Source organism: Streptomyces sp. Ru62 (assembly GCF_002920615.1).
Taxonomy (GTDB): Bacteria; Actinomycetota; Actinomycetes; order Streptomycetales; family Streptomycetaceae; genus Streptomyces.
Genome location: NZ_PQSU01000023.1, coordinates 114838 through 172079, shown reverse-complemented (window position 1 = coordinate 172079; position 57242 = coordinate 114838). Strand labels below are relative to the sequence as shown.

General features: G+C 72.6%; 52 protein-coding genes and 1 pseudogene (1 of these 53 running past the window's edge). 11 read left to right on the top strand and 42 right to left on the bottom strand.

Annotated elements, in window-relative coordinates; genetic code table 11:
* The 20 genes and pseudogenes from C3492_RS29090 to C3492_RS28995 all read right to left on the bottom strand — a co-directional run.
* A partial coding sequence (locus tag C3492_RS29090) for an ABC transporter ATP-binding protein (protein WP_146075732.1) occupies positions 1-672 on the bottom strand: 672 nt, incomplete at its 3' end.
* Entirely contained in the window at positions 669-1604 is a 936-nt protein-coding gene (locus C3492_RS29085; protein WP_103815563.1) for an ABC transporter permease, read from the bottom strand. The genes C3492_RS29085 and C3492_RS29090, both read right to left, overlap by 4 nt.
* A complete protein-coding gene (locus C3492_RS29080) occupies positions 1601-2560 on the bottom strand; it encodes an ABC transporter permease (protein WP_103815561.1) in 960 nt (319 codons plus the stop codon). The genes C3492_RS29085 and C3492_RS29080 overlap by 4 nt, the downstream gene beginning before the upstream one ends.
* 49 nt (positions 2561-2609) lie before the next feature.
* Complete coding sequence (locus C3492_RS29075) at positions 2610-4229, bottom strand: ABC transporter substrate-binding protein (protein ID WP_103815559.1); 1620 nt, start codon at positions 4227-4229, stop codon at positions 2610-2612.
* 250 nt (positions 4230-4479) lie between these two features.
* Complete coding sequence (locus tag C3492_RS29070) at positions 4480-5400, bottom strand: LLM class flavin-dependent oxidoreductase (protein ID WP_103815557.1); 921 nt, start codon at positions 5398-5400, stop codon at positions 4480-4482.
* Between the two features lie 99 nt (positions 5401-5499).
* Positions 5500-6522, bottom strand: coding sequence for a methyltransferase (locus C3492_RS29065; protein ID WP_103815555.1), 1023 nt, complete (start codon positions 6520-6522; stop codon positions 5500-5502).
* 181 nt (positions 6523-6703) lie between these two features.
* Positions 6704-7207: a nuclear transport factor 2 family protein gene (locus C3492_RS29060; RefSeq protein ID WP_103815553.1), complete on the bottom strand. Its 504-nt coding sequence runs from the start codon at positions 7205-7207 to the stop codon at positions 6704-6706.
* Positions 7208-7274: 67 nt separating this feature from the next.
* Positions 7275-8114, bottom strand: a complete 840-nt coding sequence (locus C3492_RS29055) for an alpha/beta hydrolase (protein ID WP_103815607.1) — start codon at positions 8112-8114, stop codon at positions 7275-7277.
* Positions 8115-8857: 743 nt separating this feature from the next.
* Positions 8858-9847 (bottom strand): annotated as a pseudogene (locus C3492_RS46115) (carbohydrate kinase family protein); the annotation flags it as partial.
* A complete protein-coding gene (gene metK, locus C3492_RS29045; RefSeq protein ID WP_103815551.1) occupies positions 9844-11064 on the bottom strand; it encodes a methionine adenosyltransferase in 1221 nt (406 codons plus the stop codon). The pseudogene C3492_RS46115 and the gene metK, both read right to left, overlap by 4 nt.
* The gene (locus C3492_RS29040) at positions 11064-12605 is read right to left on the bottom strand and encodes an FAD-dependent monooxygenase (protein ID WP_103815605.1); all 1542 of its coding nucleotides are present in this window, start codon (positions 12603-12605) and stop codon (positions 11064-11066) included. Before C3492_RS29040 ends, metK begins: the two co-directional genes overlap by 1 nt.
* A gap of 64 nt (positions 12606-12669) precedes the next feature.
* The gene (locus C3492_RS29035; protein WP_103815549.1) at positions 12670-13350 is read right to left on the bottom strand and encodes an antibiotic biosynthesis monooxygenase; all 681 of its coding nucleotides are present in this window, start codon (positions 13348-13350) and stop codon (positions 12670-12672) included.
* Positions 13341-14777: an FAD-dependent monooxygenase gene (locus C3492_RS29030; RefSeq protein ID WP_103815548.1), complete on the bottom strand. Its 1437-nt coding sequence runs from the start codon at positions 14775-14777 to the stop codon at positions 13341-13343. Before C3492_RS29030 ends, C3492_RS29035 begins: the two co-directional genes overlap by 10 nt.
* Before the next feature lie 2 nt (positions 14778-14779).
* Positions 14780-15712, bottom strand: a complete 933-nt coding sequence (locus tag C3492_RS29025; protein ID WP_103815546.1) for an aromatase/cyclase — start codon at positions 15710-15712, stop codon at positions 14780-14782.
* 102 nt (positions 15713-15814) lie between these two features.
* Positions 15815-16630, bottom strand: a complete 816-nt coding sequence (gene fabG, locus C3492_RS29020) for a 3-oxoacyl-ACP reductase FabG (RefSeq protein ID WP_103815603.1) — start codon at positions 16628-16630, stop codon at positions 15815-15817.
* A 12-nt stretch (positions 16631-16642) separates the two neighbouring features.
* Positions 16643-16912 carry an acyl carrier protein gene (locus C3492_RS29015; protein ID WP_103815545.1) on the bottom strand — a complete coding sequence of 90 codons (270 nt, stop codon included), beginning with the start codon at positions 16910-16912 and terminating at the stop codon, positions 16643-16645.
* A gap of 127 nt (positions 16913-17039) precedes the next feature.
* Positions 17040-18257, bottom strand: a complete 1218-nt coding sequence (locus tag C3492_RS29010) for a ketosynthase chain-length factor (RefSeq protein ID WP_103815543.1) — start codon at positions 18255-18257, stop codon at positions 17040-17042.
* Entirely contained in the window at positions 18254-19525 is a 1272-nt protein-coding gene (locus tag C3492_RS29005; protein WP_103815541.1) for a beta-ketoacyl synthase, read from the bottom strand. Before C3492_RS29005 ends, C3492_RS29010 begins: the two co-directional genes overlap by 4 nt.
* Entirely contained in the window at positions 19522-19851 is a 330-nt protein-coding gene (locus tag C3492_RS29000; RefSeq protein WP_103815540.1) for a TcmI family type II polyketide cyclase, read from the bottom strand. The genes C3492_RS29005 and C3492_RS29000 overlap by 4 nt, the downstream gene beginning before the upstream one ends.
* A 666-nt stretch (positions 19852-20517) precedes the next feature.
* Positions 20518-21366 (bottom strand): helix-turn-helix domain-containing protein, encoded by an 849-nt coding sequence (locus tag C3492_RS28995; protein ID WP_103815538.1) that lies wholly within the window; start codon positions 21364-21366, stop codon positions 20518-20520.
* A gap of 148 nt (positions 21367-21514) precedes the next feature.
* Here C3492_RS28995 and C3492_RS28990 point away from each other — a divergent pair, with 148 nt between their 5' ends.
* The 3 genes from C3492_RS28990 (at position 21515) to C3492_RS28980 (ending at position 23251) form a co-directional block, all read left to right on the top strand.
* Complete coding sequence (locus C3492_RS28990) at positions 21515-22120, top strand: NADPH-dependent FMN reductase (protein WP_103815536.1); 606 nt, start codon at positions 21515-21517, stop codon at positions 22118-22120.
* Between the two features lie 88 nt (positions 22121-22208).
* Positions 22209-22352, top strand: coding sequence for a hypothetical protein (locus tag C3492_RS28985; protein WP_258055949.1), 144 nt, complete (start codon positions 22209-22211; stop codon positions 22350-22352).
* A gap of 95 nt (positions 22353-22447) precedes the next feature.
* Complete coding sequence (locus C3492_RS28980; RefSeq protein ID WP_103815535.1) at positions 22448-23251, top strand: SMI1/KNR4 family protein; 804 nt, start codon at positions 22448-22450, stop codon at positions 23249-23251.
* 28 nt (positions 23252-23279) lie between these two features.
* Here C3492_RS28980 and C3492_RS28975 read toward each other — a convergent pair whose 3' ends face one another.
* A complete protein-coding gene (locus C3492_RS28975; protein WP_181140606.1) occupies positions 23280-24728 on the bottom strand; it encodes a serine/threonine protein kinase in 1449 nt (482 codons plus the stop codon).
* On the opposite strand from C3492_RS28975, the gene C3492_RS46975 reads away from it, so the two are divergent.
* From C3492_RS46975 to C3492_RS28960, 3 genes are all read left to right on the top strand, one after another.
* Positions 24618-25379, top strand: coding sequence for an endo-1,4-beta-xylanase (locus C3492_RS46975; RefSeq protein WP_374938382.1), 762 nt, complete (start codon positions 24618-24620; stop codon positions 25377-25379). The genes C3492_RS28975 and C3492_RS46975 overlap by 111 nt on opposite strands.
* 154 nt (positions 25380-25533) lie before the next feature.
* Positions 25534-27846 (top strand): beta-L-arabinofuranosidase domain-containing protein, encoded by a 2313-nt coding sequence (locus tag C3492_RS28965; RefSeq protein ID WP_103815533.1) that lies wholly within the window; start codon positions 25534-25536, stop codon positions 27844-27846.
* 99 nt (positions 27847-27945) lie between these two features.
* The gene (locus tag C3492_RS28960) at positions 27946-28518 is read left to right on the top strand and encodes a MarR family winged helix-turn-helix transcriptional regulator (RefSeq protein ID WP_103815531.1); all 573 of its coding nucleotides are present in this window, start codon (positions 27946-27948) and stop codon (positions 28516-28518) included.
* 68 nt (positions 28519-28586) lie between these two features.
* Here the strand turns inward: C3492_RS28960 and C3492_RS28955 are convergent, their stop codons facing one another.
* The 10 genes from C3492_RS28955 to C3492_RS28910 all read right to left on the bottom strand — a co-directional run bounded on the left by C3492_RS28955 (position 28587) and on the right by C3492_RS28910 (position 38679).
* Positions 28587-29309 carry a gamma-glutamyl-gamma-aminobutyrate hydrolase family protein gene (locus tag C3492_RS28955; RefSeq protein ID WP_103815529.1) on the bottom strand — a complete coding sequence of 241 codons (723 nt, stop codon included), beginning with the start codon at positions 29307-29309 and terminating at the stop codon, positions 28587-28589.
* A complete protein-coding gene (locus C3492_RS28950; RefSeq protein WP_103815527.1) occupies positions 29306-30796 on the bottom strand; it encodes an aldehyde dehydrogenase in 1491 nt (496 codons plus the stop codon). Before C3492_RS28950 ends, C3492_RS28955 begins: the two co-directional genes overlap by 4 nt.
* An 86-nt stretch (positions 30797-30882) precedes the next feature.
* Entirely contained in the window at positions 30883-32343 is a 1461-nt protein-coding gene (locus C3492_RS28945; RefSeq protein WP_103815525.1) for an APC family permease, read from the bottom strand.
* Positions 32344-32528: 185 nt separating this feature from the next.
* Positions 32529-33143 carry a TetR/AcrR family transcriptional regulator gene (locus C3492_RS28940; protein ID WP_103815523.1) on the bottom strand — a complete coding sequence of 205 codons (615 nt, stop codon included), beginning with the start codon at positions 33141-33143 and terminating at the stop codon, positions 32529-32531.
* Between the two features lie 28 nt (positions 33144-33171).
* Entirely contained in the window at positions 33172-34017 is an 846-nt protein-coding gene (locus C3492_RS28935; RefSeq protein ID WP_103815522.1) for a fumarylacetoacetate hydrolase family protein, read from the bottom strand.
* 28 nt (positions 34018-34045) lie between these two features.
* The gene (locus C3492_RS28930; RefSeq protein WP_103815520.1) at positions 34046-34972 is read right to left on the bottom strand and encodes a 3,4-dihydroxyphenylacetate 2,3-dioxygenase; all 927 of its coding nucleotides are present in this window, start codon (positions 34970-34972) and stop codon (positions 34046-34048) included.
* On the bottom strand, positions 34965-36428 hold the full coding sequence (locus tag C3492_RS28925; protein WP_103815518.1) for an aldehyde dehydrogenase: 1464 nt from the start codon (positions 36426-36428) through the stop codon (positions 34965-34967). The genes C3492_RS28930 and C3492_RS28925 overlap by 8 nt, the downstream gene beginning before the upstream one ends.
* A gap of 34 nt (positions 36429-36462) precedes the next feature.
* Positions 36463-37269 carry an acetoacetate decarboxylase family protein gene (locus C3492_RS28920; RefSeq protein WP_103815516.1) on the bottom strand — a complete coding sequence of 269 codons (807 nt, stop codon included), beginning with the start codon at positions 37267-37269 and terminating at the stop codon, positions 36463-36465.
* 9 nt (positions 37270-37278) lie between these two features.
* Complete coding sequence (locus tag C3492_RS28915; protein ID WP_103815514.1) at positions 37279-38487, bottom strand: NAD(P)/FAD-dependent oxidoreductase; 1209 nt, start codon at positions 38485-38487, stop codon at positions 37279-37281.
* 3 nt (positions 38488-38490) lie between these two features.
* A complete protein-coding gene (locus C3492_RS28910; RefSeq protein ID WP_014670403.1) occupies positions 38491-38679 on the bottom strand; it encodes a ferredoxin in 189 nt (62 codons plus the stop codon).
* A gap of 339 nt (positions 38680-39018) precedes the next feature.
* Between C3492_RS28910 and C3492_RS28905 the strand changes: the two genes are divergently transcribed.
* Both C3492_RS28905 and C3492_RS28900 read left to right on the top strand, forming a co-directional pair.
* Positions 39019-40374 carry a glutamine synthetase family protein gene (locus C3492_RS28905; RefSeq protein WP_103815512.1) on the top strand — a complete coding sequence of 452 codons (1356 nt, stop codon included), beginning with the start codon at positions 39019-39021 and terminating at the stop codon, positions 40372-40374.
* Positions 40375-40411: 37 nt separating this feature from the next.
* The gene (locus C3492_RS28900) at positions 40412-41704 is read left to right on the top strand and encodes a cytochrome P450 (protein WP_103815510.1); all 1293 of its coding nucleotides are present in this window, start codon (positions 40412-40414) and stop codon (positions 41702-41704) included.
* A 196-nt stretch (positions 41705-41900) separates the two neighbouring features.
* On the opposite strand, the gene C3492_RS46105 is transcribed toward C3492_RS28900, so the two are convergent.
* The 3 genes from C3492_RS46105 to C3492_RS28870 form a co-directional block, all read right to left on the bottom strand.
* The gene (locus C3492_RS46105; RefSeq protein WP_258055944.1) at positions 41901-42902 is read right to left on the bottom strand and encodes a helix-turn-helix domain-containing protein; all 1002 of its coding nucleotides are present in this window, start codon (positions 42900-42902) and stop codon (positions 41901-41903) included.
* A 286-nt stretch (positions 42903-43188) separates the two neighbouring features.
* A complete protein-coding gene (locus tag C3492_RS28875) occupies positions 43189-44301 on the bottom strand; it encodes a hypothetical protein (RefSeq protein ID WP_103815507.1) in 1113 nt (370 codons plus the stop codon).
* A 65-nt stretch (positions 44302-44366) separates the two neighbouring features.
* On the bottom strand, positions 44367-45281 hold the full coding sequence (locus C3492_RS28870) for an alpha/beta fold hydrolase (RefSeq protein WP_103815505.1): 915 nt from the start codon (positions 45279-45281) through the stop codon (positions 44367-44369).
* A gap of 189 nt (positions 45282-45470) precedes the next feature.
* On the opposite strand from C3492_RS28870, the gene C3492_RS28865 reads away from it, so the two are divergent.
* The 3 genes from C3492_RS28865 (at position 45471) to C3492_RS28855 (ending at position 49631) form a co-directional block, all read left to right on the top strand.
* Complete coding sequence (locus tag C3492_RS28865) at positions 45471-46223, top strand: metalloregulator ArsR/SmtB family transcription factor (RefSeq protein ID WP_103815503.1); 753 nt, start codon at positions 45471-45473, stop codon at positions 46221-46223.
* Between the two features lie 32 nt (positions 46224-46255).
* Complete coding sequence (locus C3492_RS28860; RefSeq protein ID WP_103815501.1) at positions 46256-46759, top strand: DUF3291 domain-containing protein; 504 nt, start codon at positions 46256-46258, stop codon at positions 46757-46759.
* Positions 46760-46835: 76 nt separating this feature from the next.
* On the top strand, positions 46836-49631 hold the full coding sequence (locus C3492_RS28855; protein WP_103815499.1) for a SpoIIE family protein phosphatase: 2796 nt from the start codon (positions 46836-46838) through the stop codon (positions 49629-49631).
* A 21-nt stretch (positions 49632-49652) separates the two neighbouring features.
* Here the strand turns inward: C3492_RS28855 and C3492_RS28850 are convergent, their stop codons facing one another.
* The 8 genes from C3492_RS28850 to C3492_RS28815 form a co-directional block, all read right to left on the bottom strand.
* A complete protein-coding gene (locus tag C3492_RS28850) occupies positions 49653-50024 on the bottom strand; it encodes an STAS domain-containing protein (protein WP_103815497.1) in 372 nt (123 codons plus the stop codon).
* A gap of 28 nt (positions 50025-50052) precedes the next feature.
* On the bottom strand, positions 50053-51276 hold the full coding sequence (locus C3492_RS28845) for a PP2C family protein-serine/threonine phosphatase (RefSeq protein ID WP_103815494.1): 1224 nt from the start codon (positions 51274-51276) through the stop codon (positions 50053-50055).
* 90 nt (positions 51277-51366) lie between these two features.
* Positions 51367-52083: a GntR family transcriptional regulator gene (locus C3492_RS28840; RefSeq protein WP_103815492.1), complete on the bottom strand. Its 717-nt coding sequence runs from the start codon at positions 52081-52083 to the stop codon at positions 51367-51369.
* 190 nt (positions 52084-52273) lie between these two features.
* A complete protein-coding gene (locus C3492_RS28835) occupies positions 52274-53818 on the bottom strand; it encodes a sugar ABC transporter ATP-binding protein (RefSeq protein ID WP_103815490.1) in 1545 nt (514 codons plus the stop codon).
* Positions 53815-54891 carry an ABC transporter permease gene (locus C3492_RS28830; protein WP_103815488.1) on the bottom strand — a complete coding sequence of 359 codons (1077 nt, stop codon included), beginning with the start codon at positions 54889-54891 and terminating at the stop codon, positions 53815-53817. The genes C3492_RS28835 and C3492_RS28830 overlap by 4 nt, the downstream gene beginning before the upstream one ends.
* On the bottom strand, positions 54888-55964 hold the full coding sequence (locus tag C3492_RS28825) for an ABC transporter permease (RefSeq protein ID WP_103815486.1): 1077 nt from the start codon (positions 55962-55964) through the stop codon (positions 54888-54890). Before C3492_RS28825 ends, C3492_RS28830 begins: the two co-directional genes overlap by 4 nt.
* Positions 55961-57049 carry a mandelate racemase/muconate lactonizing enzyme family protein gene (locus C3492_RS28820; protein ID WP_103815484.1) on the bottom strand — a complete coding sequence of 363 codons (1089 nt, stop codon included), beginning with the start codon at positions 57047-57049 and terminating at the stop codon, positions 55961-55963. The genes C3492_RS28825 and C3492_RS28820 overlap by 4 nt, the downstream gene beginning before the upstream one ends.
* Positions 57050-57084: 35 nt before the next feature.
* On the bottom strand, positions 57085-57242 hold the 3' end of the coding sequence (locus C3492_RS28815) for a substrate-binding domain-containing protein (RefSeq protein WP_181140601.1). The gene runs 934 nt beyond the window's last position; only the last 158 of its 1092 coding nucleotides appear in the window; the start codon falls outside the window, past its right edge — the gene reads right to left on this strand; the stop codon is at positions 57085-57087.

The window sequence follows — 57242 nt, the reverse complement described above, 5'->3', positions numbered from 1 at the left end:
CACGGCGGTACCGGTGTCGGCGGCGAGCGCCTCCAGGTGGTCGAGGATCTGCCGCTGCACCGTCACGTCCAGGGCCGAGGTGGGTTCGTCCGCGACGAGCAGGCGGGGCCGGGCCGCGGTCGCCATCGCGATGAGCACGCGCTGGCGCATGCCGCCGGACAGTTCGTGCGGGTACTGGCGGGACCGCCGGGCGGGATCCGGCAGTCCCGCCCCGGCGAGGAGGTCGACGGCCCGTTCCGCGGCGCCCCGCCCGGTGGCCAGGTGGTGGACGCGCAGCACCTCGGCGACCTGCCGGCCGACCGGCTTCACGGGGTCCAGCGACACGCCGGGGTCCTGGGGCACGAAGCCGATGCGCCGGCCCCGTACGTCCCGCCACGCCCGCTCGCTCAGCCCGGTCAGTTCCTCGTCCTCCAGACGGACGGAACCGTGCTCCACCCGGCCTCCCGGGGGCAGCAGGCCGATCACGGCGTGCGCGGTGGTGCTCTTCCCGGAGCCGGACTCGCCGACGACGGCTGTGATCCGGCCCGGCGCGGCCGTCAGGTCCAGGCCGTCGACGGCGGTCCGGGTCCCGGCGGCCGTACGGTAGCCGACCCGCAGGTCCGTGATCCGCAGCACCGCGGTGTCCTGCGACACGGCCTCGGGACGGGTCGTCCCGGCCGGTGCGGAGGTCATGGTCGTTCTCCTCGGGTCTCCAGGATCCTCGACAGCCGGTTCGCGGCGAGGACCACGGCGGTCACGATCAGACTGGGCAGGGTCGTCAGCCACCACGCCGTGGCGAGGTAGTTGCGGCCGTCGGCGACCAGGGCGCCCCACTCCGGGGCGGGCGGCGGTTCCCCGTAGCCGAGGAAGCTGAGACTGGCGATGGCCAGCACCACCAGCCCGAAGTCGAGCGCCGCGAGGGCCAGTACGGGACCGACGGCGGCGGGCAGGACGTAGCGGAACAGGACGCGCCACCAGCGGGAGCCCAGCAGGATCGTGGCCTCCACGTAGCCGGCCGTGCGCACCCGCAGCACCTCGGCCCGCATCACCCGGGCGAACGCGGCGACGCTCGTGACACCGACGGCGACGGCCACCTGGACGGTGCCGAAACCGATGGCGGCGACGATGGTCAGTGAGAGCAGGACCGGCGGCACCGAGAGCATCACCTCGACCAGCCGCATGATCACCGCGTCCGCCCACCTGCCGAAGGTCCCGGCTGCCAGGCCCAGCAGGATGCCGACGACGAGGGCCACGGCGATGGCGACGACCGTCGCCCGCAGCGACAGGGACGCCCCGTGCACCACCCGGGCGTACACGTCCCGGCCGAGCTGGTCGGTGCCGAAGGGGTGCGCGCCGCTCGGCGGCCGGAACCGCTCGGCCGGTGTCCCGGTCGTGGGGCTCTGGTGGGTGAACCACTCGGGCGCGACCGCCCACCCCAGCACCAGCAGGAGCACGAGGACGGACAGGACGGCGCCGGGTGAGCGCGGCACGTGCCGTACCGTCGCGTCGCGCGCGGCACGGAGACGGCGGCCGGCCAGGGCCGCTAACCCGGCCGGCACCGGCGCGGCGTCATCGGCCAGGGTCCCGTCGGCCACGGCGCCGGGAGCCGTGCCGTGCCCGCTCATGACGTCACCAGCCGGCCGGTCGCCCGGATCCGCGGGTCCAGTACCGGGTACAGCAGGTCGACGCCGAGGTTCACCACGGCGAAGACGAACGAGGCCAGGACGACGACCCCCTGGACGACGGGCAGGTCCTGGGTGGAGACGGCGGCCTGGGTGATCCGGCCCATGCCGGGCCGGGAGAAGACGGTCTCCACCACGACCGCGCCGCCGATGAGATAACCGACCAGGAGGCCGACCACTGTCACCGCCGGGATGGCCGCGTTGCGCAGCCCGTGCGCGAGGAGCAGCCGGGCGCGGCCCGCGCCGGTGGCGCGGACCGTGTCGGCGTACGGCTCCCGCAGGACGGTGTGCAGGCTCTTGCCGAGCACCTGGGCCACCAGCGCCGCGCCCGGGATGGCCAGGGTGCACGCGGGCAGGACCAGTCCGGCCGCCCCGGTGCCGCCCAGGGACGGGAAGAGGTGCCACCGGACCGACAGCAACTGGATCAGCAGCAGTCCGACCGCGAACGACGGCAGTGAGACGGCGAACGACGGGACGGAGCGCAGCAGTTGCCGCACCGCCGGGGAGCCGACGAGGTGGGCGGAGACCGCCAGCGCGCACCCGGCGGTGAGCGCGAGCGCCAGGGCGGTGCCGCCCAGTGCCAACGTCGACGGCAACGCGTCGGCGATCATGCGGGTGACGGGCTGCCCCGTCTGGAGCGACGCGCCGAGGTCACCGTGGAGGGCGTCCGCGAGCGCGTGGCCGTACTGCACCGGCAGCGGCCGGTCCAGGCCCAGCTCGGCCTTGGCCCGGGCGATGTCCTCCGGGCTGAGGGTGTCGAACCCGCCGCGCCCGCTCAGCATGAGCGCGACGGGGTCGCCGGGCAGCAGTCGCAGGGCGGCGAAGGCGAGGGTGAACGCCGCCCACACGACGAACACCGCGCGCAGCACACGTCCCGCGAGGTACCGCGCGGGGGTCATGGCGCACCGCCCGGCGTGGGCCCGGCCTTGCGGAAGGCTCGCACCGGCATCACCCGACCCACGCGTCGTGGAGGTTCAGCCGGGTCGACGCGTCCAGCGCCAGGCCGTGCACCTGGTCGGACACGCCGTGCACCAGGGAGCCCTCGTACAGCGGGACGGTGTCCGCGTGGTCGAGGATCCAGTCGGTGGCCTTGGAGACCGCCTCGCGGCGGGCCTTGTCGTCGGTCGCGGACGCCTCCTGCTCCAGGTAGGTGTCGAGCTCGCTCGCCGGCAGGTGCCAGAGGTTGGACCCCTTGGAGTAGAAGATGTTGCGCAGCACGTCCGGGTCGGCGCGGGTCACGGCGACCGCGGTGATGTCGAACTGCCCCTTCTGCTGCTGCTCGACGTAGGCGGCGGGCTGGACGGCCTTGAGCTTGACGTCCACGCCCAGCTTGCGCAGCTGCTGCTGGACGTACTCGTCCACCGGCGGCATCGGCGCGGGGATGAGCCAGGTCAGGGTGAGCTGCTTGCCGTTCTTGACCCGGATGCCGTCCTCGCTCTTCTTCCATCCCGCCTCGTCCAGCAACCGAGCGGCGCCGTCCGGGTCGTAGCCCAGCTTGTCGCTGTCGTCGGTGTAGTAGGGGGTGGTGGAGGCGAGGACACTGGTGGCCGGCTTGTACGAGGAGTTGAAGACGGTGTCGACGAGCTGCTCGCGGTCGATGCCCACCAGCAGCGCCTTGCGCACCTTCTCGTCGGCGAGGGCACCGACGTGGTTCAGGGAGAGCGGGGGCACCAGTCCGGGTGCGGGCTTGGACAGCAGGTGGAAGCCGTTGCCCTTGAACTGCGCCTGGTCGGTGGGCTGCACGCTCTTGGCGACCTGGACCTGGCCGGAGCTGAGGGCGCTGGTACGGGCACCCGCCTCGGAGACGAAGGTGAACTTCACCTGGTCGAGGTGGCCCGCGCCCCGGTTGTCGTCCAGCGAGGACGGCCAGGCGTAGTCCTTGCGCCGTTTGAGGACGACTTCCTGGTTGGCCGTGTAGTGGTCCAGTACGTACGGTCCGGAGCCGTGGAACTGGCCGCGGCAGCGCTGCGCGTTGGACTTCTCGAAGCCGGCCGGTGACAGGATGCCCAGACCGACGCCGGAAGTGGCCTGGAGGAACTGTGCGTTGGGCGCGTCGAACCGGACGGTGAAGGTGTGCGCGTCCTTGACGGTGGTGCCCCGGTAGCCGCGTATGTAGGCGGGGGCGCCGTTGGCGGGCTGCTTGATCAGGTTGTCGAAGGTCAGCTTCACGGCCTTCGCGTCGACGGGCTTGCCGTCGCTGAAGGTGACGCCGTCGCGCAGGACGAAGGTGAAGTCGCGGCCGTCGGCGCTCTGTGTCCAGGACTTGGCGAGCCACGGCACGATCTTGCCGGTCTTGGGGTCCTGGTCGGTGAGGGTGTCGACCATGGAGCGGGTGATGTCCACGGCGGCCAGTTGCCCGGTCTGCTGCGGGTCGAGGCAGGCGGGGTCGGCCTCCGCACCGACCACCAGTGTGCCGCCGTCGCGCGGCGGGCCGGCCGCGGCGCCGGCCGAGGTGCCGGAGCCGTCTCCGGAACAGGCGGTGGCCGTGAACGCCAGCGCGAGCAGCGCGAGTGCCGGGCGGAGGGACAGCCGGTCGAAGTGGTTCGGACCGGTTCGGCTTCTGGACATCCAAGGCCCTTTCTGGGACGTACTGACGTGCGGTGCACGCCGCCGGCGCCGCCCGGGTCGGGCGGCGCCGCGGCGCGCGCGGTGCAGGGACTCGTATGTGGGGGACCCGCGTGGGCTGACGTGGGGCACGCGGAGGGGGCTCACGTGCGGGGCTCGTAGGTGGCGGGCTCGCGCGGTCGCCTCCCGGAGGAGGGCGCGGGCCGGGGAGGTGGGGAGTGCCGGCGGGGCGGGCGCGGCCGGTACCGGTGCGTCAGCCCAGTTCCTTGGCCACGGCCTCGCGTACGGCGGGGACGATCTCCTGCGTCCAGCGCTCCAGGCCCTTGGCGCGGGACGGACCGCCCGCCGCGAAGAACACGAAGCCGGAGGCGCCGTGCTCCAGCACCGCCTCGGTCAGTTCGTCGATCCACTGCTGGACGGAGCCGCCGGTCCACCGCCCGGTCTCGTCCCGGGGCGCGTCGACGGGCCGGTCGGTGATGCGGGCCGGCAGGTTGAAGACGGTGGCGATGTCCGCCGGGTCCCGGCCGGCGGCGACGGCGGCCTCCTCGACGATCCGCCGCGAGGCCTGGTAGCGGGGGCTGTGCCAGTCGGCCGCGTTGCCGGGTATCCAGCCGTCGGCCCGGCGGCCGGTGACGGCCAGCGACCTGGGCCCGACCGAGCCGGTCCACACCGGCGGAGTCGGCACCGGGGCCGGGTCGAGCGCCTCCACCCGGGTGAACTCGCCCTCGAAGGTGACGGGTTCACCGCCGCCGGACAGCGACCTGACCAGGCCGATGGCCTCCTCCAGCGCGCGCACGGCGGCGGCCGGCTCCAGCCGGGGCACACCGAACCTCACGATGTCGTCCCAGTAACCGCCGGCCCCGATACCGAGGACGACACGGCCCTGCGCGAGCGCGGAGAGGGTGCTGAGCGTGCGCGCCAGCAGGGGCACCGGCCGGGTCGGAAGGTTGGTGACGGTGACGACACCGGTGATGGCGCGGGTACGGCCCAGGAGCAGTGCCAGGGTGGCGTACGCTTCCAGCCGGCTGCCGTAGTAGGGGTGGTCGGACACGGTGAAGAAGTCGAGTCCGGCGCGGTCGGCGTGTTCCACCCCGCGCACGATCTCGTCGGCCTCGGCGAGGGTCGACCCCGGTCCGTATCCGAACCACGGTTTGCGTGCGAGCCGTTCTGGCATGGCTGGTGCGTACCTCTTTCACTGGATGGTGCAGGACGTGTGGGTCCCGGAGTACGGGAGTGGGCGCCGGTCGTCGGGGGCGGGGCCGGTGTCGGCGTCCTACGCCGGCACCGCCTCGACCACGCTGCAATGACCGCCGGGGACGATCCGCGTCAGCCGCAGGCCGGACTTCTCCAGCAGGACCTCGAACTCTTCCGCGGTGCGCTGTTTTCCCCCGGCCACGAGGAGCATGTCGAGGTCCATCAGGGAGACCGTGGGGGTCGGCCGGGGCCGTTCGGGCAGCACGGCCTCGACGAGCAGCACCCGGCCGTCGTCGCCGAGCGCGGTACGGCAGTTGCGCAGGATGCGCCGGGAGAGTTCGTCGTCCCAGTCGTGGATGATGTTGGACAGGACATAGGCGTCGCCGCCGGTGGGCACCGTGTCGAAGAAGTCGCCGCCCACCAGCCGTACCCGGTCGCGCACTCCGGCGGCCCGCAGGGTATCCTCCGCCTGGGACACCACCTCGGGCCGGTCGTAGAGGGTTCCGCTCACCCCCGGGTTGGCGTCCAGCACGGCGGCCAGGAGCGCGCCGCGGCCGCCGCCGACGTCGACCACGGTACGGAAGGCGCCGAAGTCGTAGGCCGCCACGACGGGGGCGATGATCCCCCGGGACGCCTCGGTCATGGCCTTGTCGAACACGGTCAGGACGTCCGGGTGCTCGCCGAGGTAGTCCCAGACCGATGAGCCGTGCACGTCGGGGAAGGCGGTACGGCCGGTGCGCACGGCGTCGGCCAGCCCGGTCCAGGCGTGGCGTTCGGCGGGCAGCCCGGTCCAGATCGCGAAGTTGCGCAGCGAGCCGGGGCTGTCCTCGCGCAGCGCCTGCCCCAGCTCGGTCAGGGCGAAGGCGCGGTCGTCGAGTTCTTCCAGGAGACCGGCGTCGGCGGCGGTCCGCAGCAGCCGGTGGAGACTGGGCGCGTGCGTGCCGGTGGCGGCGGCCAGGTCGTGGACGGAGCGCGGGCCGTCGGCCAGCGCGTCGGCGACGCCCAGCTCGGCGACCGCGCTGACGGCCTGGGCGAGCCAGCCGCCGGCGAGCAGGTTCAGGATGCGGGCGGGTGCGGGGAGCCGGGAGGTGTCTGACGGCATGACGAACTTCCTCCTGAGTACCGGATGAGCGGACCGCGACGCACCGATGGGCCCACCTGAAGCCTCTTCGCTGTGGGTGGCCCGTTCAAGGCGGTCCTGTGTCAGGTTTTGGTGAACTCGCGTCAGGTCTTGGCAGACCGGCCGGGCAGGGGCAGCGGTGACGGCCGGCCGGGCCAAGTGGTCAGTGGCCGTGCTCGGTCAGGGGTCCGCTGCCCGCGTGCCAGACGAGGTCGAAGACGAAGCGGCGCAGCCGCCAGCCGTCCGGGGTGCGCACGGCCTCCGCCTCGTAGTGGCCGCCGATGTCGAAGTGCGCACCGGGTTCCGCGGCCCGTCGGACGTGGACGGCCGTGAGGTGGGCCCGGATCAGCGCGCGGTCGCCGTCGACGTCGACGGCGTAGTTGGTTCCCTGGTGGTGCGTGCGCTCGAAGGTGGTGCGGGCAAGCTGCTGGAACTCGGCGAGCCCGGCGCTCCCCCGGTACTCGCCCATCGGGAAGACCAGGTGGGCGTCCTCGGTGAACACCGAGTCGAACCAGTCGTCGCGGTGCCGGTCGCGGTCGAGGTGGGCGAGGTAGCGGTCGGCCAGGGCGGTCAGCTCGGCGCGGTCGACGAGCAGCCGCACCTGGCCGCGCAGCGCCTCCAGTTCCTCGGTCAGGGCCGTGGCGGCGGGGGCTGAGGTGGTGGACATGGCGGTCCCTTCCGGAGGGGCGGGGTCGGGTGTCTGCGGGGTGGTACGACGGTGTGCGGTACCGGAGTCAGCGCGGTGCGGAACGGGTCACGCAGTCCTCCAGGAAGGCCAGGGCGCGCAGGTGGTAGGAGCGGGCCGCCCAGCCCAGGCTGATGTTGTGGCCGGCGGCCGGCTGCCGTTCCACCAGGACGCGCGGGGCCCCGGTGAAGCGGGCCGCGAGGTCGGCCAAATCCTCCGCGCCGTGCCGCCACCAGCGCTCGTGCTCGGCGAAGGTCAGCCGGACCGGGACCCTGACCAGCGGTGCGATCCGGGCGAAGTAGCGTGGCCAGTGCGGGAGTTCGGCCGCCTCCTGGGAGGGCACCGGAGCCGTCAGGGCCTCGCACGCCCGGAACGTGCCCGGTGGGTAGAGGCCGAGCGGCCCCCAGTACCGGGTCCATGCCGGGGCCCCCTGGTGCGCGCGCGGAGCGGTGAGCGGTACGGCGGGACGGTGACCGCATCCGGAGACGTCCAGGCCGAGCACCGGAAGTCCGTCGGCGGCGGCCCGCAGGACGAGTTTCCCGCCGAAGGAGTGGCCGAGCAGGAACAGGCCCGCGCCGGCCGGGTGCCGGGCCGTGAAGTCGTCGAGGGCCGCGCGCAGCAGTACGGACTGCGTGGCCAGCGGCAGTCCGGCGGGCAGCTGTGCCGCCGACCGGCCGTAACCGGGGCGGTCGACGGCGAGCACGGAGCAGCCGAGCCGGGCGCCGAGGGTCAGCAGGGACACGTCCGGATGGGCCTGCCCGTCGAAGTACCCCGCGCGCAGCCCGCCACCGTGGACCGCGACGACGGTCGCCCGCGGCGCACCGCGCGCGGGTTCGCTCAGCAGGGCGGACAGGACGGTGCCGGCCGCGTCCAGTTCGATGCGGCGCACGCCCTTGGAGACGGGTGCCGGTGCGCTCGTGGCCGCCCGGCCGACGGCGACGGTCGCCCGGTTCACGCCGCTCCCCCGGCGGCGGCCGCCCCCGGGGCCGGTACACCGCCCGCCGGCCTCCCGGACCTCGGCCGGGCGGATACCCCCGCCGTGCGCGGGCCGGTCGTGCCGATCCGGTCGCCCCCGGCGGCGAGCCGTCCGGCGCCGCCGCCGTCACCCGGTCCGGCAGCGCCGAACCGTCCGACACCGTCGCCGCCGCCCGCTCCGATGTTCCCGGCCCAGGGCACCAGCCCACCGGGCAGGGCCGGGAGCACGGGGCCACGGCCGGGCCCGCCGGCCGACGCAGCGTGACCCGCGTCGCCCGGCCGTTCCGGCCCGGTCCCCCCGCCCGGAACGGCGCGCGTGCCGCCTCCGGCGAGCTGGTCGTCGTTCCGGAGGCTACGCGTGCCCTCGCTCGCGCGCCGAACGGCACGCGTCCCTTCATCGGCACGCTTGCCGGAAGCGGAGCCCGCGTCGGCGCGCTGGCCCCTGCCCCCAACGGAACGCCCGCCCCTGTCAACACCCCGAACGACACGCGTCTCCTCATCGGCACGCTTGCCGGAGCCCGCGCCTTCGCTGGTGCGCCGGCCCCCGCCCCGGCTGGAACGCGCACCCGTACCGGCCCACCGGTCCCCGCCCGGGTCGGGACCGGTGTCACCGCCGACGCGCCTGCCCCCGCCCCGGAGGGAACCCGTGTCCCCGCCGAGGCGGGCGAGCCAAGGGGTGAGCTCCCGTGCCGCGGCCGGCCCGTAGACACGCCGTAGGCGTCGGTCGAGGTCCTCGTGGTCGAGCACGTACTGCTGGGGGCCGACGGCCTCCAGCACGACCGTGGCGAGCGCGCAGCCGAGCCGGGCCGCGGCGCGCGGTGGCCGTCCCCACGCGGTGGCGGCGAGGAAGCCGGCCCGGAAGCCGTCGCCCACGCCGGTGGGCTCCCCCGCGGTCTCCGGGGGAACCGCGGCGACGTGCAGCGGCGGGCGTCCGGCGCCGGTGAGGTCGACGCCGTCGGCGCCGCGCGTCACGATCCAGGTGCCGGTGCGGTCCAGGACCTGCTCGTGCGTCCAGCCCGTGCGCTCCTGGAGCAGGGCCGCCTCGTACTCGTTGGTGAACAGGAACCGCGATCCGGTGACCAGGCTCCGGGTCTGTGCCCGGTCCAGCCGGGCCAGTTGCTGAGAGGGGTCCGCGGCGAACGGGATGCCCTGGCGTCGGCACGCCTCGGTGTGCAGCACCATGGCGCGGGGGTCGTCCGGTCCGATCAGGGCCATGCCGAAGGGGCCGTGGCGGGCGGTGACGTCGGCGATCCGGATGTGCCGCGCCTCGGCCATCGCCCCGGCGTAGAACGTGGCGATCTGGTTCTGCTCGGTGTCCGTGGTGCACACGAAGCGTGCGGTGTGCAGGCTGTCGCTGATGCGTACGGCCCCCGTCTCCACCCCCTCGTCCCGCAGCCGGTTCCCGTACGGTCCGAAGTCCCGCCCGGCGGCCGCGGCGAGCACCGGCGAGAGTCCCAGCCGGGCCAGTCCGAGCGCGATGTTGGCGGCGACTCCCCCGGGGCGGACCTCCAGCGTGTCCGCGAGGAAGGACAGCGAGACGCGGTCCAGCCGGTCGGGGACGATCTGTTCGGCGAAGCGTCCCTGGTACGCCATGAGGTGGTCGGTGGCGACGGAACCGGTGACCAGGACGCGCCGCGACCCGCTCACCGTCCGGCCGCCGTGCGCAGCGCGTCCACCCGGTCGGTGCGTTCCCAGGTGAACTCGGGCAGCTCGCGGCCGAAGTGACCGTAGGCCGCCGTTCGGGCGTAGATCGGGCGGAGCAGGTCCAGGTCGCGGATGAGGGCGGCCGGACGCAGGTCGAAGACCTCGGTGAGGGCGGCCTGGATGCGCGGCACCGGTACGGTCCCGGTGCCGAAGGTCTCGACGAACAGGCCGACCGGCTCGGCCTTGCCGATGGCGTAGGCGACCTGGACCTCGCAGCGCGAGGCCAGACCCGCCGCCACCACGTTCTTCGCCACCCAGCGCATCGCGTACGCCGCCGAGCGGTCCACCTTGGACGGGTCCTTGCCGGAGAAGGCGCCGCCGCCGTGCCGGGCCATGCCGCCGTAGGTGTCGATGATGATCTTCCGGCCGGTCAGGCCCGCGTCACCCATCGGACCACCGATCTCGAAACGGCCCGTCGGGTTGACCAGCAGCCGGTAGCCCTCGGTGTCCAGCTTGATGCCGTCCTCCGCGAGTGCCTCCAGCTCCGGCTCGACGACGGACCGCCGTACGTCGGGGGCGAGTTGCCTCTCCAGGTCGATGTCGCTCGCGTGCTGCGCGGAGACCACGACCGTGTCCAGCCGTACGGCACGGTCGCCGTCGTACTCGACGGTGACCTGCGTCTTGCCGTCCGGACGCAGGTAGGGGGCCGTTCCGTCGCGGCGTACGGCGGTGAGGCGGTGGGCGAGCCGGTGGGCGAGCCGGATGGGCAGCGGCATCAGCTCCGGGGTCTCGTCCGTCGCGTAGCCGAACATCAGGCCCTGGTCGCCCGCGCCCTGCCGGTCCAGCTCGTCGTCGTTCCCTCGGGAGGCACGCTCGACCCGGGCCTCGTACGCCGCGTCGACACCCTGCGCGATGTCCGGGGACTGCGCGCCGATGGACACCGAGACACCGCAGGAGGCGCCGTCGAACCCCTTCTTCGAGGAGTCGTAGCCGATCTCCAGGATCTTCTCGCGCACCAGTGTCGCGATGTCCGCGTACGCCTTGGTCGTCACCTCGCCGGCCACGTGCACCTGGCCGGTGGTGATCAGCGTCTCCACGGCGACCCGGGAGGACGGGTCCTCCCGCAGGAGCGCGTCGAGGACGGTGTCGCTGATCTGGTCGGCGATCTTGTCGGGGTGACCCTCGGTCACGGACTCCGAGGTGAACAGGCGTGAGGCCATCATGCGTCCTTGGTCGGGGAGGTCGGGGAGGGGTCGGCGGAGGGGCGGGGCGGGCCGAACCACGTCCGCAGCGCGTCGCCGAGGCCGGCTGCCGGGTCGCCGGTGCCCGGCGCCGCCCAGGCGACGTGGCCGTCCGGCCGGACGAGCAGCGCGGTGGTGCCGGCGAGCGGGTCGGCGCCGTCCACGGGTTTGGGCACGGCGGTGACCACCGTGACCCGGCCGGAGAAGCCGTCGGCGGCGGCCCGGACCGCCGGTTCGTCGGCCAGATCGAGCAGCACGCCGTGCGCCGGGTGGAGCAGTTCGGTGGTGCTGGTGCCGCCCGCCCCTCCGACGAGTTCGCGGTGTCCGACGCGGCGGCCGAGCAGCGGGTGGTGTCCGGGACCGACCGGGTAACGGACGTCGAGTCCGCTGACGACACCGGCCAGATGGCGTCTGACGTCGTCGTACTCCAGCAGTTCGGTGAACAGTTCGCGCAGCGGGTCCGCCTCGGCGCCGCCGAGGAAGATCAGGCCCTGGGCGCGGGTGTTCATCAGCAGCCGGGCGCCGACCGGGCGCCGTTCGTCGTCGTAGGTGTCGAGCAGGGACTCCGGTGCGGTGCCGCGCGCCACGGCGGCCAGCTTCCAGCCCAGGTTGACGGCGTCCTGCACCCCGGTGCTCAGGCCCTGGCCGCCGGCGGGCAGGTGGATGTGGGCGGCGTCCCCGGCGAGCAGGACGCGGCCGCGCCGGTAGCGGTCGGCCTGCCGGGTGGCGTCGGTGAAGGAGCTGACCCAGGTGGCGTGGCCGTCGCTGATGTCCTCGCCGGTGATGTCCTGCCAGGCGGCGGCGACCTCCGGGAAGCCGGCCGGCCCGCTGCGGGCGTCCGGCGGGGAGCCGTGCGGGCAGACGATGATCCGGTCCACGCCGTCGCCCAGCGGCGCGGCCATCACCATGCCGTTGGGCAGCCGTTCGCCGAGCGGCCGGGGACGCAGGGCGCGGCCGACCACGTCGGCGAGGTACATCACGCGGGTGGCCGGGGTGCCCGGGAAACCGAAGCCGGCCAGGTCCCGCACGGTGCTGCGGCCGCCGTCGCAGCCGACCAGGTAGGCGGCGCGCAGCCGTTCGGTGCCGGCCGGGGTGCGCAGGACGGCCTCCACGCCGGTGTCGTCCGCGGTCAGACCGGTCAGTTCCCGGCCCCGTCGGACGTCCGCTCCCCGTTCCGTGGCCCACCCCTCCAGCACCGCCTCCGTCTCGGACTGCGGGATGTCGCGGGCCCCGAAGTGGGCTCCCTCCAGGACCGTGTAGTCGAACCGGACGCCACCGAAGTGGCCCACCGGGCTGATCGGGGGAACCGGGCCGCGGCCGAAGCGGGGCAGCAGGCCCCGCTGGTCGAAGACCTCCATCGCGCGGGCGGTGAAACCGAGGCCGCGGGACTGCCCGGTCGGTGCGGCGAGCCGTTCGACGACGGTCACCCGGACCCCGCCCAGGCGCAGTTCGCCGGCGAGCATCAGACCGGTCGGCCCGGCGCCGACGACGATGACGTCCGTGTCGTAGGTGCCGTCCATGCCGTAGGTGCCCTCCGTGACATCCGTGTCGTCCGTGACATCCGTGTCCATGGCCGCCCCTCCCTCAGCCTTTCGCGGAGCGCGAGTGGGTCACCCGGTAGGTGTTGGCCTGGCGTCCGGTGACCAGCTCCCGGGCGCGGACCCGTCCGGCGCGGACGTCCGCCGGGCGCTGCTCCTCGGGGAGGTGGTGGAAGGCGTCGTAGAGCTCCTTGCTGTCCCACTGCGCGTAGTTGACGACGAAGGTGCCGTCCAGGCCGCGGAAGTAGGTGTGGGAGCGGTAGCCGGGCACGGTGGTGATCCACTCGTCGGGCTTCGCGAGGGTGTGGAGGAGTTCCTTCTGCCGGTCGGGGGTGGTGTCGAGGACGATCAGGACGGTGTAGTCGTCCCGGTCGGGCGAGATCTCGATGCCGTCGCCCAGCCCCGGGTGATGCTGGGTGAACTCCAGCTCGGTCTTCAGCAGCCGTACGGTCCGCGCCAGTTCGTGGAACTGCGGCACCGTCTTCTCCTGGAACTTCTGGCCCCGGTAGCGGGCTTCGAGGTCGGCGAGGCTGCGCCACTGGATGTAGTTGGCGGTGCCGGGACTGTCGATGCCCGCGTGCAGGGTGGAGGAGATCCAGCCGGGGTAGTCCGCGTGGTCGATGATGTCGCGCATCGCGTCGAGGACGTCGTCCTGGAGGGCGCGGGTGTCGGTCTCGAACAGGTTGAAGACGGTGAGGTGGCCGTCGTCGGGCGAGATCAGGGGCATGGTGTTCCTTCCGTGGTGGGGAGGGTGGCGCCGGCCGGGAACCAGCGGGCACGTGCCGTCGCCTCGTCGTCGGCCCGCTCCGGTCCCGCCCGTACGACATGGCCGTCGGGGCGTACCAGCACGGGGCCGTCGGCGCCGGGGCCCGGCCCGCCGTGCGGGCCGCCGAGCCGCAGTCCGCGGCCGGCCCGCAGCAGTTCCGTGGTGCTGGTGCGCCCGCCGGGGGCGTCGAGGACCAGGTGCGGCAGGCGTGCCCCCAGCAGGGGGTGGGCGGGGCCGCCGACGTCGTACCGGACGTCGAGACCGCTGATGAGTCCGGCGAGGTGGGCGCGCACCGGCTCCAGGGCGATCAGTTCGGTCATCAGCTCACGCAGTGGCTGCACCTCGGGGCCGCCGAGCAGCAGCAGCGCCTGGGCGCGGATGCCGGCCAGGACGCGCCGGCCCACCGGGTGCCGTTCGCGGTGGTAGGTGTCGAGCAGGTCCGGGTGGGCGCGGCCGGTGACGTGCGCGGCGAGTTTCCAGCCGAGGTTGAAGGCGTCCGCCAGGCCGAGGTTGAGCGCCTGGCCGCCGATGGGCAGCTGACGGTGGGCGGCGTCCCCGGCGAACAGGACACGGCCGTGCCGGTACTGGTCGAGCTGACGGTTGGTGTCGTCGAAGGCGTTCACCCACAGCGGGGTGCCGCCGCTGATGTCCTCACCGGTCACCCGCTTCCACACCTCGGCGATCTCCGCGAACTCCGGTGCGCCGGTGCGCCGTCGGGGCGGTGCGCCGAACTCGTGCGCCATGACGCGGGTCACCCCGTCCGCCCGGCGGGCCGCCACCGCGAAGCCGTCGGGCAGCCGCTCGAAACGCCGGTCCGGCACCTCGACGCCGGCGACGTCCGCGCGGACCAGCTCCCGCCGGGCCTCGTGCCCGGGGAAGGCGGCGCCCAGCAGCCGGCGTACGGTGCTGTTCTCGCCGTCGCACGCGACGAGGTACGGGCTGCGCACCCGCAGGGCGCCGCCCGGGCCCTCGGCCGCCGTCTCCACGTAGGGATTGGTGTCCGCGGTGACGGCGTGCACGTCGTGGCCGCGCCGGACGTCGGCGCCGAGGTCGCGCGCCCACTGCTCCAGCAGCCGTTCTGTGTCGTACTGCGGGACCTTCCACTGCCCGGCGTACGGGCCGGGCAGGGTCAGGTCGAGGGGGATCCCGGCGTAGTGTCCCCGGGACTGCCGCGGCGGGTCGCCGAGGCCCGGGAGCAGACCACGGCTGTCGAGGATCTCCATGGTGCGGGCGTGCAGCGTGGAGGCGCGCGACTCGGTGGTGGGTTCCCGCCGGCGTTCGAGTACGACGACCTCCGCACCGCCGAGTCGCAGTTCGCCGGCGAGCAGCAGGCCCACGGGCCCCGCGCCCACCACCACGACCTGCGTGTCCAGCCGGGCCTCGGCCACGGTCAGGCCTTCCCTTCGGCGTAGGCGCGCGCGTGGCCGAGGGTGGCGAGGCTGTTGGCGCTCAGCGCGCCGCGGACGTAGGCGCGGGCGTCGTCGACGGTGGCGTCCGGGCCGAGCACGGCCAGGTTGTCCGGGTTCAGGGTCACGGTGTGCTGGGAGGAGGCGACGGTGCCCTCCGGGCCCTCCTCGAAGGTCCAGAGCCCGGTGTGCAGGGTCAGCAGGGCCGGCAGGGTGACCTGTTTGTAGGCGATGCGGTGGTGCGGGAAGGTCACCCGGTACGACTTGGTGGTGTGCGTGGAGCCGTCCTTGGCGCGGGTGTCCATCTCCAGGGTCTGCAGTCCGGGGGTGTCCTCGGTCAGGCGGGCGGAGGCGACGTGCGGCAGCCGCTCGGGCCACAGACCCGCGTCGTTGACGAAGTCGTACACGTCCTTGGCGGCGCCGGCGACGTTCACGCTGTCGGTGAAGGAGAAGGTCAACTCCTCGGCCCTGTGTGCGCGTTCGAGGTTGTCCTTGAGCGCGGCCAGTTCGGTGCGGCTGTTGTGGTCCACGGCCCGGTCGATCCAGGCGAGGGAGCCGGGGTCGTCGTCGACGGCGCGGTAGTCGTGCAGCAGCCGTACCCGGGCGGTGTCGTCCGAGACCGGCTCGACGATCCAGGTGCCGCCCATCGCGGCGACCGGCGGTGCGGTGATCTCCTGGCGGAAGGTGATCCGCAGCGCGTCGGCGTCGAGGGTGCGGCGGGACGTCCAGCTCTTCGCCCCGTCTCCCGCGGTCGCCCAGATGCGGATGCGTTCCTCGGCCCCGCCGCGCTCCACCTGGTCGACGTGGAGGGTGGGCGGGAAGATGCGGGGCCACTGGGCGACGTCGGCCAGCAGCCGGTAGACGGCGGGCGCGGGGGCGCCGACGGTGATCTCGTGCTCGACCTCGCGGGTCGTCATGGCGGTGTCTCCTCGACGGATGCGGTGGTGCGGCGGGCACGGCGGGCACGGCAGACGGCGGGTACGACCGGCACCGGGTACGGCGATGCCCCGGGACGGGGGTCAGAAGTTGCCGAGTCCGCCGCAGACGTTGAGCGCCTGCGCGGTGATGGAGGCGGCGGTGTCGGAGACCAGGTAGCCCACCAGTCCCGCGACCTCCTCGGGGGTGGAGTACCGGCCGAGCGGGATCTTCGCCCGGAACTTCTCCAGGATCTGCTCCTCGGTGGTGCCGTAGGCGGCGGCGTACCCCTGACGGACCCGCTGGGCCATCGGCGTCTCGACGTATCCGGGGCACACCGCGTTCACGGTGATGCCGGTGGGCGCCAGTTCGTTGCCCAGTGCCTTGGTGAAGCCGACCACGCCGTGCTTGGAGGCGGAGTAGGGGGCGCCCAGGACCACGCCCTGCTTCCCGGCGGTGGAGGCGATGTTGATGATCCGGCCGCGGGACTTGTGCCGCAGGCCGCCGGCGTTGAGCACCTCCCTGGTCACCCGGAAGACACTGGTGAGGTTGGTGTCGAGGACGTCCTCCCACAGCGCGTCCTCGATGTCCGCGGTGACACCGCCGCCGGACCGGCCCGCGTTGTTGACGAGGACGTCGATGGTGCCGAAGCGGTCCACGGCGGCCCGGACCAGGTGCTCCACGGCGGCCCGGTCCCGGACGTCGCAGGCGGTGCCGTCCACCTCCAGTCCCTCGGCGGTCAGTTCCTTCACGGTCGCGGCGACCCGGTCGGCGTCGCGGGCCGCGAGGAACACGCGGTGTCCGCCGGCGGCCAGCAGCCGCACCACCGCCAGCCCGATGCCGCTGGTACCGCCGGTCACGAGCGCGACCAGTGCGCTCGCCCCGGGTGTACCGGTCGTCTCGGTCGTCTCGGTCGTCATGGTCATCCCCTTTCAGGCGGCCCGGGCGGCCGAGAGCCGCTCGTTGACGAGGTCGACGAGGGTCCGGGGGGTGGGGGCTTCGGAGAGCACGTCGTCGTCGAGCGAGACGCCGTACTCCCGCTCGATCCGGCCGACCGTCTCCAGCAGTGCCAGGGACTCGTAGCCCAGGGCCGTGAAGTCGGTGTCGAGGATGTCACCGTCCAGGTCGACGGTCTCGTCGGCGCCGGCGGCCTCCAGCAGGATGCGCCGGAGCGCGTCGGGGGTGAAAACGTCGGTGGCCACGGAGGGTCCTTTCGCGGAGGAAAGCGGAACTTGGTGTAGGAAGCTGAATTCGGGGTCGGAAGCGGAATTCCGGGCGGGAAGCGGAACGCAGGATGAGGATCGGGGAGGGGACGGTGGACCGGTGCGGCTACCGGGCGGTGCGGCGGACCACCAGGGCGGAGTTGAAGCCACCGTGGCCGCGGGCCAGCACCAGGGCGGTGCGCACGGGCAGGGTGCGCGGCCGGTCCAGGACGAGGTCGAGGTCGTACTCCGGTGCCGGATCGCTGTGCACGGTGGGCGGCACGACGCCGTCCCGGATGGCGAGCAGGGCGGCGGCCACGTCGAGCGGGGCCCCACCGGAGTACAGGCGTCCGGTCATGGTCTTCGGAGCGGTCACGGGGACGCCCCGGGGGCCGAAGACGGCGGTGAGGGCTTCCGCCTCGGTCCGGTCGAGGCCGGGGTCGCCTGCCGCGTCCGCGAAGACGACGTCCACGTCGGCGGCGTCCGCCTCCGCGTCGGCCAGGGCGATCTCGACGGCCTTGCGCAGTCCGGGGGGACGTCCCGAGCCCGGCTTCGGGTCGAGGGTGGCGCCGTACCCGGCGATCTCGCCGTAGACGTGCGCGTCCCGGGCGCGGGCCGCCTCCGCCTCCTCCAGGACGAGGAGGGCACCGCCCTCGCCGGGCACGTGCCCGCGCGCCGCCCGGTCGAAGGGCAGGTAGGCCCGGCCGGGGTCCTCACCGGTGCTCAGTCTGCCGCCCGCCAGCTGGGCGACCCATCCCCACGGGCACAGGGAGGCGTCCACCGCGCCGGAGACGACCAGCCGGGTGCCCCGGCGGATCTGCCGGCGGGCCTGGGCGAGGGCGTCGATGCCTCCGGCCTGGTCGCCGACGACCACGCCGCTGGGCCCCTTCATGCCGTTGCGGATGGAGATCTGGCCGCTGTTGACGGCGTAGAACCAGGCGAAGGACTGGTACGCGGACACGTACTGACTGCCCTGGCTCCACAGTTTGCGCAGTTCGTTCTGGCCGAACTCGAAGCCTCCGGAGGCGCTCGCCGTGACCACGCCCATGTCGAACTCGGGCAGCTCGCCGGGGCGCACGCCCGCGTCCGCGAGGGCCCAGTCGGCGGCGGCCAGGGCGATCCGGGTCATCCGGTCGGTCTGCGGGATCAGCCGGCTCGGCAGATGGTCCTCGGCCACGAAGCCGCTGATCTCCCCGGCCAGCCGGGCCGGATACCGGCCGGGGTCGAAGCGGGTGATCCGGCCGATGCCGCTGCGGCCGGCCAGGGTCGCCGCCCAGTACGCGGGCGTGCCCAGTCCGTTGGGCGAGGCGACGCCCAGCCCCGTGACCACCGCGGTGCCGGTCATGTCCGCCTCCGTCCCGGCTCGGCGAGCACCATCGCGCTCTGGAAGCCGCCGAATCCACTGCCCACCGTGAGCACCACGTCGGTGAGCTGGTCCCGGGCGTGCAGGGGGACGTAGTCGAGGTCGCACTCCGGGTCGGGGGTGTGCAGGTTGGCGGTGGGCGGCACGACGTCGTACTCCATGGCCAGCACGCAGGCGGCGATCTCCAGGGAGCCGATCGCGCCCAGCGAGTGCCCGATCATGGACTTGATGGAGCTGACCGGGGTCCGGCGGGCATGGTCGCCGAGGCTGCGTTTGAAGGCGGCGGTCTCGTGCCGGTCGTTCTGCCGGGTGCCGGAACCGTGGGCGTTGACGTAGTCGATGTCGTCCGGGTTGAGCCGGGCCTCGTCCAGGGCGACGCGGATCGCCTCGGCCATCTCGGCGCCGTCGGGGCGCAGCCCCGTCATGTGGTAGGCGTTGCTGCGGGTCGCGTAGCCCGCGATCTCCGCGTAGACGTGGGCGCCACGGCGGCGCGCGCTCTCCAGTTCCTCCAGGACGAAGACGGCGGCGCCCTCCCCCAGCACGAATCCGTTGCGGGTCTTGTCGAAGGGGCGCGAGGCGGTGGCCGGGTCGTCGCAACGAGGGGTGGTGGCCTTGATGGCGTCGAAGCAGGCCATGGTGATCGGGGAGATCGGCGCGTCCGACGAGCCGGCCACCATCACGTCGGCCGAGCCCTCCCGGATCAGTTCGGCGGCGTGGCCCACGGAGTCGATGCCCGAGGTGCATCCGGTGGACACCACGGTGCCCGGTCCCTCCGCGCCGACGGCCCAGGCCACCTCGGCGGCGAAGGAACTGGGGACGAAGTGGTCGTACAGGTGGGGCACGGCGTAGGTGTGGTCGACCAGGTCGAGCCGGCCGCCGTCGCTCACGACCCGGTACTCGGCGTCGAGTCCGGTCGTCGCGCCGACGGCGCTGCCGATCGTGACACCGACCCGGTGGGGGTCCAGCGCCGTCAGGTCGATCCCGCTGTCGTCGACCGCGCCGCGTGCCGCGACGACGGCGAACTGTGCCGCCCGGTCCATCCGCCGGACCTCCTGGGGGGTCAGTCCGTGGGCGTAGGGGTCGAAGTCGATCTCGGCCGCCACCCGGGAGCGGAACGGCGCGGGGTCGAAGAAGGTGATGCCCCGGGTCGCGGTCCGGCCCTCGCTGAGCAGGTTCCAGAAGTCCTTGGTGCCGATCCCGCCGGGCGCGATGACCTCCACGCCGGTGACGACCACGCGGCGCGCCGTCATATGGAGGCCTCCCAGGAGTAGAAACGGGAGGCCATGGCGTCGGCCGGGGAGCGCCAGGTGGCGGGGTCGTAGGCCTCGATGAAGGGCTTCAGGTCGTTGCTGATGCCGATGAACCGGGGGTCGTTCCTCGCCTCTTCGATCCGCTCCCCTCCGTCGGCCGCGTCGAAGTCCTGGAGGTGGAAGTACAGTCCCCGGTACGTGAACAGCTGGCGGCGCCGTGTTCCCATCCGGTGCGGCATCTCGGTCGCGTCGAACGCGGTGAACAGTCGCGCCACCTCGGTACTGGCCCCGGGCGACATACGGGCGACGATCAGGGTGCTGTGCATACGTGACACTCCTTCGGTACGGGCATGCCGGGCGGCGGACGTGCGGGGCCGGTCGTGCGGGGGCCGGTAGTGCGGGGCCGGTCCGGTGTGGAGGGGCCGGCGGCGGGCGAGGAGCGGTGTCCCGTTTCCCGACTTCAAGACTCTTCGGCCGCCAACAGCTGATCAAGGCAAACCTGTTCAGGACTGCGTCATCTTGTGCACGGGTTACGCAGGAACGGGCGGCAAGGACAGGGGAACGTCAGACGAGCGTCGCGCGAGTGCCGGTTCCGCCGACGGCGGCGGGCATGAGGGTGCCGTGAGGTCCGACCGTGGAAGGGCCGCCGAAGTCCGATGTACCGCGGGGACCCGGCGGTTCGGGTGAGGGGTGTCGGAGAAGGGGTCCAGCCGGAAGCCGCCGGCCTGGACCGGCTCCCCCGTACGCGCGCCGCCACCGCCGCGGTCCCGGGGACGGTACGGAAGCCGGGAGGTGTGGCCGACCGGAACCTGCCGCGGCGGCCGAGGGCCACGCCGCGGGCCTTTCGAGACGGGGCGTGTGGACCCGGGCGCGCGCCGCGCCCGCTCGCCCACAGGAACCCGCCGCTCTCCTCTTCCTGGACCAGCCGGCGGGCGGCGGGCGGCGGGAAACGGCTCGTCGACGCTGCTGTCCGCGCTACCGCTCAGACCCGCTCAGACCGCCCGCAGGGCTCCGGGGCGGCGGCCGGCGAGGCGGTCGAGCGCGGCGGCGCTCGCGTCGTTGGCCGGCAGGTGGACGACGATGTGCTGGTCGTCGTCGGCGGGCAGACCGAGCGTCTCGTACGCCAACCGCACTTCCCCCACCTGCGGGTGGACCATGTGCACCACCCCGTTCGCCCGCGGCAGCCCGGGCAGCGTCCGCAGCCGGCCGGCGAACGGTTCCCCGGAGGACACCGTCAACTCGTCCATCAGCGCGCCGACATGGACGTCGGTCTGCCCCGGCCCCTGTTTCAGCGCTGCGACCTGCTGGTCGGCGACCGTGTCCCAGTCCGGGTAGACCGTACGCGCCCGCGGGTCGGTGAAGACGAAGCGGGCGAGGCTGGGCCGGACGCCGTCCAGCAGACCGAGCGGTTCGGCCAGCCGCCGGTACCCGTCCGTGCAGGCCAGGATCTCGCTCAGCCGGTTCACCAGCACGGCGGGCGCCGGTTCCAGCCGCTCCAGCAGCGCCCGCACCGTGGGCCTGACCGCCCTGTTCGGTCCCGCGTCGCCCCGGCAGCTGAAGCCGGGGTCGGCACCCTTGGCGAGCCGGTGCAGATGGACCCGTTCACCGGGGGTGAGCAGCAGCGCGTCCGCCAGGGCCGCCAGCACCTGCACCGAGGGCCTGCGGTCCCGCCCCTGTTCCAGCCTGGTGACGTACTCGACACTCACCCCGGCGAGTGTCGCCAGTTCCGCGCGGCGCAGTCCCGGCGTACGGCGGCGCGGCCCGGCGGGCAGTCCCACCTCGGCCGGTGTGACGGCTTCCCGGCGCAGCCGCAGGAAGAGGCCGAGCTCGTTGTCGCTCATCCCGCGAACGTAACACCGGGCGCCCCGGCGGATCGTGGCCCTGCCACTACCACCCTCCGCCCGGCCTCCCTCGTCCGCCGCCGGTCCGCCACCGTGGAGCGCACGCCCCGGCTGGGGCGGCATCGATCCCCGTAGGAGAAGCACATCCATGTCCAGCGCACGACTGAATCTCGCAGTGATCGTCGGCAGTGTCCGGGAGGGCCGCTTCGGCCCGGTGGTGGCCGACTGGTTCGTCGAACAGGCCAAGCGCCACGACGAGTTCACGATCGACCTGATCGATCTGGCGGACGTCGACCTGCCGCTCGCGCTGCCGCCCACCCCGCCGGCCCTGCAGCCCGACCTCCCGCGCCCCGAGGGCATGGCCGAACTGACCCGGCGGCTCGACGCCGCCGACGCGGTCGTCATCGTGACGCCCGACTACAACCGCAGCTTCCCGGCGTCCCTCAAGGCCGCCATCGACTGGCACTACACCCAGTGGAAGGCCAAGCCGATCGGCTTCGTCGGGTACAGCGGCCTCAGCGGCGGTCTCCTGGCGATCGAGCAACTGCGGCAGGTCTTCAGCGAGTTGCACGCCCACACCGTGCGCGACTACGTCGCCTTCCCCAGCTACTACCTCCTCTTCTCCCCCGACGGCACGCTCCGTGACCCGCAGGGCCCCGAGGACGCCGCCAAAGCCATGCTCGATCAGCTCCTCTGGTGGGGCTCGGTCCTCCACGACGCCCGCCGCGACCGCCCGCAGATCGCGAACCGTTAGCCCACCCCGGCCCCGGCCGTCGGCCCGCCTCCCCGGCCGGGCCGACCGGTTCCGGTGTGCGTCCGAGCTGCGCCTTCTGCTCGACCTCATGCTGGCTGCCTGGCACCGCGCACTGGAGACATGGACCTCCTCGGACGCCGTACAGCAGGACCGTACGGCGCTCATCCAGCACACGCCCGAAGCGTTCGCGGCGATCCCCGCGGTCGCGGCGCTGGCGGCACAGGACGGCTGAGCGGACAGAAGGACCTCCGCCGTCACGGCCGTCGCGGCGGCCCCGTGTGCCACCGCGCGCCTCCGTTGTCAGTGCGGTGCGTTTCACTGTCCGTCATGGAACTCACGCAAGCGGCCGTCGACGACCTGCTGGCCCAGCTCGGCCCGGGGAACGCCTACATGTACCTGCCCAGCGATCTGGTCCCGCAGGTTCTGACCGACCTGCTCGCCGACAGGTACGGCGCCCCGCGCACCCTCGTCCTCGACGGTTTCACCGATCCGACGGTCGACGACTCCAGGGGAGCGGCGCTCCTCGTTCCCTTCGAGGACCGGGCCGTGAAGATGCGGGCATGGGCGTACGGGGACCAGTGGGTCGGCACGGGCACGGCCCGGGACGCCGAAGGGGTCGAGCGGCCGGTCCTGGTGGTCGCGCACAGGGAGGTGCCGGAACCTCTGCCGGTCGCCTTCGACGCGGACGAGGACGTCGACTGGATGGAGCGGCTCATACGGATCACGGGCTGGACGCAGCCCGCCCAGCGGCCGGACGTGGACTGGACGGAGGTGGAGTCGCGCCTGGGCACCGCGCTGCCGAGCGACTACAAGCGCATGGTCGAGACGTTCGGCGCAGGCGCCTTCGACGGATACCTGGACCTGAACCAGGAGCCGTGGACGAATCTCAGGGAGGACGGGCTGCTCGTCTGGGCGGGCACGGAGCACGAGGACCTGTACTGCTGGAGGGAGGACGGCGACGACCCCGACCGTTGGCCCGTCGTGGTCCGGTCCTTCGTGGACGAGGACGTCCCCTTCGACTGCCAGGCCGCGCAGTTCGTCTGCCGCATCCTCGTCGACCCGCACCACCGCTTCACGATGGCCCGCTATTTCGACACCCACTGGTTCATGACCTACCGGAACAGCGACTGACCGAACGCCCGTCGCCGAGGGCGAACTCTCAGTCCGCCTTCTTCTTCCGGTCCTTCTTCTGGCGAACCTCCTCGGCTTTCCGGGACTTGTGGGATCGCTCGCCGGACGGGTCCGCTCCCCTCTTGCCATGCGATGCCGTGTCCGACGGCCGCGCGGCCCCAGTGCCTGGAATGCCCTGCGCGGTGCGGTGTGAGGGTGGGGCCGTGATGCCGTGGGCGCCTGTGCCGGCGACCGGCTCCCGGCTCGGGACAGCCGGGGCGGAGCCGGCGGTCTGACGGGGGGTGGGGTCGTGAAGCTGCCGTGCGGGGACCTCCCGGGCGGAGGGCGTGGCGGGGGCGGACCCCGCCTCGTGGCCGGGAGTGGACGTGCCCGGTGCGTCGGATTTCGCGGACGGACTGCTCACCGCCCGGGGCGCTGCGTGGTGCGCGGGTCCGTCGGACATGCCGACGGTGGCGGCCACGGCAGCGGCCAGCGCCGCGGCCGTACCGGCGACCAGGTGGCGTCCGCGCGCGGGCGCGGCCTTCGGGGCGGTCGTGCCGGCGGCGTGCGACCCATGCGGGTGCGTGGGGTCGGCCCACGCCGGTACCTGTTCGGGAACCAGGCTCGTGACGTCAGCCGGGGGTGGGACGGGCCGGGGACCGTTCGACTCGGCCAGGGTTGCCAGGGCGGCCAGCGTGCGGACGCAGTCGTCGGCTGATGGGCGGGCCTGCGCGTCCAGGGCGGTCATGTCCCCCAGCAGGGCCGCGAACTCCTGCGGGAGGGAGTCGGGCAGTTCGGGCCGCCGGTGGAGTCGCGCGATCGCGGCTTCCAGGGGAGCACCGTCGTATTCGAGTCGGCTCGTGACGCATTCGAGGAGCACCAGTCCGAGGGCGTAGACATCGGCGGGCGGACCGACGGACCGGCCGAGCACCTGCTCGGGGGACAGATAGGCGGCCGTGCCGACGAGTGTGCCGGTGGCGGTACGGGTGGTGGCGTCAAGCAGCCGGGAGATGCCGAAGTCGGTCAGGTGGGGGCGGTCGGACGCGTCCAGGATGATGTTCGAGGGTTTCACGTCACGGTGGACGATCCCCGCGCCGTGCGCGTGAGCCAGAGCACGTGCGAGGTCGGCTCCGAGGGCGGCGGTCTCCCCGGGCGCCAGGGGGCCAGCCGCGATGCGCGCCTTCAACGTGGGGCCTTCGATCAGCTCCATCACCAGGTAGGCACGTCCGTCATGCCGGCCGGCATCGTAGACCGTGACCAGACCGGGGTGCCGCAACCGGGCGAGGATCACCGCCTCGTTGTGGAACCCGCCCTCCCTGTCGTCACCGGTACCGTCGCGGAAGACCTTGACGGCCACGGGTCGTTTCAGACGCAGGTCGAAGCCACGGTGGACGTCGCCGGCGCCTCCCGAGCCGATGACCCCGTCCAGGCGGTACCGCCCGCCCAGCACTTGTGTGGAACACCGGAACGGCGCCAGAGCCGACTGGCGGAGCCTCATGTCATCTCCCACTGCTTCTCCAGGTGCTGCCCACAGGTGCGCCTGCGAGGGGGCGCCGCACACGCGTACCCATGGGAGGCCGGAGTAGCCCTGCTCCACGTTCCGCGACGCGATCGGTGGTCCTGCACGTCCGACCCACCGGATGAGAGGGCCACAACGGCTTCCGGCAGCAGCCTGGCCACCAGCTACGGTGACGTCGTCAAGGCGTGCCTGGCGGTCACCCGCTGTACCGGCATCACCGTCTGGGGCATCACCGACAAGCACTCGTGGCGCTCCAGCGGCACCCCGGGCGGCGCCACGTGCACCGCCACGTACAGCAAGCAGCAGCAGTGGAGTGACCGCTTCAACGGCAAGGTGACCATCACCGCGGGCAGCTCGCCGATCACCGGCTGGTCCACGACGGTCACCGTCACCCCGCCGCAGAAGACCGTCGCGACCTGGAACGGCTCCCCCAGCTGGGACAGCAACGGCAACGTCATGACCATGCGTCCGAATGGCAAGCCGAACGCCGTGCTGCCGGGCCCGGCGCAGGCCGAGGCGTCGTGTGCAACCGGCGGCACCGCACGGCCCATTGATGCCGTCGGCACCGTTGACGGCTCGTCATTCACCCCACTATGGTCTCGACGACCCAGCGAACATCGTTCGGTATAGCGAACAGATCTGGCCGCTCACCGTTCATGCGGCTCACGGGCACCGGCGGCCGCGTCCACAGCACCTCCTCTGGCACTGGCCCGTACGCGACGGGCCTGCCTCGCACCGGCGACCGGTCCTTCCTCCTCGTCCGCCCCCCTACGAGAGGCCGAGAATGCCCCAGTTCGTCAGCAGGAGACGGCTCATCCAGCTCGCCGGGACCGCGGTCGCCGGCTCCACCGCCGGCCCCCTGCTCGGCAGCACCGCGGCGAGGGCGGCGGCCCTCCCGCCGGTCCGCGCCGACATCGGGATCAAGGCGCTGCCCTTCGACCTCGGCGAGGTCAGGCTGACCGCGAGCCGGTGGCTGGACAACCAGAACCGCACCGCCGCCTATCTCCGGTTCGTCGACGTCGACCGGCTGCTGTACACCTTCCGCGCCAACCACCGCCTGTCCACGGGCGGCGCGGCGGCGACGGGCGGCTGGGACGCTCCCACCTTCCCGTTCCGCAGCCACGTCCAGGGCCACTTCCTCACCGCCTGGGCGCAGTTGTACGCGGTGACGGGTGACACGGTGGCCCGGGACAAGGCCCTGTACATGGTGGCGGAGCTGGCCAAGTGCCAGGCCAACAACAGTGCCGCGGGCTTCGGCGCGGGCTACCTCTCCGGCTACCCCGAGTCCGACTTCACGGCGCTGGAGGCCGGTACCCTGCGGAACGGCAACGTGCCGTACTACACCGTCCACAAGACCATGTCAGGTCTGCTGAACGTGTGGCGGCACCTCGGCAGCGCCCAGGCCCGCGACGTGCTGCTGGCCCTCGCGGGCTGGGTCGACGCGCGCACCGGCCGGCTCACCACCGCGCAGATGCAGGCCGTGCTGGGCACCGAGTTCGGTGGCATGAACGCGGTCCTGGCCGACCTCTACCAGCAGACCGGTGACGCCCGGTGGCTCACCGTGGCCCAGCGCTTCGACCACGCCGCGGTCTTCGACCCGCTGGCGGCGAACCAGGACGCACTGGCCGGGCTGCACGCCAACACCCAGGTGCCGAAGTGGATCGGGGCGGTCCGCGAGTACAAGGCGACCGGCGTCACCCGGTACCGCGACATCGCCACCAACGCCTGGAACCACTGCGTCGGCTCCCACACCTACGCCATCGGCGGCAACAGCCAGGCCGAACACTTCCGCGCCCCGAACGCCATCGCCGGCTACCTGGCCGACGACACCTGCGAGAGCTGCAACACGGTCAACATGCTCACCCTCAGCAGGGAGCTGTTCACGCTGACGCCGGACCGGGCCGCGCTGTTCGACTACTACGAGCAAGCCTGGCTGAACCACATCATCGGCAACCAGAACCCGGCCGACCCCCACGGGCACATCACCTACTTCACCCCGCTGAGGCCCGGAGGCCGGCGCGGTGTCGGCCCGGCGTGGGGCGGTGGCACCTGGAGCACCGACTACACCACCTTCTGGTGCTGCCAGGGCACGGGCGTGGAGATCCATACCCGGCTCATGGACTCGGTCTACTTCCGCTCCGGCACCACGCTCACCGTCAACATGTTCGTGCCGTCGGTGCTCACGTGGACCGAGCGCGGCATCACCGTCACGCAGACCACCTCGTACCCGGCGAGCGACACCACGACGCTGCGCGTCACCGGTGAGGTGGGCGGCACCTGGGCGATGCGCATCCGCATCCCCGGCTGGACGACCGGGGCCGGCGTCAGCGTCAACGGCGTCGCGCAGAACATCACGGCGGCCGCCGGGAGTTACGCGACCCTCAACCGGACCTGGGCCTCCGGCGACACCGTCACCGTGCGGCTGCCCATGCGCACCGCGCTGCGGCCGGCCAACGACGACCCGAACGTCTCCGCGGTCACCTACGGCCCGGTCGTCCTGGCCGGCGACTACGGCGACACCGCCCTCGGTTCCCTCCCGGCCCTCGACACCTCCTCCATCAGGCGGACCAGCTCCACCGCGCTCGCCTTCACCGCCACGGCGAACGGCGGCACCGTCGGCCTCGGGCCCTTCCACGACGCGCACGGTCACAACTACACCGTCTACTGGAAGACCGGCGGTCTGCCCTCCGTCCGCCTCGCCAACGCGGCCGGCGGTCTGGTGCTGGGCATCCAGGACATGTCCACCGCCGACGGCGGCCGCGCCCTGCTCTGGAGCGACAACGGAACGGCCGACCACGACTGGGAGATGGTCCCCGACGGCGACGCCTACCGCTTCCGCAACGTCCACAGCGGCAAGGTGCTCGGCGTGCTGAACATGTCCACGGCCGACGGCGCCACCGTCCTGCAGTGGTCGGACAACGGCACCGCCGACCACCGGTGGACGCTGCTCGACCAGGGTGACGGCACCTTCCTGATCCGCAACGCGCACAGCGGGAAACTGCTCGCCGCCGAGAACGGGTCCGGTGCCGTCGGCGCCTTCGTGGTCCAGGCGCCCGACGACGGCACGGCCGGCAACCGGTGGCGCGTCGTACGGTGACCGCCGGCCCCGCGTGTGGATCTCTCCCCGTACAATTTGGTACCGAACGATCGCCGGCCCGTGGGGCGCGCGATCCAGGGACGACGTGAGGGAGCCACGGTGCCCAGCCAGCGGTCCATCAGCGAGGCGGAGAAGCTCGCCGCGGAGAAGCTCGGCGACATCCCCCTGCGCCGCGAGCAGATGGCCGCGGTGGCCAACATCTACCGGGCCGCGTCCGCCGTGCGCCAGCACCTGGAGAACTCCGTACTGCGCGGCTCGGACCTGACCTGGACCGCCTTCGTGGTGCTGTGGGTGGTGTGGGTGTGGGGCGAGTCCGAGACCCGGCACGTGGCCGAGGAGGCGGGCATCTCCAAGGGCACGCTGACCGGTGTCTCCCGCACGCTGGAGTCGCGTGGGCTGCTGAGGCGCGCCGGTCACCCCACCGACGGGCGGCTCGTCCTGCTGTCCCTCACCGAGGAGGGCGAGGACTTCATGCGCCGGGTGTTCCCCGCGTTCAACGAGGAGGAGGCCTTCGTCACCGCCCGGCTGAGCGACGCGGAGTGCCGCGGTCTCGCCGACGGGCTGCGGCGTGTCGTCCTGCAGATCGAGGAGGAGGGCGAGGACCGCCGCAGGTCGCTGCTAAACGGTGAGTCCCCGACGCCGCGCCGCAGCGGACGACGCCCCAAGGGCTGACCGGGCGCGGCGGTGTCCCGGCCCGGCGCCGCGCCCGGGGGCACGGCCCCGCGCCCCCGCGGCCGTCGTCAGAGCGTCGCGCGTGCGGCGCGCACCAGCGCGTCGAAGAGACTCTGCTGCACCGGGTCCTCGTGCGCGGTGTCCTCGGGGTGCCACTGCACGGCCAGCACCGGGCCCCCGTCGGTGAGTTCGACGGCCTCGACGGTCCCGTCGGCGGCGCGTGCCGTGACCGTCAGCCCCTCCCCCAGCCGGTCCACGTGCTGGTGGTGGTAGCAGGACGCCTCCGCCTTGTCGACGCCGGTGGCCTCGGCCAGGGCCGAGCCGGGGGCGATGGAGACGGGGTGGCGCACATGGCGGTGCTCGCGCCCGGGGCCGCCCATGTCCTGGTGGAGTGTTCCGCCCAGTGCCGTGTTGACCACCTGAAGGCCGCGGCAGACGGCCAGGAGCGGCGTGCCGTGCGCGAGCGCCTGACGGGCGAGTTCCAGGTCGAAGGCGTCCTGCTCGTCGTCGACGTCGTAGACGGCCTCGTGCGCGTCGGCCGCTCCGTAGCGGTGGGGGGCGATGTCGCCCCCGCCGGGGAGCAGCAGGCCGTCGAAGCGGGCGAGGCGGGCGGCGACCTCGGCGGGGTCGGCCGTGCCGCCGGGGGCGTGCGGGTGCAGGGTGACGGGCTCGCCGCCGGCCCGCCACACGGCCTCGACCAGGGCGCGCGCGTTGACCTCGGCGGCGTGGCGCAGCGCCGAGGTGGTGGCGGCGAAGCGGGCGGGTACGGCGATCAGCGGGCGGTGGGTCACAGCTGGATCCAGGTGGTCTTCAGTTCGGTGTACTTCTCCAGGGCGTGGGCGGACTTGTCCCGTCCGTTGCCGGACTGCTTCATGCCGCCGAAGGGCACGGTCAGGTCGCCCTCCTCGTAGCAGTTGACCCACACGGTGCCGGCCCTGAGGGCGCGGGACACCCGGTGGGCGGTGGACAGGTCGGAGGTCCACAGGCCGGCGGCGAGGCCGTACTCGGTGGCGTTGGCCAGGCGGACGGCCTGGTCGACGTCGTCGAAGGTGAGGACGGACAGCACGGGGCCGAAGACCTCCTCGTGTGCCAGCCGGCTGTCCGGTGCGACCTGGTCGAAGACGGTCGGTTCGAGGTGGACACCGCCGGTCTCGGTGAGGATCCGGGTGCCGCCGGTGCGCAGGCGGGCGCCGTCGCGCCGCGCGGCGTCGATGTGGCCGAGCACGCGGGCGAGGTGCTGCTCGCCGACCAGGGCGCCCATCTCGGTGGCCGGGTCGAGCGGGTCGCCGACGCGCAGCTCACGGGCGCGTCGTACGACGGCTTCGGTGACTTCCTCGGCGATGGAGGAGTGGACCAGCAGCCGGGAGGGCGCGGTGCACATCTCTCCCTGGTTGAAGAAGATGCCCCAGGCGGCGGTGGCCGCGGCCTTGCCGAGGTCGGGGGCGTCCGGCAGGACGATGTTGGGGGACTTGCCGCCCAGTTCCAGCCAGACGCGCTTGAGGTTGGAGTCTGCGGAGTAGCGCAGGAAGTGGCGGCCCACGGCGGTGGAGCCGGTGAAGGCCAGGACGTCGACGTCGGGGTGGAGGCCGAGGGCGCGGCCAGTGACCGGGCCGTCGCCGGCCACGACGTTGAGCACGCCCGGGGGCAGTCCGGCCTCCAGGGCGAGCCGGCCGAGCAGGAGCGCCGACAGTGGCGAGTTCTCCGACGGTTTGAGGACCACCGTGCAGCCGGCGGCCAGGGCGGGGGCGACCTTCCAGCCCGCGAGGGTGAGGGGGAAGTTCCAGGGGACGACCGCGCCGACGACGCCGGCCGGCTCGCGGGTGACCAGGGCGAGGGCGTCGGGAGCGGTGTGCGGGGACTCGTCGGTGAGCTTGTCGGCGAGCTGGCCGTACCAGCGGAAGGTGTTGATCACGGCCCGCAGTTCGATGTCGTGGGCGTCGGTGATGGGCTTGCCCATCTCCAGGCTGACGGTGAGCGCCAGCTCGGACCGGTGGGCCTCCAGGAGATCGGCGACACGCAGCAGGATCCGGCCGCGGTCGGCGGGGGCGAGCCGCGGCCAGGGGCCGTGGTCGAAGGCGCGGCGGGCGGCGGCCACGGCGGCCTCGACCTCGGCGGCGCCGCCGTCGGCGACTTCCGTCAGCGGCTGTCCGTCACGGGGCGAGATCACGGGGAACGTGCTGCCGCCCCCGGCTTCCTCGGCGCCGTCGATGAGATGGGTGCGGGGCAGGTCGAGCGTCTTCGCCCGGCGGAGCCACTCGTCGTGGGTGGCAACAGTCATGCGGTCCTCCAGACCGGGTGGTCGGCGGTGGGAAGGGCGGACGGCCGCCCGCCTCGGGTTCGTGCCGGACGGGCGGCCACTCGGTGTCAGCGGACGTCGGGGGCGGTGCGCCTGCGCCTGACGCGTTCGTTGGCCACTCCGAGGACCAGCACGACGGGCACGGACAGCACGAGCCAGAACGCCGTGCTCGCCTCGCCGCCGATGAGGGTGGTGAAGTTCGCCAGGATGAGCCAGATCGCACCCGCGAGGCCGAGCGCGCCGAGCACGGGCGCGATCAGCGTGTTCCACATCCGGCCGTCCACCCGCCGGCGGCGGAAGAACACCACGACGGACACCGAGGTCAGCAGGTAGAGCAGCATCATGGCGAGGACGGCGAGCCCGCTGAACCAGGAGAAGAGGGTGAGCACCGGGTCCTTGCCGGCCAGCGCGAACGGCACGACGAGGAGGACGGCGATCACGGTCTGCGCACAGCCCGCGGCCCACGGGGCGAGACGGCTGTTGAGCCGGCAGAGACAGCCGGGGAGCTGGCGGTCGCGGCCGAGGGAGAACAGGTAGCGGTTGGCGGAGTTGTGGAAGGTCAGGATGCCGGCGAACAGGGAGGTGGCCAGGAGGATCGGCAGGACGTCGTTGATCCAGCCGCCGAACTGGCCGGCGATGGGCGCGAAGACGAAGCCCGCGGAGTCGCCGCTCGCCAGTGCCGTGCCCGCGGCCGCCGGAGCCTTGGACGCGCCGTAGGCCGAGATCAGCATCCAGGAGGTGAGGGCGAAGAACGCGGTCACCACGATCACCGACAGATAGGTGGCCCGCGGCACCGTCTTCTTCGGCTCCTTGGCCTCCTCGCCGTAGATCGCGGTGGCCTCGAAGCCGAACATCGACGCCACGGCGAACATCACGGCGACGCCGGGCGCGCCCTGGAGGGCCGCCGACGGAGAGAAGCTGTCGGCCACGCCCAGTCCCTCCGGGCCGCCTCCCTTGAACAGGGTGACCAGGCCGAAGACCAGCAGGATGCCGAACTCGGCGAGCACGAAGACGGCCAGGACCCGGGCTCCCATCTCGATCCCCGCGGAGCCCAGCGCCTGGACCACGGCCATGGTGATCAGCGTGCACGCCCACCAGGGCACATGGAGCGGGGTGTGGTCGGCCACGAGCCCGCTGACGATCGAGCCGTACAGGCCGTACATCGCCGCCTGGATGACGCAGTACGCGAAGAGGGCGACGCTCGCGCTGCCCGCCCCGGCGGTGCGGCCCAGGCCGGTGCCGATGTACGTGTAGAAGGCGCCGGCGTCCACGACGTGCCGCCCCATGGCGACGAAGCCGACGGAGAAGAGCAGGATGACGGCTCCGGCCAGCAGGTAGGCCGCCGGGGTCCCCGATCCGTTGCCGAGGGCGACGGAGATCGGAGCCGCGCCGGCGATTCCCGTGAGCGGGGCCTGACCGGACAGGACGAAGAAGAGGATGCCCAGGACACCCAGGGCGTTGGGTTTGAGCGTGGCTGCAGTGGGGGCGTCCCGTACGGTCCGCTCGGCGGAGGCCGTCTGACTGTCCACTCGGATCACCTGCCAGAGAAGGGGAGGATCGTTTCAGGCCAAACGAGTTGCCTCATCGTGGGGCGGAACTATCCGTTTGACAAGGGGTTGGGCGCAGGGAATCCCGAGGAGGGCGAATTCTTACCGTGGCGTGAAGTGGGGGTCCCACCCCCGCCGCCCGCGCGGACGATCCGACGGGAGGCCGGTCAGCTCCCGGCTGGCCCCTCGGCCAGTGCGCGCAGCAGGGTCCTGAGCTCGCCGAGCGCCTCCTCGGTGACCTCGCGCTCGCCGAAGACGAGCTGGTGCAGGACCAGGCCCTCCAGGGCCGCGAAGACGAGCCGGGAGGTGCCGCGGCTCACCGGGGCGGGGAGCATGCGGGACAGCTCCCGCCGGGTGGCGTCGAAGTACTCCTCGTACAGGCTGCGCAGGTGCGGCAGCAGCTCCGGCCTGCGCCGGGCTTCGAGGAGCAGCTCGTACTGGAACGCCTGGAGCTCCGGACCGCTGTCCACCATGTCCGTGAGCCCGCCCGCGAAGTCGGCCGGATCACCGGTGCCGATGTCGAGCGTGCTGCTGGTCAGCGAGGTGCGGACGGCATGGGTGACGGCTTCCTCGATCAGCGCGTCACGCGAACCGAAGTGGTGCACGACCAGGCCGTGGGTGACCCCGGCCTCCTCCGCGACCGCCCGGTAGGTGAGCTTGCGCAGCCCGCCGCGGGCCACCACGCGGACGGCGGCGTCCAGCAGGGCGGCCCGGCCCGTCCCGTAGTGGTTGACGCGCTTGCGGGGACGGCGCTCGCCGGCGGGCTCGACGGAGTCGGTCATGACGCCGACCCTACCGGCGGCGGCCCGGTCAACGCCTGGGCGGCCTGATGCCACGGAACTCCCAGTCGCCGCCGAGGGCGGTGGACAGCACCTCCTCGGATTCGGTGGGCTGGGCCCCCACGTCGGTGCGGATCGCGGTGGGTCCGGTGACGATGTGGTTGGTGAGCCGGCCGAGGCCCTCGACCTCCACCTCCACGACGTCGCCGGGCTCGACGGGCCGGGAGTTGGCGGGGGTGCCGGACAGCAGGACGTCGCCTGGGTACAGGGTGATGGTGCGGGCGATGTCGGCGACGAGGTAGTGCATGTCCCAGGTCATCTCGTCGGTGGAGCCGTCCTGGACGACCTCGCCGTTGACGTAGGTGCGCAGCCGCTTGCCGCGGAAGTCCCAGTCGGTGACCAGGCCGGGGCCGAGCGGGCAGAGGGTGTCGGAGCCCTTGACGCGGAGCATGGAGCCGGCGTCGGTGTCGCGGAAGTCGTGCAGGCCGTAGTCGTTGGCGACGGTGTATCCGGCGATGTACCGCCCCGCCTCGGCCGGGGCGATGTTGCGTGCCGTCCTGCCGATGACGATGGCGACCTCGCCCTCGTAGTTGAGCCACTTGCAGCCCTCGGGCCGGACGACGGCGCCCCTGTGGGAGTTGAGGGCCGAGGTCGGCTTGTGGAAGTAGGTCGGGGTGCCGGGCAGGCCGATCCCGAACTCCTCCACGCGGCTGCGGTGGTTGAGGTGGACCGCGATCACCTTGGAGGGGACGACCGGAGGGAGGTGCCGCGCCTCGTCGGCCTTGACGCGGCGGCCGTCTCCGGCGACCAGTTCGTCACCGTCCCGTACGGTTTCCACGGCGGCGCCGTCGAGGAGGATACGGCGGTATTCGGGCATGTCGGTGCTCCTGGATGACATTCGTTGGCTAGACACGGCTGTGCGGGGTGCGCGGGGCGGGCAGGCCGGTGCCGGTCCAGCCGTCGGCCGGGCGGTCGAACCAGAGGTGGACCTGGCCGGTGCCGATGGAGTTCTCGTACGCGCCGTACTGGCGGGCCCGGGCGACGCAGCGCTGCTCGCCGAGGGCGCCGGCCATCATCAGGTAGTGGAAGAACTTCGCCTCGGGCCGGTACTTCCAGAACTCGTCCATGGTGTCGAGGACTTTGTCGTGGCGGCCCTCCTTGAACCAGGCGATGCGCTCCAGGTCGGCCTCGCGTGCCTCGGGTGTGAAGATGTGCGCCGGGTCGCTGGACTCGTGGTCGCGCAGCTCGCGCAGCGGCCAGAAGGTGTGCGAGAGCGCGCCGGAGGCGATCAGCAGCACCCGGCGGCCCGGCGTCGCGGCGATGCCGTCGGCCAGGGCGCGGCCCAGGCGCAGGTGGTCCTCCATGTCGCCGGTCTGGCAGACGCCGATGGTCACCCACCGCTTGTCCGGCAGGCCCTCGCCGAGGAACTTCCACAGGTTGATCGTGGCGTAGTAGACCGGCAGGTACGCGTCGTCGATCGCGGTGATCCACGTGCCGTGCCGGTCGGCGAACGAGGCGATGTTGCGGGCCAGTTCGGGGTCGCCGGGGAAGTCGTACGGCATCCGGCACATGCCGCGCGGCAGTTCCTCGGAGGTGAACAGCCCGGCGCGGCGGTCCTGCGCGGTGACGACGAACTCGACGGTGGTGGCCCAGTGCGAGTCGAGGACTACGACGGTGTCGTAGTCGTCGCGCTCGAAGACGTCCCCACGGAGCTGCTCCAGGCCGGTGACGAGGGTGATCTCCTTGCCCTCGTTCAGCTCCAGCCGGGTCTTTCTCGGGAGCACGATGGTGGGGACGTGGGCGAGCAGTCCCGCCCCGACGATCTCACCCATGGTCCTTGAATCCCTTCGGCGCGGTGACGGTGTTCTTCACGTCGCAGTAGAAGTCGAAGCTCCAGGTGCCGCCCTCACGGCCGACGCCGGACTGGCGGGAGCCGCCGAAGGGGGCCTGGAGATCGCGGACGAAGAAGCAGTTGACCCAGACGGTGCCCGCGACCAGCCGCGCGGTGACGCGCTCGGCCCGCTCCCGGTCTCCGGTGGCCACGGTGGCGGCGAGGCCGAACCGGGTGTCGTTGGCGAGCCGGACCGCCTCCTCCTCGGTGGTGAAGGTCTGCAGCGTCAGGACGGGCCCGAAGACCTCCTCCTGGACGATCTCCGCGTCCTGCGCCACGTCCGTGAGCAGGGTCGGCGCGTAGTACAGCCCCTCCCCGCGGTGGCCGCCGACGACCGCGCGGGCGCCCGCCGCGACGGCGCGCCGCACGAAGCCGTCGATCTTCTCCACCTGCCGGGGGTGGATGTTGGGGCCGATGTCGGTGGCCTCGTCCCGGGGGTCGCCCTGCTTGAGCCGGGCCGCCTTCTCGGCGAAGCGGGTGGTGAACTCTCCGGCGACGGCGTCCTCGACCAGGATGCGGGTGGCGGCGAGGCAGACCTGGCCGGCGTTGTCGTACTGTTCCACCGCGAGGTCGACGGCGAGGTCGAGGTCGGCGTCGGCGAAGACCAGCAGCGGGGACTTGCCGCCGAGTTCGAGGCTGAGGGGCGTCAGGTTGGCGGCGGCCGAGGCGGCGATGCGCCGCGCGGTCGGGACCGAGCCGGTGAAGCTGATGCGCCGTACGTCCGGGTGCGAGGTGAGCGCGTCACCGATCTCGGAGCCGTAGCCCTGTACGACGTTGAGGACGCCGGCCGGGAGCCCGGCCTCGGCCGCGACGTCCGCGAGGAGGGAGGCCGTCAGGGGTGACCACTCGGCGGGTTTGAGGACGACGGTGTTGCCGGCCGCGAGCGCCGGGGCGACCTTCCATGTCGCCAGCATCAGTGGCGCGTTCCACGGGGTGATCAGGACGCACGGGCCGGCGGGGTCCCAGCTGACGTGGTTGGTGTGCCCGCGTGTCTGGAAGTCCTCGTGGTCCAGTCGCAGCAGCCAGTCGGCGAAGAAGCGGAAGTTGTGGGCGACCCGGGGCATCACGCCGCGCCGGTGGGAGCGCAGGAGAGCGCCGTTGTCGCACGTCTCGACGATGGCCAGGTCTTCGAGGCGCTTGTCCACGCCGTCGGCGACGGCGTGCAGGATGCGGGCGCGCTCGGCGCGCGGGGTGGCGGCCCAGCCGGGGAAGGCCGCCTTGGCGGCGCGGACGGCCGCCGCGGCCTCCATGGCGGTGCCGCGGGCGATCTCGCCCAGGCTGCTGCCGTCGATGGGTGAGACGTCGGTGAACGTGTCGGTGGAGGCGACGCGTTCACCGCCGATCCAGTGCCGGGTGTCGACGGTGACTCCGGCGACGGTGGTGAGGTGTGCGCTCATGGTGCGGGGCTCCTGGGGTCGGTGCGGTACGGGATCACTCGGCGCCGGAGGTGTTCGACTCCAGCAGTCGGCCGCCGTCCCAGACCACGCCCACCTGCCGGTAGTACGCGGCGATCGGCTCGCGGACCTCCAGCCGGGCCAGTTCCTCGGTGGGCGAATCGAACAGTTCCAGGTCGGCGTCGCCGGTCCAGGGCTGCCCGCCCTCGAAGGAAGCGGCGCCGGACTCGATCAGCTCGTCCAGGGCGAGGCCCTTCCCCTTTTCGATGGAGGGCAGCCAGCGGTGGTGGGCCATCGGGTGGCCGTTGACGAAGCCGTTGGTCTCGGACGGCTCGCGCAGCGTGACGACGGCCTGGGCGAGGCGCCGGTCGGCAGCGGCCAGGGTGGCGCCGAAGCGGGCCCCGGCCTCGATGCGGGGGGCCGGCCCGTAGGGGTGCGGGCGGGTCTGGTGGATGGAGCCGAGCTTCTTCGGGTATCCCTGGTGCAGTCCACGGGCGATCGCGAAGTCCTTGTCCACCCAGATGTGGACGCAGCGGCTGTAGGTCTGCCCCCGGTACGCGCAGCGGACGACCGCGAAGGCCTCCTTGTACTGGGAGCGCACCGGGTCCAGCAGTTCCTCTCCGGAGGCCGCGCAGGACTGCCAGTCGGCCCAGATCAGCGCGACCGCGCCCGGGTCGTCGTCGGCGAGTTCGAGCGGCTCGGGGAGCAGTTCACGCACCCGGGCGGGATCCGTGCGGTACTCGACGGTGAGCAGGTCACCGGAGTAGCGCCAGGGCGGGGAGGGGATCAGCGACGAGGCACCCGTCGCCGTCTTGGGGTGGAAGTATCCACGGACGCTGGTCACTTGGGTTCCTTACGCGGTGAGGGCGGGCTGCTTGAGCAGTTCGGTGCGGTAGCGGGCGGCGGCCGCCGCGGCGGCCGGGCCGCCGAGGGCTACCACACCGACGAGGCGGCCGCCGGTGTGGTAGCCGGCCACGACGTCCCCGTCCGGGTCGCCGTCCAGGACGCGTACGTCGTCCTTGCCGAGGGCCGGGGCGCCGAAGGACTGGAGGCGGAAGTCGTGCTGGTCGCTCCAGAAGGTCGGCAGGGGTGCGAACCGCTGGAGTCCGGCGTCGCCGCCGGCGAGGTGGGCGGCGAGGACCCGGGCGGCGTGCCTGGCGGTGTCCGTGGGGATCGACCAGTGCTCGACGCGACGGGGCACACCGTCGTAGCGGGCGTTCGGGAAGCGGGCGACGTCGCCGACGGCGACCACGTCGGGGCGTCCGCCGGCCCGCAGGTGCGCGTCGGTGAGCACGCCGTCGGTCAGGTCGAGGCCGTTGCCGTCGAGCCACTCGGTGTTGGCGAGGGAGCCGACGCACTCGACCACGACGTCCGCGGCGAGGACCGTGCCGTCGGCCAGGACGACTCCGGTGACCCGGTCGTCGCCGTCGAACCCGGTGACCCCGGTGCCGAGGGCGAAGCGGACACCCCGCTGTTCGTGCCGACGGAGCAGCGCCTTGGCGAGCTGGTCGCCCAGGGGACCGACCATGGGCAGCGGCAGCGGGTCCACCACGGTGACCTCGGCGGCGCCCAGGGCCACGGCGGTCGCGGCGACCTCGCAGCCGATGAATCCCGCGCCGACGATCACCACTCGAGCTCCCGGCCGGGTCAGCGCCTCGCGCAGCCCCTGGGCGTCGGCCAGCGTGCGGACCGTGTGCCGGCCCGTGACGGGGCCGGGGCAGCGCAGCCGCCTCGGGCGCATGCCCGTGGCCACCACGAGTCCCCGGTAGGCGAGGGCCTCGCCGTCGTCGAGTGTGACGACACGCCGGTCCAGATCGGCCGCGACGACCTTGGTGCCCAGCCGCCACCGCACGTCCGCGACGCTGGCCCGGGGCCGGAAGGCGAGCGACTCGAACGGGGCCTTGCCGGCCAGGACCCCCTTGGACAGCGGCGGCCGGTTGTAGGGCATGTGGGGCTCGTCCCCGATGAGGGTGATCGGCCCGTCCCAGCCGGCGGCGCGCAGCTGCTCTGCCGCGCGCAGGCCGGCCATGGACGCGCCGGCCACGACGACGGTCGCGCTCATGGCTCAGTCCTCGATCCGGATGGCCTGGAGCGGGCAGACGTCGGCGGCCTCCTCGACCTCGTCCCGGAGCGCGTCGTCGGGATCGGGGACGTAGGCCAGATGACCGGCGTCGTCGAAACGGAAGACGTCGGGTGCGGCGAAGACGCACTGGCCGTGGTCCTGGCACTTGTTCATGTCGACGACGACCTTCATGGCCGGTCCTCCTGGTGCTGAGGGGGGCGTCGGGGAGAGGGAAGAGGGGCCCGGACCGTGCGGACCGGGCCCCGGCCAAAGGGGTGCGGATCGCCCGCACCCCCAACTCGTTTGGCTTCAAACAACATAGGAACGGGCCGGGCTCTGGTCAATAGCTATCCGCATGGATAAATTTCTGCGACAGGACCCTTGCGGGAAGGTGATACACGTCCCTACCGTTTGGCATCAAACAACCGGCGGCCACTGCCCCTCTCCGCAGTCCTGACCCGCCGCCCCCCCCTTCCCTCCCCCAGCGCTCCGAGCTCTGGGAGGCGCCCCCTTCCCCTAGAGGAGACACCGGTGAGCGCATCCGACACCTCACCCGTCCGCCGCCACATGGAGCGGCTGGCCGCCGAGGGCATCGACGTGGTCCGGGTGACCTATCCCGACCTCATCGGCACCGAACGCGCCCGGGACGTCCTGCTCGACCATCTGCCCGCGGCCTGCGACCACGGGCTCGCCTTCTGCCGGGCCGTCTACCACACCAGCCCCCAGGGCGACGTGGTCCCGGTCTCCGGTGGCCTGGACGCCGGACTGCCCGACATCTGCGTGCGCCCCGACCTCGGCACCCTCACCGCCCTGCCGTGGGAGCCCGGAGTGGCCACCTGCCTTGGCGACGTCACCGACCCCGCCACCGGAGCGGCCGCCCCCGAGTCCCCCCGCGACCTGCTGCGCGCCGTCGTCGACCGATGTCACCAGCACGGGCTGCGCCCGGTGGTCGGCCCGGAACTGGAGTACTTCCTCTGCGACGCCGCCCCCGGCACCCCCGCCGGCTGGCGCCGCTACGACCAGGCGGCGGGCGTCGTCTACACGGCGGGCCTGCGCGCCGACGGGGACAACCACCTGCTGCGCACCCTGCGCCTGCTGCGCGACATGGACCTCGGCGTCAGCAGCGGCAACCACGAGTTCGACGGCTCACAGTTCGAGATCAACCTGACCCACTCCGACGCCATGGCCGCCGCCGACCGCGCCTTCCGCTTCAAGGCGGCGATCAAGGAACTGGCCCGCAGGGAGGGCCGCCTCGCCACCTTCATGGCCAAGCCCTTCAACGGCGTCGGCGGATCGGGCTTCCACCTCCACCTGTCCTGCGTGGACGAGCGGGACGACAACGTCTTCGACGACCCGTCCGCCCCCTACGGCCTCTCCGCCACCGCCCGTCACGCCGTGGCCGGCATCCTCGCCCACGCCCCCGCACTGGCCGCACTGGCCAACCCGACGGTCAACTCCTACAAACGCTTCGGCCCCGACACCCTCGCGCCCTGGCTGATCGACTGGGGGCTGGACAACCGCAGCGCCATGATCCGCGTCCCACCGGAGCGCGGCCCGGGCTCCCGCCTCGAACTGCGCCTCGGCGACGCCAGCGCCAACCCCTACCTGCTGATCGCGGGAACCCTCGCGGCGGCCCTGCTGGGTGTGCTGACCGGCGAGGAGCCCCCCGCGCCGCTGGAGGGCTACGGCTACGACACCGCGAAGTCCGCCCTGCTGCCGATGGACCTGCCCGCGGCCCTCGACGCTCTGCAGGCGGACACGGCGCTGGCCGAGGTGCTGGGCAAGGACTTCACCACTTCCTACCTCGCGTACAAGCGTGACGAGGTCGCGCGCTTCCAACGGCACGTCACCGACTGGGAGTTCACCGAGTACGCCTACCACCTGTGACGCCGGACCGCCCGGGACACCGAGGAGCACACACCCTATGACCACCGCCGCCCAGTCCGTGACCGACGCCGTACGCGAGCCGCTGCCGCTGGCCGACGTCGACCTCGCGAACCTCGACAACTTCACCGACGGCGTCACCCCGTGGCGCATGTTCCACACCCTGCGCCACGAGGCCCCCGTCCACTGGCAGCCCGAGGAGGCACCCAACTCCGGCTTCTGGTCGCTCACACGGCACGCCGACATCGCCCGCGTCGACCGCGACGCGGAGACCTTCACCTCGACGAGGTTCGTCAACCTCGAAGAGGTCGACGACGACCAGATCAAGAAGCGCGCCTCCATCCTGGAGCTGGACGGGGTCCGCCACCGCGCCCTGCGCAGCCTGCTCCAGCGGCAGTTCGGCGCGAGCGTCATCAACAGCTACGCCGACTTCCTGCGCGGTCTGACCGCGACCACCCTGGACGCGGCCCTCGCCAAGGGCACTTTCGACTTCGTCAAGGAGGTCTCCGCCGACTTCCCCATCAACGTCCTCGCCCGGCTCCTGGACGTGCCCCCGGAGGACAACCAGCAGCTCATCGACTGGGGCAACCGCATCATCGGCAACACCGACCCCGACTACGCGGACGTCCTGCTGCACAGCGAGGAGAGCGAGAAGTACCGCGACCTGCCCTTCCGCTCCCCCGCCTCCCTGGAGGTCTTCGCCTACGGCCGCGAGCTGGCCCGGCAGCGACGCGGCGGCACCGGCACCGACCTGATCTCCAAGCTGGTCAACGAGACCCCGCGCGACGGCGTCCCCTTGTCCCCGCAGGACTTCGACAACTACTTCCTGCTCCTGGTCGTCGCCGGCAACGAGACGACCCGCCACACCATCACCCACTCCATGCTGGCCCTCATCCAGCACCCCGAACAGCTCGCCCGCCTCCAGGAGGACCCCTCCCTCATCCCGACGGCGGTGGAGGAGTTCCTGCGCTGGGCCTCCCCCGTCTATCACTTCCGCCGCACCGCCACGCGCGATGTCGAACTGGGCGGCAAGCACATCAGGGAGGGCGACAAGGTCGTCATGTGGTTCGCCTCCGGCAACCGCGACGAGGAGGTCTTCGGCAACCCGTACGACTTCGACGTCACCCGGCAGAACAACGACCACATCACGTTCGGCAAGGGCAGCCCCCACCTGTGCCTGGGCAACCTGCTGGCGCGCACGGAGATCCGCATCATGTTCGAAGAGCTGATTCCTCGTCTGGCGGACATCAAACTGGCCGGGGACGTCCCGCGGGTCCGCTCCAACTTCGTCAACGGCATCAAGAAGCTGCCGGTCGAGATCACTCCGGCCTGAGCCGCGGCAACGGCCCGGCCTCCGGCCGCCCCGAGGGACCGGGCCGCATACGGACACCGGCGGGGCGGCCGACCGCCGGTGCCGGGAGCCGGCCGGCGGCGGTCTCCCGGCAGGCGATCACCCCGGACACTTCGCCGCCCACGGGGAACCGGACCTGCCGGCCCGCGACACCACCGAGTCCTTCCGCGACCACCGTTCACCCCTCTCCGCGCAGCGGCCCTCTTGAGCCGTCCACGGCTGTTGTCCGCTCTCCTCCCTCAGCCGAAGTGGCGGATGCGGGCGGCGGTCGCGGGGGCATAGGGCAGCCGGTCACCGGCCGTTCCGGCGGCGACGAACGGGGCGAGAGCGGTCGCGAATTCGTGCGCCGGCCAGGTCGGTCGGCCGATTCCGCCTTGCCGTGGGAGGCGGCGAGCAGGCCGAGCGGCAGCAGGGCCGCCAGGGCGAAGGCGAAGCCGGTCAGCGACGGGCCCTTGAGGCCCAGGCCGGAGGTCAGCGCGATGCCGCCGAGCCAGGAGCCCGTGGCGATACCGACCTGGAAGGCGGACGTGGCCAGGGCCATGGGCAGGGACCGGCCGGTTCCGGCGACCCGGACGACCTCGCCCCCACGATGCGGTTGTTGGCGAAGCCGGCTCCGCCGAGCAGCACGACCAGCAAGCCGGGTGGCGCGGGGGTCGAGGAAGACGAAGCGGCAGGTATTGGCCGGCTTCTGCTCGAACACCTCATGGTGCAGGGCGCGGGCGAGCGCGGCCAGGATGTCCATGCGGTTGTTGCGCACGTACGCCGGCCGGTCGCGCAGGCCCTCGATGGTGCGCAGCACGCTGGGCCGCACGGCGGCCTTCTTCGGGCGACGCCGGACCCGGGCCGGGGTCGCGCTCGCGGCACGGGCCAGGGCGTAGAGGTGGTCCCGTTCGGTGTCGTCGAGCCGCAGGGCCTGCGCGAGTGCGTCCAGGACGCTGTCGGAGGCTCCGCTGAGATCGTCGCGTTCCAGGCGCGTGTAGTACTCGACGCTCATCCCGGCGAGCATCGCGACCTCGCCCCGGCGCAGCCCGGGCACCCGACGGTGCCCGTACACCGGCAGTCCCGCCGGCTCAGGCGTGATCCTGTCACGGCGGGACTTGAGGAACGCGCTCACTTCGGCCCGGAGGGTGGGCGCGCGCTCTACGGGCCGGCCGTAGCGCTCCGGGGTCGGCTGAGGCACCGGGTCCTCAGGACAGGCCGACGGAGCCCGAGCCGCTCCCTTCGTCTTCCGGCCCGGTGAGCCGGGTGGCGAGGCGGTAGGAGACGGTGACGTCGCGGTACTCCTCGCCGGGCGCGACCCTGTCGGGGAGGCGGGTTCGGTCGCTGTGGCTCGTCGACTCCCGCTCCCCGGTGCCGGGGAAGCGGACGGCTGTCCTGGGCTGTGCCGCGAAACGGAGACGCTCGGCGTGGACCGTCGACCGGAACGAGAGGTCCCCCGCCCGGCCCCGCGCTGCCGTGCCTCCCGTTCAGGGCGGCTCCTCCCGCTCCTCGGCGGTGCGGTGGCGTCGGGGCCGGAGTGCCGGCTTGCCGTCCTCGGCGCGTGCTCGGCGCGCACGGGTGCCTTCCTGATCCCGGACGGCCCGGCGCCGGCCCTCCGCGGGCTTGCGGACCGCACCCCGTCCGGCGGACTCGGTGCGATGCGCGGTGCCGCCCGCCGCGTGCGGGACATCCGCGACGGCACGACCACCGTCCCGCACCGCCTCGCCGGCCGCTTCCGTCACGCCCGAGGCCGTCCCGGCCACCTTCCCCGTGGTGTCGCCGACCTCCGCCCCGGTCTCGCCGACGACCCGGCCCGCCTCACCGCCGACCTCCTGCACCACGCGCCCGGCACCGGTGCCCACGTCCCGGACGGCGCTTCCGGCGCCCTGCCCGATGTCCTGAGCCACCGAGCCGACACCGCGTCCGACGTCCTGTACCGCGGACCGGGCGCCCACGCCGACGTCCTGGACGGCCCTTCCGGCCCCCGTACCCAGCTCTCCCACGGCCTGACGGGCCCCGCCACCGACGTCCTGCACAGCGGAGCCGACACCCCGCGCCAGTTCACGCAGGATCTCCGGATTGCGGTCGAGCGTGGTCAGCACGCGGTTGATGATCGAGGCGACATTGTCGAGCCGCACCCTGAGCTGAGCCTGCGCCTCCACACCCGAGATGCCCAGGTGCACCCGGCCCAGCGTGACATCGGCGCCCACATTCAGCTTCACCAGATCAAGCACCTCGGCCTGCAGCGAGACGTGCGCCCGCAGGTCCTCGACGTCCAGGTCGATCTCGTCGACCTTCAACACCGGAACGTCGAGGAAGACGTCGGGGTCGGCACCGGCCGCCACTCGCCCGCCGACTGCCTCACCGCCGGGGACGGCCACCGCCTCAGCAGCGGTGGCGGCCCCGCCGTAGGGCTCCGGCTCGACGTCGTACGGCTCGGGCTCGGTGTACTCGTCCATGTGCTCGGCGTTCTCGGCGTTCTCGGCGATGTCCTCGCCGAGCTCGGTGTACTCGTCGGCGTCCTCGGCGTCGAGTCCCCCCTCGTACGGGTCACGCTCCTCGGCGGCCCCCTCGTCGTTCCCACTGTTGCCCTGCGTCACCGCGTCTCCCCAGGCTCGCCGTCACTTTCGTCCCATTTTGTTCCAGCAGGGCGATCGGTGCGCTGTCACTGGCGCTTCCGTGCGGGCTGTCGTGCGGCCGTCCGCTCCGGTGGCGCCGCTCCCCAGAAGGCGAGCAGGGCGGTGACGAGTGCCTCGGGAGCCTCTTCGGCCATGTGGTGTCCGGAGTCGATCGGGGAGCCGTCCAGTGGGCCGGCCACCCAGGGGCGCCAGACGCCCAGCACATCGCCGTAGAGGTCGGCCATGTCGTCGCGGGTGGCCCACAGCACCTGCACGGGACAGTCGATGCGCCGACCGGTCCGCCGGTCGGCGTCGTCGTGTTCCCGGTCGACGCCGAGGCCGGCACGGTAGTCCTCGCACATGGCGTGGACGGTGGCCGGGTCGTGAATGGCGCGGCGGTAGTCGTCGTACGCTTCGGCGCCCATCTGCTCGGCGGTGGCCTTGTACCAGGCGTCCGGGTCGGCGTTGATGACGCGTTCGGCGGGCTTGCCGGTCTGCCCGAGGAAGAACCAGTGCCACCAACTCGCGGCGAACGTCGCGTCACAGCGCCGTAGCGCTTCCCCGATGGGAACGGCGTCCAGCACGCTGACGGCGGACACGGCTTCCGGGTGGTCCAGGGCGAGGCGCGTGGCCACGTACGCGCCCCGGTCGTGCCCGACGACGGTGAACCGTTCGTGCCCGAGGCCGCGCATGACCGCCAGGCAGTCGCCGGCCATGGCGCGTTTGGAGTACGGGCTGTGGCTCGGGTCGGTCGGCGGCTTCTCGGACTCCCCGTAACCGCGCAGGTCGGGGCAGACCACCGTGCGACCCGCCGCCGCCAGCAACGGGGCCACCCGGTGCCAGGTGGCGTGCGTTCGCGGGTGCCCGTGCAGGAGCAGGACCGCAGGACCACTGCCGCCGTGACGCACCCGCAACCGGACCCCGTCGCCCTCGCGACGCGTCAGCGTGAACCCGTCGAACATGGAACCTCCTGTGGCGTGGCCGGGACACACGGCTCCCCTGCCCGGAGCACTTCATGCACGGCGGCCGTGGCCGTGGTCCGCCGGTCACCGGATCCGGCACGGGCCGCCTGCCGGGCGTTCTGCGGATGGCATCGGCCGGAGCGGACCCGTCTTTCTATCTCCAACGTGGATTGTTCCTAGAATGGCCAGGTGAAGGACATCGACTCGATCGCGGTGCTGCAGGATCCGGTGCGGCGCCGCCTGTACGAGTACGTGGTGGCACAGGGTCGCGAGGTCGGCCGCAACGAGGCCGCCGAGGCCGCCGGGGTGGCACGCACGCTCGCCGCGCACCATCTGGACAAGCTGACCGAGGCCGGGTTGCTGGAATGCGGTAGCCGCCGGCTGACGGGCCGCTCGGGGCCGGGGGCCGGCCGTCCCGCCAAGGTGTACACCCGGGCCCCGGTCGAACGGTCGGTGTCGCTGCCCGCCCGCGACTACCGCACCGCCGCCGAGCTGCTCGCCGAGGCCGCCGAGGAGGCCGGACTGGACGCCGGGCTCTGCGCGGCCGCGCGCCGCCGGGGTGAGGCCCTGCGCGGCTCCGTGGCACCCTGCGGCGGCCTGGAAGAGGCCATGCGGACGCTGGCCGCCCGCGGCTACGAACCGTACCTGGAAGGCGCCGGGAGCACCGAGGGCGTACCGACCGCCGAAGGCGTCGGGAGCACCGAGGGAGTACGGGCCGCCGAATCCGCCGAGGAGACGACCGCGACGGCCGCAGGTGTCGTCCGTATGCGCAACTGCCCCTTCCACGCCGTCGCCGAACGCTTCCCGCCACTCGTCTGCGGCATGAATCTCGCGCTGCTGGAGGGGCTGCTCGGCACGGACGGGTCCGTCCGCGCCCGCATGGACGCCCGGCCGGGCGAGTGCTGCGTAGTGGTCGAGAGTTCTAAAAACAACAGTGATTGACATAGAAATGGGGGGCGTGCTGGGATGAGGCCATGACCGCATCCGCGCACGCCGCCCATCTCGCCGAACTCAACGTCGCCACGCTCCGTCACCCCCTCGACGACCCGCGCATGACGCCGTTCGTCGAGATGCTCGACCCGGTCAACACGGCCGCCGACGGCGCTCCCGGCTTCGTGTGGCGGCTCGTGGAGGAGGGAGCGGCGGACGCCACCGGCCTGCGCCCGGCGGGCGAGGACGTCATCGTCAACCTGTCCGTGTGGGAGACCCAGGAGGCCCTGTGGGACTTCACGTACCGCAGCGGGCACCTGGAAGCGCTGCGGCGGCGGCGCGAATGGTTCCACCGGCACGTCGAGGCGCACCTGGTGCTCTGGTGGATCCCCGCCGGTCACCTCCCGACCGTCGGTGAGGCCCTGGAGCGACTGGCGCACCTGCGGGCCCACGGGCCGTCCCCGCGCGCGTTCACCTTCGCCTCCTCCTACACCGCGACCGAGGCCACCCGGAGCTCTCGGCCGACGCCCGGTCACGCTGACCTGTGAGACGTGCGGCGACGGCTGCGAAGGGTGACGAGCCACGCCGAAGCAAGTGTCCTGTTTGCCCGATTATCCTGGAGCGGTGGAGTCGTACCCAACTCCTTCGGGCAGCGATCAGGACGGCCGCGCGCCGCTGGACGCCGGAGTGCGCCCGGAGATCCTCGCTTCCTGGCAGCGCTCCCAGTCCCTCGGCATCGACCGCGAGCGGGCGGTCCTGCCGATCGAGCGTGACCTGGACCCCGACTCCCGGCTGATCAGGGCTGCCACGCCGGTGCTGAACCGCCTGTACGAACGGTTCTCGGGCATACCGGTGACCGTGGCACTGGCCGACTCACGGGCGCACATCGTGGACCGCTGGGGCGACCCGGCGGGGCTGGAACTGATGGACGCCGCCTCCCTGGTGCCGGGCGCCAACGTCGACGAGCGGTTCATGGGAACCAGCAGCGTCAGCATGGTGCTGAGCACCAGGGCGCCGTTCGTGGTCGTGGGCCACGAACACTTCCTGCACGACCTCAAGGAGCTCACCTGCATGGCCGCGCCGGTGCGCGACCCGGTGGGCGGCACCGTGCGGGGCGCGGTCAACCTCTCCGTCCCCCGGGAACTGGCCGACCCCGGCATGGCGCTTGTCCTTCAGGACGCCACCGAACGCATCGGGGAACGCCTGCTGGAGCTGAGCACGGCACGCGAGCTCGAACTCACCCACTCCTTCCGCCGGGCCATGGAGCGCGGGGGGCACGCCGAGCTGGACCTTGAGTCGGGAGAGCTGTCCCGGCGCGGCGGACCGCCGCCCCGGCTGGCCTCGCAGGAACGGCTGATACTGCTGGAGCGTGCCGTCGAGCTGATCTCCTCCAACGGTGAGGCGTTCGCCGAGGTGCCGCTCGCGGGCAGTCGCGTGGCCGTCCTGCGCCGGCGGGAGCTGCACCACGGTGACGCGGAGGGGGCGGCGGTCGAGGTCAGTTTCGAGGACACCGGCGGCACGGGCACGGCACGTCCGGCCGGCGCGACCGCCACCGATGGTCGTGTGCCGCTCCCGGACCGCCCCGCCGAGGTGGCGGAACCGCACGCCGGCGGAACGACCGACGCGTGGCTGCTGCTCGTGGGCGAGCCGGGCGTCGGCCGGCTCGCCGCCGAGGCGCGCGGCCGGCTGTCCCTGCTGAACGAGGCAGGTGTCCGGCTCGGCACCACGCTGGACCTGTGGCGTACCGCCGAGCAACTGGCGGAGATCACCGTGCCGCGCTTCGCCGACCTGGTCGTCGTCGACCTGGTCGAAAGCGTCCTGGCGGGCGAGGAGCCACCGCCCGGACCGCTGCGCCCCGGCGCACCACTGCGCCGGGTGGCCGCCTGGGCGGGCGAGGGCTCCCGCGACCTGCCGATCGGCGGGGTGAACGAGCCGACCGGCTACCCCGCCGGAACACCCCAGGCCCGGTGCCTGGAGACCGGGCGGCCGGTCACGGACTCGGTGGTGACCGCCGCCCTGGCCGGGCACCCGACCGGCCAGGCGCACCCCGTCCAATTCCTGGGCGAGGGCGTGCACTCCTACCTGGGCGCTCCGCTGTCCGCGCGGGGCTCCGTCCTCGGCCTGGCGGGTTTCTACCGCCGCGGCAGGACGAGGCCGTACGAGCAGGACGACCTGACGCTGGCGGGCGAGCTGGCGGCCCGTGCCGCGATCAGCATGGACAACGCCCGCCGCTACGGCCGGGAGCACCACGCCTCCCTCACCCTGCAACGCAGCCTGTTGCCGCACGCCCTGCCCCGGCTGAGCACCGTCGGCCTCGCCTCCCGCTATCTGCCCGCGGACGCCAGGTCAGGGGTGGGCGGGGACTGGTTCGACGCGATCCCGCTGTCCGGTATGCGCGTGGCGCTGGTCGTCGGCGACGTGCCCGGAAACGGGTTGCAGGCCGCGGCGACCATGGGCCGGCTGCGTACGGCGGTACGGACGCTGGCCGGTCTGGACCTGCTGCCCGAGGAGGTGCTGGCCCACCTGGACGACCTGGTCAGCCGCACCCCCGAAGGAGACGCCGGCGACCAGGACCCGGCGACGGGGACGACCTGCCTGTACGCGATCTACGACCCGGTGTCCTGCCGGTGCACGGCCGCGACGGCCGGTCATCCGCCGCCCGCTCTGCTGACTCCGGACGGGCGGGCACAGCTGATCGACCTCCCGACCGGTCCGCCGCTCGGGCTCGGTGGGATCCAGCCGTACGAGTCCGCCACCGTCGAGCTGCCCGGGGGCAGCCTGCTGACGATGTACACCGACGGACTGCTGAAGGAGAGCCGCGGCTACGAGGACACCGGAGCGCGCACCGAGCAACTGCTGGCCTCCCTGCGCCTCGCCGGTCCGGAACTGGAGGACACCTGCGACCTGGTCACGGACGCGCTCCTGCCCAGCGGCCCGTCCGACGACGTGGCCCTGCTGCTGGCCCGTGTGCACGCGCTGCCCGAGGACCGGATGGCGTCCTGGGAGTTCCCGTCCGACCCCGCGGCCGTGGCCCGGGCCAGGGCGCTCACCCGCGCCCAGCTCGCCGCGTGGGGCATGTCGGAGCTGGACTTCAACACCGGGCTCGTGGTCAGCGAGCTGGTCACCAACGCCGTGCGGTACGGCGGCCCGGGGCCGGTGGGCCTGCGGTTGCTGCGCGACGACTCACTGATCTGCGAGGTCTCCGACGGCAGCAACACCTCTCCTCGGATCAGACGCGCGGCCACGACCGAGGAGGGCGGGCGCGGCCTGTTCCTCGTGGCGCAGTACACCAAGAGCTGGGGTGCCCGCTACATGCCGCAGGGCAAGACGGTGTGGGCCGAGCAGATCCCGCAGCCGGAGCAGCCGGTGCCCGAGACGGACGAGGAAGCACTGCTGGCCATGTTCGACGACCCCGGCTGACCCGCCGCCGGTCGCGGTCGGTCAGTCGGGGACGGCGTCCAGGGTGGCGTAGCTGTGCAGTACCTGGTCCGTTCCGGTCAGCGCCAGCATGCGCCGTACGCGTTCGCTGGGTGCGATCAGCGCCAGGCGGGCGCCGGTGCTCCGGGCCGTGCGGTAGACCGCGATCAGGCAGGTGAGCCCGGTGGAGTCCAGGAAGGCGACGTCGGACAGGTCCAGGAGCACCCTGTGCCCCCCGGTGAGGACCAGGGGTTGCAGGGCGTCCGCGAGGTGCGAGGCGGTGTGCAGGTCGAGGTCGCCCACGACCGTGACGAGGTGGCGGTCGGTGCTCAGACGGCGGACGTGCACCTGGAGGGTGTGCTGGTGATCGCGGAAGGCGGGCTGGTCCGAGTTCATCGCCGTCTCCTTCCGCGTGGGCCGGGGTTCATGGGGTCAGCTCCTGCTGGTGGCCGCCGCGCCACTCGGTGAGCAGTACGGTGGCGTCGTCGTCGAGCTTGCCGTCGTGGTGTTCCATGACGGCGGCCATCAGCCGGCGCAGGGTCTCGTGCAGGGTGTGCCGGCCGGAGTGGTGGCGGCGGATGAAGTCGACGAAACGGTCCTGGCCGAATGCTGTGCCATGCCTGTCGCGGGCTTCGACGACGCCGTCGGTGTACAGCAGCAGGCGATCGCCGGGTTCCAGCTGCTCGATGGCCGTGGTGACCGACAGGCCGAGATCGGCGCCCATGGGACCGGCCGGGGGGCAGACCAGTTCGGTGGTCCAGCGGTTGCCGCGGATCAGGATGGGCAGGTGGTGACCGCGGTTGATCCACGTCAGCCGGCCGCTCTCCATGTCCAGGTCGGCGAGGATGGCGGTGACGTAGCGGCTGGTGCCGAACTGCTCGATCAGCGTCTCCTCCACCATCCGGCTGGTCTCGGTCAGCGAGGCACCCTGGCGGCGGGCGTTGCGGCAGGCGGACACGGCGACGTTCGCGGTGATGCCGGCGGTGGTGTCGTGGCCCATGGCGTCGAAGACGCCCAGGTGGAGGGTGCTGCCGGCCACCGCGTAGTCGAAGGCGTCGCCGCCCACCTGGTAGGCGGGCTCCATCACCGCGCCGACGGTGGCGTTGTGACCCGCGTAGGCGGGTGGCGGGGTGAGGTTCCACTGCATCTCCGCGGCCACGTTCATCGGCTCTGTCCGCACCAGACGCGCGTAGGAGTCGCTGAAGGACCGCTTGCTCAGCAACAGCAGGGCCGTCATCGACGCCAGGTCGCGCAGGGCTTGGCGGACGGGCTCGCCGTCGGTGTCGGTATCGGCCCGCAGCACGCCCAGGCGCTCCACACCGTCGGTGATGGCCACCCACCACCGCCGCCCGCCCGGCCGGCCGCACTCCCCTTCCCGTTCGGGTTCGGACACCAGTTCCACGCGCCGGTAGGCCTGGCCGGGCAGACTGCCCGCGACGGTGAACTCCTGCCCGCCCTCCCCGGCAGCCAGCCCCCGACCAGTGAGCCGGCGCAGCACCGTCTCCCGGATGTCCACCACGAAAAGGATCACGTCCTGCATGCCTGCCACGGCGGCGTGGTCGGCGATCATCCTGGGAAGCTCTTCGAGCGTAGCCGTATGACTGGCCTGCATCAGCCGCAACAGCGACGCCGCGCTGCTGTCCGTCACTTTGCGCCTCTTTCCTGGCCGCTCGGGTCATACCCATCCTCGGGCACCGGACGGGTACCCGCTCCCGGACGGCACGCGCGGCCCGGCCGGTCAGGGTTTCCCGGCCTGGCTGAGCTGGCGCTGGAGGCTCCCGGTGAGGTGGTCCGCCATGGCTTCCGCGGCGCGGTCGGGCTTGCGGCGCAGTATGGCGCGTACGACGCGTTCGTGTTCCGCCAGCGTGGGGTCGTCGGCGTTCACCACCCTTCTGATGCGGAAGACATGCAGATGAGAGTGGAGCCGCTCCACCGCATCGGCGAGCAGCGGACGTTGCGAGGCCACCGCGATGGTGTCGTGGAAGCGCTGGTCCAGAGCGGCGAAGCCGCGGTAGTCCGCGTAGCGCCCCGTCGGCCCCGGGTGGGTCTGCATCTCCTCCACGAGCCGTTCGAGGGCGTCGAGTTGCTCCTCGGTGGCGTTGACGGCGGCGAGAGCCGCCGCTCGCGGTTCCAGCAGGAGCCGCATCTCGAAGAGCTGCTCAAGGCCCTCGCGTGTCAGCAGCTCTGTCGCCCGGTACCCGGACAGCGACCTCTTGACCACGAGTCCGTCGGACTCCAGCCTGGCCAACGCCTCGCGGACGGGCGTGGGCGAGACGCCGAGAGCGCGCGACACCGCTTCGATCCCCACGCGCGCTCCCGGAGCGATCTCATGATCCATGACCATGGCCTTGATCTGCTCGTAGACGCTGTCCGAGAGAACCTGGCGACCGGCGCCGGCGGATCGGCCGCTTCCGGACTCCGGGGCCCTGGCAGAGGAACTGTCATGCTGTGGCATCCGTTCTCCTGCTCCTGCCGCTCCAGGTTGTCGGGACGACGCAGTTTAGCGAGGTGAGCACGTTGCCCGGCTCGGGGTCGGCCGGGTCTCAGGGCATCAGGGACCCCTGTTCCGTGAGCCGCCACCGGGCCCCCGTCGCCTCACCTCTCCCGCTGGTCCGGGCGGACCCGGACCACCAGTGCCACGCGCTTCACTCCGCCTCTGTTTCCGTGGTCGCCGCCGAGAGCGCACGGTCGTGGATGACGCGGATGATCCGGCCGCTCATCCGTTCATAGTCGCCGTCGTTGTCGACCTCGCCACGGACGCGGTGGTCGGCCATGACGAGGACACGGTCCGCCAGCGTGATCATCTCGGTGAGGTCGCTGCTGATCAGCAGGATCGGCAGACCCTCGCGGGCCAGCTCCCACAGGAGCCGGTGGAAGGCCTGCTTGGTGCGCACGTCGACGCCCACGGTCGGTTCGTCGACGATCAGCAGACGGGTGTCGGCCGCGAGCCACTTCGCCAGACTCACCTTCTGCTGGTTGCCGCCGGACAGTTCACCCACGTTCTGCTCAAGGCCCGAGATGCGGATCCCGAGCCGGTCGACCAGGTCCTGTGCCGCCTTCCGCTCCTCGGCGGCGGGAACGGACCCGAGAGCCCTGGCCAGCTTCTTCCACACGGTGACCGTGATGTTCCGGTGGACGGGCTGTTCGAGGAAGACGCCCTCTTCCTTGCGGTTCTCGGTCAGGTAGCCGATGCCGAACTCGTGCAGCGCCTGACGGGGCGAGGCGATCCGGACCGGGTCGCCGTGCATCCTGATCTCGCCGGCGGTGATCCGGCCGAGGCCCAGTACCGCTCTGACCAGTTCGCTGCGCCCGGCGCCGACGAGGCCGTAGAGACCGACGATCTCGCCGGGCCGCACCGCCAGGGAGACGTCCCGGTGGCCGTCGGCGGTGGAGATGCCGTCGAGCGCGAGGACCGGGGCGGCCGTACGGTCCGGGGTGCGTGGCCGCATCTCGGTCGCCGTGTGCGCGCGGCCCACCATCAGATTCACGATGTCGTCGTGGGTGTGGCGGGCGAGCGGAGAGGACTCCAGCACGGACCTGCCGTCGCGCAGCACGGTGACGGTGTCGCAGAGCGCGAAGACCTCTTCCAGTCTGTGGCTGACGAAGACGACGCACGCGCCGCGGGCCGTGAGGCGCCGGACGACGGCGAAGAGGCGTTCGGCCTCCCGCGGGGACAACGAGGCGGTCGGCTCGTCGAGCAGCAGCACCCGGCTCTCGGTGTGGAGCGCCTTCGCGATCTCCACCAACTGCTGCTGGGCGACCGACAGTTCGCGCACCGGCCGGAGCGGGTCCAGGTCCAGGTCCAGCTCGGCCAGGCAGCGCAGGGCGGGCGCGCTCATGGCGCCGCGGTCGACGAACCCGAGACGCGCAGGGGGGCTTGTCAGCGTGATGTTCTCCGCCACCGAGAAGTCGGGTATCAGGTTGCGTTCCTGGTGGACGACGCCGATGCCGGTCCGGGTGGCCTCCAGCGGCGAGCGCAGGCGGACCTCTTCGCCGCGCCAGGTGAGCCGGCCGCCGTCGGGCGCGTGGACGCCGGTCAGGACCTTGATGAGCGTGGACTTCCCCGCGCCGTTCTCGCCCAGCAGCGCGTGCACGGATCCGGCCGTCAGGCGCAGTCCGACGCCGTCCAGGGCCCGCACTCCTGGGAAGACCTTGACGATCTCCCGGCCTTCGAGAAGGACGTCGCTCACTGCCCACCTCCCGCGTCCGGCAGGGCGGCGCCGGCCGTCGGTGTTCGGCCGGCCGGCGCCGGCGGGGTCCGCCCGTGCGCCTTCCCCCTCTTCTCCAGGCGTGTCTGGTGGAGGCGGCCGCCGACCACCGTGCCGAGCACGACCAGTCCGATGAGGAGGTTCACCCAGCTCGGGTCGAGCGAGAACTGGGCGCGCGCGGCGTCGACGAGCCGCATCACGAACGCCGCCAGCACCGTGCCGAGGACCGCGACGGAGCCGCCGCCGAGCCCGACGCCTCCGATGATCGGGGCGGCGAAGCTCGGCAGCAGCCAGTCACCGCCCACGCTGCGGTTGACGCCGGGCAGTGACGCCGTCGCGGTCACGGCGGCGACTCCGACCAGGAGGCCGGACAGGGTGTGCGCGAGCACGATCTGCCGGTCGGTGGAGATGCCGGACAGCCGCGCCGCCTGCGGGTTGCCCCCTGCCGCGAGGAGCCGCCGTCCGGCGGTCGCGCGGTGCAGGAACACGGCCAGCAGCGCCGCCGCGGCGAGTGCGGTGAGGAACACCAGCGGGAGGTTCAGCGGGGCCGCCCGGCCGAGGTCCTTGAGGGCCGGTGAGTAGCCGTCGACGGTACGCGTGCCGGCCAGCCGGTACTGCGCCCCCAGCAGGATGGTCATCACGCCGAGCGTGACGATGAAGCCGTTGATCCGCGTGGCCACGATGAAGACACCGGTCGCCAGACCGACCAGCATGGCCATGAGGACGCCGGCCGTCACGGCGACGGGTGCCGGGACGCCGCCGTCGGCCATCAGGACACCCGTCAGACAGGCCGTGCAGCCCCCCAGGGCGCCGACGGCGAGGTTGAGCTGTCCGACACACAGGGCGACCATCTGGGCCAGCCCGATGAGGATCGGCGTGGCCAGGTACTGGAGGAAGGTCCGTACCGACGGCCCTTGGAAGAACTCGCCCGACGAGGCGATCCCCAGGGCCAGGCAGCCGCCCAGCGTCACGCACAGCAGTGTCATGGCCGTGGAGCGGGAGAAGCGGCGCAGGGCCTCGGCGGTCCGGGCTCCGCACTGATGGATCGTGATCACGTGGAGCGCACCACCTTGCGGTAGGAGACGACGGCACGCACCCGGTCGGCCGACAGGGCCAGCAGGAGGACACAGCCGAGGTAGATGTTCAGGCTCTCCAGGCCGACGCCGAGCAGGTCCAGACCCTTGCGGATGACCGCGACGAGGGAGGTGCCCAGCAGCGCTCCGAGCACGGAGACGACCCCGCCGGTGAGAAGGGTGCCGCCGAGGACGGCGCCGAGGAACGAGGGAAGCATGAAGTCGTCGCCGATCGAGGCGCGGAACGTGCCGGTGCTGACAGCGGCCATGAACCCGGCGAGCGCGGCGAGCAGTCCGGACAGGCTGTGCGCGAGGATCACGCGGCGGCCCGTGGGGATGCCCGACAACTCCGCCGCCTTCGGGTTCGCCCCTGTCAGCAGCAGCTCGCGGCCCATCCGGGTGCCGGCGTACAGGAAACCGAGGCCGGCCAGCGCCAGGACCGTGAACTGCGCCATCTGCGGCACGGCCGGGGTTCCGCAGACGCCACCGACGCAGATGTCGGCGAGTGAGGTGGAGCGCAGGTCCAGGAGCCCGCTCGGCCGCGTGGTGAAGGCCGCGTTCCCGGTCAGCGCCGAGTAGAGCAGGGAGACCAGTCCCATCAGCGCGAAGTCCATGGCCAGGGTGACCACGAAGGAACTCACACCGGTCCGGGCGATGATCCAGCCCGTCAGGGCGCCGATGGCGGCTCCGGCGCACAGGCAGACGACGAGGCCGAGTTGGAGCGGAAGGTGGAGCCGGTCGTAGCCGAGGCCGGCGAAGAGGGCACCGAAGGCCGCCATCCGGCCGACGGCGAGGTTCATGTGTCCCACGGAGAGGACGGCCAGCTGGGCGAGCGCCACCACGGTCAGCGTCGAGATCTCCCGCAGCAGGGGGAACAGCACGAGCCGCTGGTCCAGGAACGCCGGCCGCAGGGCGCCGAACAGCGCGGCGAGGGCGACGGTGAGCACCAGGAGACCGAGCCGCTGGTCCACCCAGGACGGCAGCCGCCGCGGGGGGCGTCGTGCGCCGGCCTCCTCGCCGGCCTCGGGCTCCGGTGCCGTGACGGGTGTCCTCATGCCACCCTCCTGTTGTCGATGGCGTCCCTGTCCCAGTCGATCCCGATACCCGGCACGTCCGGTGCGACCGCCCGTCCGTCACGGACCGTCAGGCCGGTGCGGGTCACCGCCGTCAACTGCGGGATGTACTCGACGAACATCCCGTTGGGCACCGCGGCGGCCAGGCTGACGTGCAGTTCCATCAGGAAGTGCGGGCAGACCATGACGTTGTGGCTCTCCGCCGTGTGCGCGACCTTCAGCCACGGCGTGATGCCGCCGACGCGCGCGGCGTCGACCTGCACGACAGAGGCGGCGCCCGCCTCCAGATACGTGCGGAACTGCATGGCGGAGTACAGGGATTCACCGACGGCGACGGGGATCGTCGTCGCGGCCGCCAGGCGGGCGTGTCCGCTGACGTCGTCGGCCGGAAGGGGCTCCTCGAACCAGTACGGCCCGTAGGGCTCAAGGGCGGCCGCGAGGTGGAGGGCCGACGAGACGCTCTGCGACTGGTTGGCGTCGGTCATGATGTGCAGGGACGGGCCGACCGCCTCGCGGACGGCGCGCAGCCGCTCGGCGTCCTCGGCCACGTGCGGTTTCCCGACCTTGATCTTGACGCCCGCCCATCCGGCCCGCTGGGCCTCGCGTGCCGAACGGACCAGGTCGTCGGTGCTCAGGTGGAGCCAGCCGCCCTCGGTGTCGTAGAGCGGGACCTCCTGGCGGTGGCCGCCGGCCAGCCGCCACAGCGGTTCACCGGCGCGCTTGCACCGCAGGTCCCACAGGGCGGTGTCCACGGCGGCGAGGGCCAGGGAGGTGATGGCTCCGGTGGTGGTGGCCCGGGTCGTGGCGAACAGCCGCTGCCACAGCGCCTCGACGTTACGGGCGTCCGCTCCGGCGAGGAGGGGCAGCAGGTGGTCCCGGAGCAGGGCCAGGACGGATGAGCCGCCGGTGCCGATCGTGTAGGCGTAGCCGGTTCCCCGGAGGCCGTCCCCGGTGGTGATCTCGACGAGGATCGTCTCCTGCTTGACGAAGGCCTGCACGGCGTCCGTGCGGTCCTTCTCCACCGCGATGTCGGCGAGCAGCGCGGTCGCGGTCGTGATGGTGGTCATCGGGCGGGGTCCGCTTTCCGTAGGGCCGTCGGTGGTCACTCGCAGACGAGGAGCGTGTCCGCGAACTCCTTCTTGAGCTGCTCGGTCTTCGCCTTCCTGGCCGCGTCGTAGGTGCCCGCGTTCGCCCTGGTGACCACGAACGAACCGGAGTCGACGGTCTGGCCCGGGTGGCGCATGGCGCACTGCTTCGTCC

What these genes read in the sequence shown, in the direction of transcription:
- C3492_RS29085 (WP_103815563.1), bottom strand. Translation starts at nt 1,604, where the DNA reads ATGAGCGGGCACGGCACGGCTCCCGGCGCCGTGGCCGACGGGACCCTG.
- C3492_RS29080 (WP_103815561.1), bottom strand. Translation starts at nt 2,560, where the DNA reads ATGACCCCCGCGCGGTACCTCGCGGGACGTGTGCTGCGCGCGGTGTTC.
- C3492_RS29075 (WP_103815559.1), bottom strand. Translation starts at nt 4,229, where the DNA reads ATGTCCAGAAGCCGAACCGGTCCGAACCACTTCGACCGGCTGTCCCTC.
- C3492_RS29070 (WP_103815557.1), bottom strand. Translation starts at nt 5,400, where the DNA reads ATGCCAGAACGGCTCGCACGCAAACCGTGGTTCGGATACGGACCGGGG.
- C3492_RS29065 (WP_103815555.1), bottom strand. Translation starts at nt 6,522, where the DNA reads ATGCCGTCAGACACCTCCCGGCTCCCCGCACCCGCCCGCATCCTGAAC.
- C3492_RS29060 (WP_103815553.1), bottom strand. Translation starts at nt 7,207, where the DNA reads ATGTCCACCACCTCAGCCCCCGCCGCCACGGCCCTGACCGAGGAACTG.
- metK (WP_103815551.1), bottom strand. Translation starts at nt 11,064, where the DNA reads ATGGCCTCACGCCTGTTCACCTCGGAGTCCGTGACCGAGGGTCACCCC.
- C3492_RS29040 (WP_103815605.1), bottom strand. Translation starts at nt 12,605, where the DNA reads ATGGACGGCACCTACGACACGGACGTCATCGTCGTCGGCGCCGGGCCG.
- C3492_RS29035 (WP_103815549.1), bottom strand. Translation starts at nt 13,350, where the DNA reads ATGCCCCTGATCTCGCCCGACGACGGCCACCTCACCGTCTTCAACCTG.
- C3492_RS29025 (WP_103815546.1), bottom strand. Translation starts at nt 15,712, where the DNA reads ATGACGACCCGCGAGGTCGAGCACGAGATCACCGTCGGCGCCCCCGCG.
- fabG (WP_103815603.1), bottom strand. Translation starts at nt 16,630, where the DNA reads ATGACGACCGAGACGACCGAGACGACCGGTACACCCGGGGCGAGCGCA.
- C3492_RS29010 (WP_103815543.1), bottom strand. Translation starts at nt 18,257, where the DNA reads ATGACCGGCACCGCGGTGGTCACGGGGCTGGGCGTCGCCTCGCCCAAC.
- C3492_RS29005 (WP_103815541.1), bottom strand. Translation starts at nt 19,525, where the DNA reads ATGACGGCGCGCCGCGTGGTCGTCACCGGCGTGGAGGTCATCGCGCCC.
- C3492_RS29000 (WP_103815540.1), bottom strand. Translation starts at nt 19,851, where the DNA reads ATGCACAGCACCCTGATCGTCGCCCGTATGTCGCCCGGGGCCAGTACC.
- C3492_RS28995 (WP_103815538.1), bottom strand. Translation starts at nt 21,366, where the DNA reads ATGAGCGACAACGAGCTCGGCCTCTTCCTGCGGCTGCGCCGGGAAGCC.
- C3492_RS28990 (WP_103815536.1), top strand. Translation starts at nt 21,515, where the DNA reads ATGTCCAGCGCACGACTGAATCTCGCAGTGATCGTCGGCAGTGTCCGG.
- C3492_RS28985 (WP_258055949.1), top strand. Translation starts at nt 22,209, where the DNA reads ATGCTGGCTGCCTGGCACCGCGCACTGGAGACATGGACCTCCTCGGAC.
- C3492_RS28980 (WP_103815535.1), top strand. Translation starts at nt 22,448, where the DNA reads ATGGAACTCACGCAAGCGGCCGTCGACGACCTGCTGGCCCAGCTCGGC.
- C3492_RS28975 (WP_181140606.1), bottom strand. Translation starts at nt 24,728, where the DNA reads ATGAGGCTCCGCCAGTCGGCTCTGGCGCCGTTCCGGTGTTCCACACAA.
- C3492_RS28965 (WP_103815533.1), top strand. Translation starts at nt 25,534, where the DNA reads ATGCCCCAGTTCGTCAGCAGGAGACGGCTCATCCAGCTCGCCGGGACC.
- C3492_RS28950 (WP_103815527.1), bottom strand. Translation starts at nt 30,796, where the DNA reads ATGACTGTTGCCACCCACGACGAGTGGCTCCGCCGGGCGAAGACGCTC.
- C3492_RS28940 (WP_103815523.1), bottom strand. Translation starts at nt 33,143, where the DNA reads ATGACCGACTCCGTCGAGCCCGCCGGCGAGCGCCGTCCCCGCAAGCGC.
- C3492_RS28935 (WP_103815522.1), bottom strand. Translation starts at nt 34,017, where the DNA reads ATGCCCGAATACCGCCGTATCCTCCTCGACGGCGCCGCCGTGGAAACC.
- C3492_RS28930 (WP_103815520.1), bottom strand. Translation starts at nt 34,972, where the DNA reads ATGGGTGAGATCGTCGGGGCGGGACTGCTCGCCCACGTCCCCACCATC.
- C3492_RS28925 (WP_103815518.1), bottom strand. Translation starts at nt 36,428, where the DNA reads ATGAGCGCACACCTCACCACCGTCGCCGGAGTCACCGTCGACACCCGG.
- C3492_RS28915 (WP_103815514.1), bottom strand. Translation starts at nt 38,487, where the DNA reads ATGAGCGCGACCGTCGTCGTGGCCGGCGCGTCCATGGCCGGCCTGCGC.
- C3492_RS28910 (WP_014670403.1), bottom strand. Translation starts at nt 38,679, where the DNA reads ATGAAGGTCGTCGTCGACATGAACAAGTGCCAGGACCACGGCCAGTGC.
- C3492_RS28900 (WP_103815510.1), top strand. Translation starts at nt 40,412, where the DNA reads ATGACCACCGCCGCCCAGTCCGTGACCGACGCCGTACGCGAGCCGCTG.
- C3492_RS28870 (WP_103815505.1), bottom strand. Translation starts at nt 45,281, where the DNA reads ATGTTCGACGGGTTCACGCTGACGCGTCGCGAGGGCGACGGGGTCCGG.
- C3492_RS28860 (WP_103815501.1), top strand. Translation starts at nt 46,256, where the DNA reads ATGACCGCATCCGCGCACGCCGCCCATCTCGCCGAACTCAACGTCGCC.
- C3492_RS28850 (WP_103815497.1), bottom strand. Translation starts at nt 50,024, where the DNA reads ATGAACTCGGACCAGCCCGCCTTCCGCGATCACCAGCACACCCTCCAG.
- C3492_RS28840 (WP_103815492.1), bottom strand. Translation starts at nt 52,083, where the DNA reads ATGCCACAGCATGACAGTTCCTCTGCCAGGGCCCCGGAGTCCGGAAGC.
- C3492_RS28825 (WP_103815486.1), bottom strand. Translation starts at nt 55,964, where the DNA reads ATGAGGACACCCGTCACGGCACCGGAGCCCGAGGCCGGCGAGGAGGCC.
- C3492_RS28820 (WP_103815484.1), bottom strand. Translation starts at nt 57,049, where the DNA reads ATGACCACCATCACGACCGCGACCGCGCTGCTCGCCGACATCGCGGTG.